This window comes from Jannaschia pohangensis, assembly GCF_900113875.1.
GTDB classification, from domain to species: Bacteria; Pseudomonadota; Alphaproteobacteria; order Rhodobacterales; family Rhodobacteraceae; genus Jannaschia; species Jannaschia pohangensis.
The window spans coordinates 1-50,639 of the sequence record NZ_FORA01000009.1; the positions used below are offsets into that span (position 1 = coordinate 1).

The 50,639-nt window shown below is 66.9% G+C and carries 50 protein-coding genes; 31 read left to right on the forward strand and 19 right to left on the reverse strand.

The genetic code is table 11. The features are described 5' to 3' along the window. The 4 genes from BM002_RS18245 to crtA form a co-directional block, all read right to left on the reverse strand. On the reverse strand, window positions 1–419 hold a 419-nt coding region (locus BM002_RS18245; RefSeq protein ID WP_139212420.1), incomplete at its 3' end, for an alpha/beta fold hydrolase. Between the two features lie 4 nt (window positions 420–423). Next, on the reverse strand, window positions 424–2,079 hold the full coding sequence (locus BM002_RS18250; RefSeq protein WP_092784879.1) for a magnesium chelatase subunit D: 1,656 nt from the start codon (window positions 2,077–2,079) through the stop codon (window positions 424–426). After that, window positions 2,076–3,089: a magnesium chelatase ATPase subunit I gene (bchI, locus tag BM002_RS18255; protein ID WP_092784882.1), complete on the reverse strand. Its 1,014-nt coding sequence runs from the start codon at window positions 3,087–3,089 to the stop codon at window positions 2,076–2,078. Before bchI ends, BM002_RS18250 begins: the two co-directional genes overlap by 4 nt. After that, window positions 3,086–3,790, reverse strand: coding sequence for a spheroidene monooxygenase (crtA, locus tag BM002_RS18260; protein ID WP_092784885.1), 705 nt, complete (start codon window positions 3,788–3,790; stop codon window positions 3,086–3,088). Before crtA ends, bchI begins: the two co-directional genes overlap by 4 nt. 109 nt (window positions 3,791–3,899) lie before the next feature. On the opposite strand from crtA, the gene BM002_RS18265 reads away from it, so the two are divergent. Genes BM002_RS18265 through tspO form a run of 3 tightly spaced genes read left to right on the forward strand, consistent with a single transcriptional unit; the run spans window position 3,900 to window position 6,985 of the window. Then, entirely contained in the window at window positions 3,900–5,468 is a 1,569-nt protein-coding gene (locus BM002_RS18265; protein ID WP_092784888.1) for a phytoene desaturase, read from the forward strand. Next, window positions 5,465–6,484, forward strand: a complete 1,020-nt coding sequence (gene crtB, locus BM002_RS18270; protein WP_092784891.1) for a 15-cis-phytoene synthase — start codon at window positions 5,465–5,467, stop codon at window positions 6,482–6,484. Before BM002_RS18265 ends, crtB begins: the two co-directional genes overlap by 4 nt. A gap of 21 nt (window positions 6,485–6,505) precedes the next feature. Beyond that, complete coding sequence (gene tspO, locus BM002_RS18275; RefSeq protein ID WP_092784894.1) at window positions 6,506–6,985, forward strand: tryptophan-rich sensory protein TspO; 480 nt, start codon at window positions 6,506–6,508, stop codon at window positions 6,983–6,985. Here tspO and crtC read toward each other — a convergent pair. Both crtC and crtD read right to left on the reverse strand, forming a co-directional pair. After that, the gene (gene crtC / locus BM002_RS18280) at window positions 6,945–7,823 is read right to left on the reverse strand and encodes a carotenoid 1,2-hydratase (protein ID WP_092785016.1); all 879 of its coding nucleotides are present in this window, start codon (window positions 7,821–7,823) and stop codon (window positions 6,945–6,947) included. The two genes, tspO and crtC, sit on opposite strands and share 41 nt — an antisense overlap. Further along, a complete protein-coding gene (gene crtD, locus BM002_RS18285) occupies window positions 7,811–9,361 on the reverse strand; it encodes a 1-hydroxycarotenoid 3,4-desaturase CrtD (protein ID WP_092784897.1) in 1,551 nt (516 codons plus the stop codon). Before crtD ends, crtC begins: the two co-directional genes overlap by 13 nt. A 126-nt stretch (window positions 9,362–9,487) precedes the next feature. Here crtD and BM002_RS18290 point away from each other — a divergent pair, with 126 nt between their 5' ends. From BM002_RS18290 to dxs, 13 genes are all read left to right on the forward strand, one after another. Beyond that, window positions 9,488–10,372, forward strand: coding sequence for a polyprenyl synthetase family protein (locus BM002_RS18290; protein ID WP_092784900.1), 885 nt, complete (start codon window positions 9,488–9,490; stop codon window positions 10,370–10,372). Further along, complete coding sequence (locus BM002_RS18295; protein WP_092784903.1) at window positions 10,373–11,485, forward strand: methyltransferase; 1,113 nt, start codon at window positions 10,373–10,375, stop codon at window positions 11,483–11,485. Between the two features lie 132 nt (window positions 11,486–11,617). Next, entirely contained in the window at window positions 11,618–12,559 is a 942-nt protein-coding gene (bchC, locus tag BM002_RS18300; RefSeq protein ID WP_092784906.1) for a chlorophyll synthesis pathway protein BchC, read from the forward strand. Next, window positions 12,556–13,560, forward strand: a complete 1,005-nt coding sequence (locus BM002_RS18305) for a chlorophyllide a reductase iron protein subunit X (protein WP_092784909.1) — start codon at window positions 12,556–12,558, stop codon at window positions 13,558–13,560. Before bchC ends, BM002_RS18305 begins: the two co-directional genes overlap by 4 nt. Continuing rightward, on the forward strand, window positions 13,553–15,136 hold the full coding sequence (gene bchY, locus BM002_RS18310; RefSeq protein WP_092784912.1) for a chlorophyllide a reductase subunit Y: 1,584 nt from the start codon (window positions 13,553–13,555) through the stop codon (window positions 15,134–15,136). Before BM002_RS18305 ends, bchY begins: the two co-directional genes overlap by 8 nt. Next, complete coding sequence (gene bchZ / locus BM002_RS18315; RefSeq protein WP_092784915.1) at window positions 15,136–16,599, forward strand: chlorophyllide a reductase subunit Z; 1,464 nt, start codon at window positions 15,136–15,138, stop codon at window positions 16,597–16,599. The genes bchY and bchZ overlap by 1 nt, the downstream gene beginning before the upstream one ends. After that, on the forward strand, window positions 16,596–16,829 hold the full coding sequence (gene pufQ, locus BM002_RS18320) for a cytochrome PufQ (RefSeq protein ID WP_092784918.1): 234 nt from the start codon (window positions 16,596–16,598) through the stop codon (window positions 16,827–16,829). Before bchZ ends, pufQ begins: the two co-directional genes overlap by 4 nt. A 109-nt stretch (window positions 16,830–16,938) precedes the next feature. Beyond that, window positions 16,939–17,094, forward strand: a complete 156-nt coding sequence (pufB, locus tag BM002_RS18325; RefSeq protein WP_055081708.1) for a light-harvesting antenna LH1, beta subunit — start codon at window positions 16,939–16,941, stop codon at window positions 17,092–17,094. 18 nt (window positions 17,095–17,112) lie between these two features. Continuing rightward, on the forward strand, window positions 17,113–17,277 hold the full coding sequence (gene pufA / locus BM002_RS18330; protein ID WP_092784921.1) for a light-harvesting antenna LH1, alpha subunit: 165 nt from the start codon (window positions 17,113–17,115) through the stop codon (window positions 17,275–17,277). A gap of 113 nt (window positions 17,278–17,390) precedes the next feature. Beyond that, window positions 17,391–18,221, forward strand: coding sequence for a photosynthetic reaction center subunit L (pufL, locus tag BM002_RS18335; RefSeq protein WP_092784924.1), 831 nt, complete (start codon window positions 17,391–17,393; stop codon window positions 18,219–18,221). Window positions 18,222–18,235: 14 nt separating this feature from the next. Then, entirely contained in the window at window positions 18,236–19,162 is a 927-nt protein-coding gene (pufM, locus tag BM002_RS18340) for a photosynthetic reaction center subunit M (RefSeq protein WP_092784927.1), read from the forward strand. Window positions 19,163–19,181: 19 nt separating this feature from the next. Beyond that, window positions 19,182–19,424: an RC-LH1 core complex protein PufX gene (gene pufX / locus BM002_RS18345; RefSeq protein WP_092784930.1), complete on the forward strand. Its 243-nt coding sequence runs from the start codon at window positions 19,182–19,184 to the stop codon at window positions 19,422–19,424. A 93-nt stretch (window positions 19,425–19,517) separates the two neighbouring features. Next, on the forward strand, window positions 19,518–21,431 hold the full coding sequence (dxs, locus tag BM002_RS18350) for a 1-deoxy-D-xylulose-5-phosphate synthase (RefSeq protein WP_092784933.1): 1,914 nt from the start codon (window positions 19,518–19,520) through the stop codon (window positions 21,429–21,431). A gap of 98 nt (window positions 21,432–21,529) precedes the next feature. On the opposite strand, the gene BM002_RS18355 is transcribed toward dxs, so the two are convergent. From BM002_RS18355 to BM002_RS18375, 5 genes are read right to left on the reverse strand one after another with little or no spacing between them, the layout of a single operon-like run. Beyond that, complete coding sequence (locus tag BM002_RS18355) at window positions 21,530–22,714, reverse strand: geranylgeranyl diphosphate reductase (protein ID WP_092784936.1); 1,185 nt, start codon at window positions 22,712–22,714, stop codon at window positions 21,530–21,532. Window positions 22,715–22,717: 3 nt separating this feature from the next. Then, window positions 22,718–24,004: a BCD family MFS transporter gene (locus BM002_RS18360; protein WP_092784939.1), complete on the reverse strand. Its 1,287-nt coding sequence runs from the start codon at window positions 24,002–24,004 to the stop codon at window positions 22,718–22,720. Beyond that, the gene (gene chlG / locus BM002_RS18365) at window positions 24,001–24,903 is read right to left on the reverse strand and encodes a chlorophyll synthase ChlG (protein ID WP_092784942.1); all 903 of its coding nucleotides are present in this window, start codon (window positions 24,901–24,903) and stop codon (window positions 24,001–24,003) included. Before chlG ends, BM002_RS18360 begins: the two co-directional genes overlap by 4 nt. A gap of 52 nt (window positions 24,904–24,955) precedes the next feature. Beyond that, window positions 24,956–26,374, reverse strand: coding sequence for a transcriptional regulator PpsR (gene ppsR, locus BM002_RS18370; protein ID WP_175484965.1), 1,419 nt, complete (start codon window positions 26,372–26,374; stop codon window positions 24,956–24,958). After that, on the reverse strand, window positions 26,371–27,207 hold the full coding sequence (locus tag BM002_RS18375; protein ID WP_139212421.1) for a cobalamin B12-binding domain-containing protein: 837 nt from the start codon (window positions 27,205–27,207) through the stop codon (window positions 26,371–26,373). The genes ppsR and BM002_RS18375 overlap by 4 nt, the downstream gene beginning before the upstream one ends. Window positions 27,208–27,376: 169 nt before the next feature. Between BM002_RS18375 and bchF the strand changes: the two genes are divergently transcribed. From bchF to hemA, 14 genes are all read left to right on the forward strand, one after another. Next, window positions 27,377–27,895: a 2-vinyl bacteriochlorophyllide hydratase gene (gene bchF / locus BM002_RS18380; protein WP_092784952.1), complete on the forward strand. Its 519-nt coding sequence runs from the start codon at window positions 27,377–27,379 to the stop codon at window positions 27,893–27,895. Continuing rightward, window positions 27,892–29,169, forward strand: coding sequence for a ferredoxin:protochlorophyllide reductase (ATP-dependent) subunit N (locus BM002_RS18385; protein WP_092784955.1), 1,278 nt, complete (start codon window positions 27,892–27,894; stop codon window positions 29,167–29,169). The genes bchF and BM002_RS18385 overlap by 4 nt, the downstream gene beginning before the upstream one ends. Next, window positions 29,166–30,698: a ferredoxin:protochlorophyllide reductase (ATP-dependent) subunit B gene (gene bchB / locus BM002_RS18390; protein ID WP_092784958.1), complete on the forward strand. Its 1,533-nt coding sequence runs from the start codon at window positions 29,166–29,168 to the stop codon at window positions 30,696–30,698. The genes BM002_RS18385 and bchB overlap by 4 nt, the downstream gene beginning before the upstream one ends. Further along, the gene (locus tag BM002_RS18395) at window positions 30,688–34,233 is read left to right on the forward strand and encodes a cobaltochelatase subunit CobN (RefSeq protein ID WP_092784961.1); all 3,546 of its coding nucleotides are present in this window, start codon (window positions 30,688–30,690) and stop codon (window positions 34,231–34,233) included. The genes bchB and BM002_RS18395 overlap by 11 nt, the downstream gene beginning before the upstream one ends. Window positions 34,234–34,264: 31 nt before the next feature. Continuing rightward, window positions 34,265–35,170 (forward strand): ferredoxin:protochlorophyllide reductase (ATP-dependent) iron-sulfur ATP-binding protein, encoded by a 906-nt coding sequence (gene bchL / locus BM002_RS18400; protein WP_092784964.1) that lies wholly within the window; start codon window positions 34,265–34,267, stop codon window positions 35,168–35,170. Then, window positions 35,170–35,829 carry a magnesium protoporphyrin IX methyltransferase gene (gene bchM, locus BM002_RS18405; RefSeq protein WP_092784967.1) on the forward strand — a complete coding sequence of 220 codons (660 nt, stop codon included), beginning with the start codon at window positions 35,170–35,172 and terminating at the stop codon, window positions 35,827–35,829. The genes bchL and bchM overlap by 1 nt, the downstream gene beginning before the upstream one ends. After that, complete coding sequence (locus BM002_RS18410) at window positions 35,826–37,256, forward strand: MFS transporter (RefSeq protein WP_092784970.1); 1,431 nt, start codon at window positions 35,826–35,828, stop codon at window positions 37,254–37,256. Before bchM ends, BM002_RS18410 begins: the two co-directional genes overlap by 4 nt. Window positions 37,257–37,276: 20 nt before the next feature. Then, complete coding sequence (gene puhA / locus BM002_RS18415) at window positions 37,277–38,050, forward strand: photosynthetic reaction center subunit H (protein WP_092784973.1); 774 nt, start codon at window positions 37,277–37,279, stop codon at window positions 38,048–38,050. 71 nt (window positions 38,051–38,121) lie between these two features. Then, window positions 38,122–38,766 carry a photosynthetic complex putative assembly protein PuhB gene (gene puhB / locus BM002_RS18420; RefSeq protein ID WP_092784976.1) on the forward strand — a complete coding sequence of 215 codons (645 nt, stop codon included), beginning with the start codon at window positions 38,122–38,124 and terminating at the stop codon, window positions 38,764–38,766. Window positions 38,767–38,771: 5 nt separating this feature from the next. Then, window positions 38,772–39,242 carry a photosynthetic complex assembly protein PuhC gene (gene puhC / locus BM002_RS18425; RefSeq protein ID WP_092784979.1) on the forward strand — a complete coding sequence of 157 codons (471 nt, stop codon included), beginning with the start codon at window positions 38,772–38,774 and terminating at the stop codon, window positions 39,240–39,242. A 28-nt stretch (window positions 39,243–39,270) separates the two neighbouring features. Then, window positions 39,271–39,567 (forward strand): hypothetical protein, encoded by a 297-nt coding sequence (locus BM002_RS18430; RefSeq protein WP_092784982.1) that lies wholly within the window; start codon window positions 39,271–39,273, stop codon window positions 39,565–39,567. Beyond that, window positions 39,564–40,703: a magnesium-protoporphyrin IX monomethyl ester (oxidative) cyclase gene (acsF, locus tag BM002_RS18435; protein WP_092784985.1), complete on the forward strand. Its 1,140-nt coding sequence runs from the start codon at window positions 39,564–39,566 to the stop codon at window positions 40,701–40,703. The genes BM002_RS18430 and acsF overlap by 4 nt, the downstream gene beginning before the upstream one ends. Further along, entirely contained in the window at window positions 40,703–41,500 is a 798-nt protein-coding gene (gene puhE, locus BM002_RS18440) for a putative photosynthetic complex assembly protein PuhE (protein WP_092784988.1), read from the forward strand. Before acsF ends, puhE begins: the two co-directional genes overlap by 1 nt. Next, the gene (gene hemA / locus BM002_RS18445; protein WP_092784991.1) at window positions 41,497–42,711 is read left to right on the forward strand and encodes a 5-aminolevulinate synthase; all 1,215 of its coding nucleotides are present in this window, start codon (window positions 41,497–41,499) and stop codon (window positions 42,709–42,711) included. Before puhE ends, hemA begins: the two co-directional genes overlap by 4 nt. A gap of 19 nt (window positions 42,712–42,730) precedes the next feature. On the opposite strand, the gene BM002_RS18450 is transcribed toward hemA, so the two are convergent. From BM002_RS18450 to BM002_RS18465, 4 genes are all read right to left on the reverse strand, one after another. Then, complete coding sequence (locus BM002_RS18450) at window positions 42,731–43,105, reverse strand: type II toxin-antitoxin system VapC family toxin (RefSeq protein ID WP_245749322.1); 375 nt, start codon at window positions 43,103–43,105, stop codon at window positions 42,731–42,733. A gap of 8 nt (window positions 43,106–43,113) precedes the next feature. After that, window positions 43,114–43,350 carry a type II toxin-antitoxin system Phd/YefM family antitoxin gene (locus BM002_RS18455; RefSeq protein ID WP_092784996.1) on the reverse strand — a complete coding sequence of 79 codons (237 nt, stop codon included), beginning with the start codon at window positions 43,348–43,350 and terminating at the stop codon, window positions 43,114–43,116. Window positions 43,351–43,422: 72 nt separating this feature from the next. Further along, complete coding sequence (locus BM002_RS18460) at window positions 43,423–44,523, reverse strand: ParB/RepB/Spo0J family partition protein (protein WP_092784999.1); 1,101 nt, start codon at window positions 44,521–44,523, stop codon at window positions 43,423–43,425. Further along, window positions 44,520–45,824 (reverse strand): AAA family ATPase, encoded by a 1,305-nt coding sequence (locus BM002_RS18465; RefSeq protein WP_092785002.1) that lies wholly within the window; start codon window positions 45,822–45,824, stop codon window positions 44,520–44,522. The genes BM002_RS18460 and BM002_RS18465 overlap by 4 nt, the downstream gene beginning before the upstream one ends. Before the next feature lie 456 nt (window positions 45,825–46,280). Between BM002_RS18465 and BM002_RS18470 the strand changes: the two genes are divergently transcribed. Beyond that, the gene (locus tag BM002_RS18470) at window positions 46,281–46,964 is read left to right on the forward strand and encodes a hypothetical protein (protein WP_092785005.1); all 684 of its coding nucleotides are present in this window, start codon (window positions 46,281–46,283) and stop codon (window positions 46,962–46,964) included. On the opposite strand, the gene BM002_RS18475 is transcribed toward BM002_RS18470, so the two are convergent. The 4 genes from BM002_RS18475 to bchO all read right to left on the reverse strand — a co-directional run. Further along, window positions 46,961–47,923: a sensor histidine kinase gene (locus tag BM002_RS18475; RefSeq protein WP_092785008.1), complete on the reverse strand. Its 963-nt coding sequence runs from the start codon at window positions 47,921–47,923 to the stop codon at window positions 46,961–46,963. The two genes, BM002_RS18470 and BM002_RS18475, sit on opposite strands and share 4 nt — an antisense overlap. Next, window positions 47,920–48,597, reverse strand: a complete 678-nt coding sequence (locus tag BM002_RS18480) for a response regulator transcription factor (protein WP_092785011.1) — start codon at window positions 48,595–48,597, stop codon at window positions 47,920–47,922. Before BM002_RS18480 ends, BM002_RS18475 begins: the two co-directional genes overlap by 4 nt. Then, window positions 48,594–50,021 carry a DUF4153 domain-containing protein gene (locus tag BM002_RS18485; protein WP_092785013.1) on the reverse strand — a complete coding sequence of 476 codons (1,428 nt, stop codon included), beginning with the start codon at window positions 50,019–50,021 and terminating at the stop codon, window positions 48,594–48,596. The genes BM002_RS18480 and BM002_RS18485 overlap by 4 nt, the downstream gene beginning before the upstream one ends. Window positions 50,022–50,111: 90 nt before the next feature. Beyond that, window positions 50,112–50,639: alpha/beta fold hydrolase BchO (gene bchO, locus BM002_RS18490; protein WP_139212422.1), on the reverse strand; the 528-nt coding region annotated here is incomplete at its 5' end.

The window sequence follows — 50,639 nt, forward strand, 5'->3', positions numbered from 1 at the left end:
ACGCCCGAAAACCCGCTGACGGCGGCGTTGAGGCCGATGACATGCGGCACGGGGCGGAGTTCGGCCAGGCGCAGCGCGATGGCCCCGCCGGCGGAATGGCCGATCAGGGCGGCGGGGTCCCAACCCTGGTCGTCCATCAGGCGGGCGATATCCTCGGCCATGGGGTCGAGACCGCAGCGGCCCGGTGCGCCCATCCGGGTAAAGCCCTGACCGGGCAGATCAAAGGCCACGACGCGGTGATCGCGGGCCAGACGGGGCATCAGGTGCCGCCAGCTCTGTGTCGCGCCACCCGCCCCGTGGAGCAGGATCAGGAGCGGGCCCGCGCCCGTCTCGGTCACGTGCCAGCGGTGCGGGGTGCAATCGACGATGCGGGAATGCTCGGCCAGCGGCCAGTCGGAGGACGTGCCGGGCCAGCGCATCGGGTCAGTCGCCCATTGCGGCGCTGATGGCCCCCGAAAGGCTGCGCGCGTCGGCGCGGGGCAGGGGCAGATAGGCACCGCCAAGCGTCTGGGCCATTTGGCGCAGGCTGTCTTCGGGGCGACGGCCGGTGTCGATCACGATGGCGTCGAGCCGGTCGGCGGCCAGAAGGCGGGTCAGGCGGGTCACATCCTCGGCCGCCTGCGCGCGATTGGCGGTGCCGTCCAGCGCGATGTTGCTGCGCCCGTCGGTGAGCAGGACGAGGGTCGGGGTCAGGCCCTTGCGGCGGGCGGCCCGTGCCATGGCCTGGGCCTCGACCAAGCCCGAGGCGAGAGGGGTCGCGCCGCCGCCGGGCAGATCGGCCAGTCGGCGCTTCGTCTGGACCAGCGAGCGGGTGGGCGGCAGCAGCAGATCTGCCTCGCGCCCCCGGAAGGCGATCAGGGCGACGTGGTCGCGGCGGGCATAGGCCTCGGCCAGCAGGAGTTCGACCGCGCCCTTTGCCTCGGCCAGACGCGCGATTGCGGCGGAGCCTGAGGCATCGACAGCAAAGATCAGCAGGCGGTCGGAGGTCTGCTCGTAGCGTTTGTGGCGCAGGTCGGAGGTCAGGATGATCGGACCCGTGCGCTCGGGAAATTGGCGCTTGCGCAGCGTCTGCCATGGGGCGGCGGCGCGCAGGCTGGCGATGAGGTCGATGCGGGCCCCGGCGCCGCCGCGCGCACCCCGGGCGGGCAGGGGGCGACCGCGCCGGTTGCCCTGACGTTTCGCGCCCGAGCCACTGCCGGAGCCGCTGCGCGTCTGGCCCGCGTTCAGGCGCGCCAGAAGGTCGGGGGGCAGAGCGGCGCGGATCGCCTCGATGAGCATGTCGTCGGGCAGGGCGTCGGCCTGTTCGGTGTCGCCCCGGTCGGGCTGGTCGTACTGGTCGTCGGATTGCGGTTCCGGCGTAGGGTCGTCTTCGGGCGGGGCGGGCAGGCGGGTGGCCCGGTGGGCAAGGACGAGTTGCACGGCCGTCGTGATGTCGTCCTCGGTCGGGCTGTCGTGGCCCATAACGGCGGTGAGGCCGCGAAGGGCGCGCAGGGCCAGAAGGGGCGCGCGCAAGCCGTCGATGCCGAAGGCTTCGGCCAGGGCGACGATGCGGGGGGCGGTGTCGTCGGGGACTCTCGGGTCTGATTGCGTCTCTGACACGGGGGTTTCGGGGGTCGGCAGGTCGGCCATGGCAAGGCCGCCCAGGTCGATGTGAAAGGCGCAGCGGTCGGTGAGGTCGGCGGGCAGCGCCTCGTCCTCCTTGCCCTCGTCACAGGCGATGAGGGGGCCGTGACCGGCGTCCAGATGCGCGGCGAGGCGCTTGGCGACGAAGGGCTGCGCCCGCTCGCCCATGGGCAGGATCAGGGGGCCACCCCAGGCCAGCAGGCCGCGCGTCATCACCGGCGCGCCGGCGGCCAGCGTGGCCTGAACGTCGAGGCCGCCGTCGAGGTCTTCGGGGCCGACGGTCACGGGCACCTTGCGCAGGGGGCCGAGCGTGGCGCGACAGAGATCGAGGGCCGCGCTTTGGGCGGGGCCAACGCGCCCGCGCAGGACCAGACCGCCCAGACCCGGATCGGCGCGCAGAAGGCGCAGGGCCAGCGTCAGGCGCGCCCAGGTGTCGAGGGCGGGCGCGTCGGTCACGCCCCGAGCACCTCGGCCACCGTGCGGGCGACACGGGTGCCGGACCCGGCCTCGTCCAGCGGATCGCGGCGCAGGCGGTGGCGCAGGGCAAGGGTGGCGACGGCGCGGATATGGGTGCGGCCCACGGCGGTGTCATCGCGGAAGGCGGCAAAGGCGCGGGCGGCGCGCAGCAGGATGAGTTCGCCGCGCAGACCGTCGGACCCGAGGCGCAGGCAGAGGCCCGCGATATCCTCCAGCGCGCTGTCGGGGGTGGTAACCTGTTTCAGGGCCTGACGGGCGGTCACGATGCGGTCGCGCAGGGCGGCATCCTCGGCTTGCCAGCGGAGCATGAAGGCGCTGTGGTCGCGCTCATAGGCGTCGCGGCGGCGGATGACCTCCACGCGTTCCGAAACCTCCTTCGGGGAGGTGACGTCGACCGAGAGGCCGAAGCGGTCGAGGAGTTGGGGGCGCAGTTCGCCCTCCTCCGGGTTGCCGGAACCAACGAGGACGAAGCGCGCGGCGTGGCGGATCGACAGACCTTCGCGCTCCACCACGTTTTCGCCCGACTGGGCCACATCGAGCAGCAGGTCGACGATGTGATCCTCGAGCAGGTTGACCTCGTCGATATAGAGATAGCCACGGTTCGCCTTGGCCAGAAGACCCGGTTGAAACGCCTTTTCCCCCAGTGTCAGAGCCTTTTCGATGTCGAGCGCGCCGGTCACCCGATCTTCGGACGCGCCAAGCGGCAGGTCGACGACGGGGGTCGGGATGTCGTGCGAGACGTCGGGCAGGTCACCGGCCCAATCGGGGCAATCGGCGCGCTGTGCGGCGTTCACCGGACAGTCGCGGATCGCGGTGATGGGCGGCAGAAGGGCGGCCAGCGCGCGCACGGCGGTGGACTTGCCCGTGCCCCGGTCGCCGAAAACCAGGACGCCGCCGATGCTGGGGTCGATGGCGGTCAGGATCATCGCGGTCTTCATGTCCTCCTGCCCGACGATGGCCGAGAAGGGGAAGGGGTGGCGGGTGGTCATGCGGTGTCCTTTCGCAGGGGCGACGCGCCGCCCCAGGTGCCGGTGTCGTCGAGAAGGGCGAAACGGGCATAGAGTTCTTCCTGAAACCAGCCTTCGTCCCGGACGGCGCGGATCGCGTCGCCATGGGGCCCGGAGCGGGCGAAGGCCGCCATGCGGGCGGCGTCGGGCCAGATCGAGAAGGTGACCTGATGCAACCAAGGAACCTCGCCGATGCCGATCTTGAACATGACGTTCGGATCGCGCCCGATAACGCGGCTGATGTCGGGGACTCGGCTCCAGAAGCGGCGCATCAGCCCCGGTTTGACCGTGGCGCGGGTGAGGGCGGCGAGGGGGCCCGAGGTGTCCTGGGTGTCGGAGACGGCAAAGGGTGCCACGCCCGACCAGGCGCCGCGCACCGATTGCGGCGACAAAAACACCGTCCAGGATTCGGCGGCGCGGACGCGGTAGCGGCGAAACACCGCAGCCTGATCCAGCCGCGCGCGGGCCGTGGCAAGGTCGGGCCAGGTCGAGATGATCGCATAGACCGCCGTATTGGGGCGGGGGGTAAAGCCTTCGCCCGTGCCCGAGCCGCAGAGTTTCCAGAAGCCGATGTCGGGAACGCGGGCCATCGCGGGACGCGCCAGACCCATCATGGCAAAGGCCCAGAGACGCGCGGCCACGGGGCCGAACCTGTAAAAGGTGATGCTGACGACTTGAGTCATTCCGGCGAGTCCCCGACTGTCAACCTAGCCTGACATAACTTGGCCAGCCATGGAAGCGTATGGGCAGAAAAGATTGTAAACCAAACTGGACAGTCCTACAGTTTGCAACATGACCAACCGCATCCCACACCCCGCCACCGCGCCCGACGACGGCCATGCAATCGTCATTGGTGCGGGGCTTGGGGGCCTCGCCTCGGCCATGCGGCTTGGGGCCAAGGGGTATCGCGTCACCGTTCTGGACCGGCTGGACCGGGCGGGCGGGCGCGGATCGTCGATCAGCCAGGACGGCCACCGATTCGATCTGGGTCCGACCATCGTCACCGCACCGCAGGTCTTCGAAGAGCTGTGGGCCGCCTGCGGGCGCGATTTCCGCCGCGATGTCGACCTGCGCCCCGTCGATCCGTTCTATGAGGTCCGCTGGCCCGATGGCACGCGGTTCCGCGCCACGGGGGACGACGCGAAGATGATGGAGGAGGTGGCCCGCATCTCTCCGGGGGATGTGCGCGGCTACATGAGATTCCTGAAGGATGCGCAGGCGCGCTATGTCGTCGGGTACGAGGGCATGGTGGCGAAACCGATGCACCGCCTGTGGGAGACGATCAAGGTCCTGCCCCGGTTCGCGATGCTGCGCGCCGACCGCTCGATCTATGGCCATGCCGCCGCGCGGGTGCGGGACGAAAAGCTGCGCATGGCGCTGTCGTTTCATCCGCTCTTCATCGGGGGCGACCCGATGCATGTGACGTCGATGTATGCGCTGGTCGCGCATCTGGAGAAGACCTTCGGCGTGCATTACGCCATGGGCGGGGTGCAGGCGATTGCCGACGCCATGGCCGACGTGGTGCGCGATCAGGGCGGAATCATCCGCCAGGGTGTCGAGGTCGATGAGATCCTGATCAAGGGGAATGCCGCGCGCGGTGTCCGCCTGACCGACGGTCAGGAGATGGCCGCGCCGCTGATCGTGTCGAACGCCGATGCCGGGCACACCTATGACCGCCTGCTGCGCAATCACAAACGCCGCCGCTGGACCCGTCGCAAGCTGGCGGCGAAACGGTGGTCCATGGGTCTCTATGTCTGGTATTTCGGCACCAGGGGCACGCGCGGCGATTGGGCGGACCTGGGGCATCACACGATCCTGAACGGGCCGCGCTATACCGGGCTGCTGCGCGACATCTTCCTGCGCGGCAAGCTGTCGGATGATTTCAGTCTTTATATCCACCGCCCCTCGGTCACCGATCCGACGGTTGCGCCCAAGGGCGACGACACCTTCTATGTGCTGTCGCCGGTGCCGCATCTGGGGTGGGACGATCCCGTCGATTGGGAGGCCGAGGCGCCGAAGTATCGCGACAAGATCGCCGCCGTTCTGGAAACCGTCATGCCGGGGTTCCGCGACAAGATCAGCACGCAAACCGAGTTCACCCCCGCCACCTTCCGCGACCGATATCTGTCGCCCCATGGCTGCGGGTTCTCGATCGAGCCGCGCATCCTGCAAAGCGCCTGGTTCCGGCCCCATAACGTCAGCGAAGAGGCGAAGGGCCTGTTCCTCGTTGGGGCGGGCACGCATCCCGGCGCGGGCCTGCCCGGTGTCGTGTCGAGTGCGACCGTCATCGACAAGATGATCCCCGATTGCCCCGTGGCCCGCAGCGCGGACACCACGCCGACCCGATTGGCCGCCGAATGACTTCGGCCGCCGACCTTGCCCATTGCCGCGAGGCGATCCGGACCGGGTCGCGGTCGTTCCATGCGGCGTCCAAGCTGCTGCCCGCGCGCGTGCGGGATCCGGCGCTGGCGCTCTATGCCTTTTGCCGACTCGCTGATGATGAGGTGGACGAGGGCTATGACAAGGCGCGCGCCGTGCTGCGGCTTCAGGCGCGGCTGGATGCGGTCTATGCGGGCACGCCTGACGATGCGCCCGAGGATCGGGCCTTTGCCGGTTTGGTCCGCGATTTCGACATGCCCCGCGCGCTGCCCGAAGCCCTGCTCGAGGGGTTGGCCTGGGACGCGACGGGCCGCCGCTATGCCAGCCTGTCCGACCTGCGGTCCTATTCCGCGCGGGTGGCCAGTGCGGTCGGCGCGATGATGTGCGTGCTGATGGGGGTGCGCGATGCCGATGCGCTGGCGCGGGCCTGCGATCTGGGCGTGGCGATGCAGTTGACGAACATCGCCCGCGACGTGGGCGAAGATGCGCGGGCCGGTCGGCTCTATCTGCCGACGGAATGGCTGGCCGAGGCGGGCATCGACGCGGAGGCGTTTCTGGCCGATCCGCAGCCCACGCCCGAAATCCGCCGCATGACCCGTCGCCTGCTGTCCGAAGGTCAGCGGCTCTATATCCGGTCCGAGGCAGGGGTGGCGAAGTTGCCCCGGGGCGCGCGTCTGGGCATCTATGCCGCGCGCTACATCTATGCCGGGATCGGGACGGCGCTGCGGGCGCGGGGCCACGACAGCGTGACGTATCGGGCCCATACCAGGGGTCTGCACAAGGCGTTTCTGGCGGGCAAGGCGGCGCTGCGCACGGGCGGGACGTTCGTCCTGCCGCAGTCGCCGGTGCTCTATGCCGCGCCGCTCGACGAGGTGCGCTTTCTGGTGGAGGCCGCCGCCGATGGTGCGCCACGCGCCCAGGGGCGGACGGCGGCCTTGTTGTCAGTGCTGGCCGACCTTCGGCAGGGCGTCGGCACGACGGGCGTTGCCGCGGAGTAGCGGACGCACTAGGTGCCGTTCATGAGCATCACACTTTTCCTTCTGTTTCTTCTGGCGTGCTGCGGCGCGGGCGCGACAGGCGCCGTGTTCCAGCCCGGGGCCTGGTACAAGTCGCTCGAGAAGCCGGACTGGACGCCGCCCGACTGGGTTTTCCCGGTGGCCTGGACGACGATCTATCTGTGCATTTCGTTCGCCGGGGCACGGGTCGCGGTTCTGGACGGGAACGAATTCGCCCTTGCCTTCTGGGCGATCCAGGGGGCTTTCGCCACACTCTGGACGCCGGTGTTCTTTGGCCTGCGCCGGCTCAAGGGGTCGCTTCTGGTGATGGTCGTGCTCTGGCCCGCCGTGGCCGGGGCGACGTGGTTCCACCTGCAACTGGATGTCTGGGCGGGGCTGGCGTTCCTGCCCTATCTGGTCTGGGTCACGGTGGCGGCGGCGCTCAATTTCCGGATGTGGCGGCTCAACCCGGATGTGACGCCGATCCGCCCGGGCGAGCTGTAGGCCAGCCTGACCGGCGCGGGACCCGCACCGCCAGCATCGGTTTCAAGAGCGGATTGGCATATCGCGTCAGATCCAGCGTTTCGTGCACGCCGGTGACGGTTTCCCCGTTCAGCGTCGTCTCGACCACTGCGCGATTGTAGAACGGCGCGTCCAGCATCGGCTTTACCTGTCGCGGTGTGGTGCCGGGGTCGGCGCGGGTCTCGCGGCGCAACAGCCAGTTGGACCGCCGGAAGGCCGTGACCGGCGGCGGGGTCACATCGCGCCCGGTGCCGTCGCGGTCGAAGGTGAAACCGGCGGCCAGTGTGCTGCCGTCGCGGCGGGTCGCGTCATAGATGCAGGTGGCCCCCCCGCGGGTCGGATAGCGGCCCCAGGTCCAATAGGTGAAATCGTCCTCGAGCGGCCGTGTCCCGAAATTGGCGTCGAAATAGCCGTGGCCCGAGAACGTCCAACCGGGTGCATCCAGGTCGACCTTGATCCGCGCGACCGGGGCGAAGGGCCGCCAGACATGCGCGCCGTCGGGGGTTAGCGGAAGCTCGACCCCGGTGACGGCGGCGGGGGTGACCGTGATTCGGCCCCGCATCCGCGAGATAAGCGGCGGCGAGGAGATTTCGTTGACGTCGATGCGCAGCTCGTGCCCCGTCCAGTGCATTTCCGACGGCCCGATCCGAAGGCGGGTGTCGGTCTGGCGCAGGGCGTCGCGGCCCCGGTCGGTCATGGCAAAGCGCCCGCCCGGGCCATAGGTCGCGACGTTGAGGCAGCAGTGGTTTGCCGGATCGCCCCGCCCGGACCAGTGATACCAGGGCGAGAAGACCGAGCCGATGAACCCTATGACCGAGATCGCGCGGGTGCCGTCATCGCTGACCCCGTCGACATACCACCAGGCATAGCCGCCCGGCGGGACGCAGAGGTCGAAGTTCGGTCCTGCAAGATCGCCGCGGCCGCATGCCGCCCGGAGAGCGTCGCCATCGGCACCCCCGCCCCCGGATGCGCCCCGCCCCCCGCCAGATACAGTCCCTTGATCCGGGTCCGCGCCGTCGGCCGCGCGAAAGCCGCCATCATCCCGTGCGGGGATTGCCCGTAGAGCGATCCGCTGCTGCCCGGGAACAGCCGGTCGAACGCCGCCGGGTCGGTCAGCGTCGCGGGCCCCGGTTCGGGCGAGAAGGTCAGGCCGAACTGCGCGAGACGCTGGAAAACCGGTGTCGGACATGGGGGGGACTCCTGGGTAGACGGGGCAGGGGGCGCGTTGCGGATGATCTCGAACCGTTCCAACGGGGGTGGGGTGGCATCGGCCCCCCGGTCCTGCGCACAGATATAGAGAGTGGCGTCGACGGGGACTTCGCCCCGGGCGAGCGGGTCGAACTCGGCCGCTTCGCTGTCGGCAAAGAAGACGTTGTGGGCAGCGAGTGGCGGGCCAGAGGGCGTGGCGGCGAAGGCGTGAACATGGGCCGACAGGCTGCGCGTCCGGACGGGGCCCGAGGGGACGGCGGCGGCTGCCTCTGCGCCCAGGTAGCCCAGGGTCAGCGCGCGGGGGTCCCCGTTGAAGAGCACGGCCTCGGCGGGATGGCGGCCGGCTTCGGTCAGCACGGCGGTGGCGCGCCCGTCCCGCACCTCGATCCCGGTGACGTGGGTGTCGTAGTGGAAGGCGACGCCCCGGTCGCGGGCCAGCCCCTCGATCGCGCGGGCCAGGCTGTGCATGCCGCCCGCGACCGACCAGACGCCCGACGATTCGGCGTGCCAGATCAGCGACAGGATGGCGGGGCTGAGCGCGGGGATACCGCCGACATAGGTGGCGTAGCGGCCAAAGAGCTGTTGCAGCTTGGGTTCGGCAAACGCGCCGCGCAGCATCTGCGACAGGCTGCGCAGGGGGGCCATGTCGCGGATCAGGCGGGGCTGGCGCAGGACGCGGCCGGTCACGTCGCGCTGCGACGGCGTGGCGGCCTGCATCATCGGGACGTCGAAGGCCTGAAACAGGCGGCGGGTGCGGGCGCTGAACCGGGTGAAGTCGTCGGCGGCCCGGGATCCGAAGGCGGCAGCGACATTGGCGCGGCTTTCGTCTTCGTCGGCCATCAGGTCGAGCGTCGTGCCATCCGACCAGAAGTGCCGCGCCAGAACGGGGTTCGCGCGAAGGGTGACGTGATTCGACAGGGATTCGCCCACATCCGCAAAGAGCTCGTCAAAGACATGGCGCAGGGTCAGGACGGTCGGCCCCGCGTCGACCGGGCCCGCATCGGTGGGCAGGGCGCGCATCTTTCCGCCGGGGGTCGCCGCGCGCTCCAGCACCGTGACGGGCCGGCCCGCATGGGCAAGGCGCAGCGCCGCCGCAAGGCCGCCGATGCCCGCGCCGATGATGACGGTTGGGTCGCTCTGATCGGTCATCGCGCCCCCTTTCGGTCGCCGGTTGCCCGCTGTCACCGAGTGTTGACAGGATCGGGTCAAGTGTCCAGTGTAGTTTACACTATCTGATGTCACGCACGTGATCCACATTTGTCAGGGGGCCCCGCGATGGACCTGTCCGCCCGTATCGACGCCGCGATCCATGCCGCAATCCGACAGGGGCAGGCCGCACCTTCCCCGGGCAAGCTGGCCTCGGCGCTGCATTATTCGGTGACGCCGGGCGGGGCGCGGATTCGTCCGACCCTTTTGCTGAGCGTGGCGAAGGCCTGCGGGGACGAGAACCCGGCGCTGGCCGATGCGGCGGCCTGCGCGCTGGAGCTGATCCATTGCGCGTCGCTGGTGCATGATGACCTTCCGTGTTTCGACGATGCCGACCTGCGTCGGGGCAAACCGTCGGTGCATCGCGCTTTTGGCGAGCCTCTGGCCATTCTGGCGGGTGACAGCCTGATCGTGATGGCATTCGAGGTTCTGGCCCGCGCCGCCCCCCATGATCCGCTGCGGGCCGCCGGCCTGATCGGCCTTCTAGCCGGACGGACCGGAATGCCCAACGGCATCTGCGCGGGGCAGGGCTGGGAGAGCGAGGCGGTCGTCGACCTGTCGGCCTATCACCGCGCCAAGACCGCCGCGCTGTTCATTGCCGCGACCCAGATGGGTGCGCTGGCCGCCGGTCAGGATGCGGAGCCTTGGGAAGAACTGGGCGCGCGCATCGGCGAGGCGTTCCAGGTGGCCGACGATCTGCGCGATGCGTTGCTGGACGAGGAGACCCTGGGCAAACCCGTGGGTCAGGATGATCTGCACGGGCGGCCCAATGCAGTCAGCGAATTCGGCATCGACGGGGCGATTGCCCGGATGCGCGATATTCTGGCGGGGGCGATCTCCTCGATCCCCAGATGCCCCGGCGAGGCGCGTCTGGCCAAGCTGGTCACCGCGCAGGCCGAGGCGCTGACCCCGCTCAAGTGGCGCGCGGATCAGGCCCGCGTTCCCGGCGAATAGGTGGAGGCCGCCGCCGCACCTGCGCCCCGCGCCGGATGGGTTCACCGTCTGATCGCGGCCCCCCGGTTCCAAGCCTGGGCCGCGGCCTTTCCACTGACCCGCCGTCTTGTGCGCCGCGAGGGCGAGGCGCTCTTCGATCTGGTGGCGGGCTTTTGCCACAGCCAGATCCTGTCCGCGCTGGTCCAGCTCGAAATTCCCGAAATGCTGATGGGGCCGCCTGCCTCGGCGCAGGCATTGGCGCTGCGGTGCAACGTGCCCGAGGCGCGCATGCAGGTGCTGCTTCAGGGGGCCGCATCCCTTGCTCTGCTCAAGCGGCGCGGTGACGGACGGTTCAAGCTGACCCGGCGGGGCGCGGCCCTTGTGGGGGTGCCCGGCTTGCAGGACATGATCCGCCATCACGATGTTCTCTACCGCGACCTCTCCGACCCGGTCGCCTTCTTTCGCGGCGAGGTCGAGACGGAGCTGGCCGACTTCTGGCCCTATGTCTTCGGCGGCGAGATGGAGGCGGGAGCGGCCGCACGCTATTCGCGCCTCATGGCCGACAGTCAGGCCATCGTGGCCGAAGACACGCTGCGGGCGATTTCGCTGCGCGGGGTCAACCGGCTTTGCGATGTGGGCGGCGGGTCGGGCGTGTTCCTGACGGCGGCGGGCAAGCGCTATCCCGATCTGTCACTGGTGTTGTTCGATCTGCCCGAGGTCGCGCCGGGCGCGGCTCCGGTTCTGGCCAAGGCCGGGCTGTCGGACCGATTCGAAAGCCACGCGGGATCGTTCCGGGATGATTCGTTGCCTGATGGCTGCGATGCGATTTCGCTGATCCGGGTGCTTTACGATCACGACGACGCCTCGGTCGCCAGCCTTCTGGCCAAGTGTCACGCCGCCTTGCCGGAGGGCGGTCGGTTGATCGTGTCGGAGCCCATGGGCGGCGGCGCGCGACCCGAGCGTGCCGGAGACGCCTATTTCGCGGTCTACACCATGGCCATGCGCACCGGACGTGCGCGATCGGCTGCGGAAATCGCCGCATTTTGCACCGAAGCGGGCTTTGCGGATGTTCGCAGTCCCAAGGTGAAACGTCCCTTCGTCACGTCCTGCCTCGAGGCACGGAAGGCCGGGTGATCCGGTCTGTCACATAAAACTGACAAGTTCGTTGACAGGTCAGAGTGTCAGTTTTAGTTTACATTCAGGGACGTGCCGGTGCCTGAGTCCATTTGGACCATCCGCAACCGCCACAGTCAGGGGAGAGCAACAATGGAGACACAGGCCGTCATCCTCGCCGGGGCGCGTTCCCTGGTCGTCGATTCGCTGAAGGTCTCCGCTCCCGCGCAGGGCGATGTCGTCGTCCGCGTCGATCATTCCGGAATCTCCACGGGCACCGAGAAGCTCTTCTGGTCGGGCGCGATGCCGCCGTTTCCGGGCATGGGTTATCCGCTAGTGCCCGGCTACGAGGCCGCAGGCGAAGTGGTGGAGGCCGGACCTCTGTCGCAGCTCAAGGTCGGGGATCGCGTCTTCGTGCCGGGCGCCAATTGCTACGAGGGGGCCCACGGCCTGTTCGGGGGCGCGGCCCGCTATCTGGTCAGCGATGCCACCCGCGCCGTCCGTCTCGATCCGGGGTTCGGCCCCGAGGGTGCGTTGCTGGCGCTGGCCGCGACGGCCCGTCATGCGATTGCCGGGCCGCGCGCCGAATTGCCCGACTTGATCGTGGGTCACGGTGTTCTGGGTCGGCTGTTTGCCCGCCTGACGATTGCCGCGGGCGGCCCCGCGCCGACCGTCTGGGAGATCGATCCGGCCCGGCGGACGGGCGCCACGGGATACGAGGTCATCGACCCCGCGACCGATACCCGCCGCGACTATGGCTGCATCTATGACGCCTCCGGCTCGGCGGCGCTGATCCCCGAGCTGATCGGGCGGCTGACCAAGGGCGGCGAGATCGTGCTGGCCGGTTTCTATTCCGACCCCATCAACTTCGCCTTCCCGCCCGCCTTCATGAAGGAAGCCCGCTTTCGCGTCGCCGCCGAATGGACACCCGGCGATCTGCTGGCGACGCGGTCGCTGGTCCAGAGCGGGGCGCTCAGCCTTGCGGGCCTCATCACACACAGGGCCGCGGCGGCCGACGCCCCCGCCGCCTACGAGCAGGCCTTCAGCGATCCCGCATGCCTGAAAATGATACTCGACTGGGAAGGCACTGCATGACCCTCGATATTCCGAACCTGACCGATTTCGACCAGCGTCTGCGCGACGAGGCGCACGAGGATCTGGCCGATGTCATCGCCAGCGAGCCGCCGAAATCCAAGACCCAGATCATCGCGATCTATGGCAAGGGCGGCATCGGCAAGTCGTTCACGCTGGCCAACCTCAGCCACATGATGGCCGAGCAGGGCAAGCGCGTCCTGCTGATCGGGTGTGACCCGAAATCCGACACCACATCCCTGCTGTTCGGGGGCAAGGCCTGCCCGACGATCATCGAGACGTCGTCGAAGAAGAAACTGGCCGGCGAGGAGGTCGCCATCGGCGACGTCTGCTTCAAGCGCGGCGGTGTCTTCGCGATGGAACTGGGCGGCCCCGAGGTCGGGCGCGGTTGCGGCGGACGTGGGATCATCCACGGGTTCGAGTTGCTGGAGAAGCTGGGCTTCCACGATTGGGACTTCGACTATGTCCTGCTCGACTTCCTGGGCGACGTGGTCTGCGGCGGCTTCGGCCTGCCGATCGCGCGCGACATGGCGCAGAAGGTGATCCTGGTCGCGTCGAACGACCTGCAATCGCTCTATGTGGCCAACAACGTTTGCTCCGCGGTCGAATACTTCCGCAGACTGGGCGGCAACGTCGGTGTCGCGGGGCTGGTCATCAACAAGGATGACGGATCGGGCGAGGCGCAGGCCTTTGCCAGGACCGTGGGCATCCCGGTGCTGGCCGCCATCCCGCAGGACGATGACCTGCGCAAGAAATCCGCCAACTACCAGATCGTCGGCACGGCCCAAAGCCAGTGGGGCAGCCTGTTTGCCGCCCTTGGCGACGAAGTGGCCGCCGCCCCGCCGGTGCGCCCGACCGCGCTGGATCAGGACGGTCTGCTGGCGCTGTTCGACAGCAAGGACACCGGCGGCGATGTCGTGTTGGTGCCAGCGACCGACGCCGACATGCGCGGCAGCAAGTCCAAACCGAAAGAGAGCCTGGAGGTCGTGTACGACGATGTCTGAGCGCACGGGATATAACGTATCGTATGACGATACAGGGCAGGTGGAGATCACCGACGCCTCTGTGCCCGTCACCGATAATGCGCCCGTGTTCGACCTCGCGGCGCCGACGGGGGCCTGCACCTCGACCTCGACGCTGAAGGAAGCGGCCCGCGCGGCGGGTCAGTCCGAGCTGCTCGACAAATTCGCTGCCGACTATCCCACCGGTCCCCACGATCAGCCGCAGAGCATGTGCCCCGCCTTCGGGTCGCTCCGCGTCGGCCTGCGGATGAAGCGGGTCGCGACGATCCTGTCGGGATCGGCCTGCTGCGTCTACGGCTTGTCGTTCGTGTCGCACTTCTACGGCGCGCGCCGGTCGGTCGGTTACGTGCCGTTCAATTCCGAGACGCTGGTGACCGGCAAGCTCTTCGAGGACATCCGCGAGGCGGTGCACGACCTGGCCGATGGCGACCGGTTGGATGCCATCGTGGTCACCAACCTCTGCGTGCCGACCGCGTCGGGCGTGCCGCTGCGCCTGCTGCCCGAGGAAATCGACGGCGTGCGCATCGTCGGCATCGACGTGCCGGGCTTTGGCGTTCCGACCCATGCCGAGGCCAAGGATGTTCTGGCCGGTGCGATGCTGGCCTATGCCCGGCGCGAGATCGAGGCCGGCCCCGTCGCCCGCCCTGCCGCAGGCAAGTCCGACCGCCCGACCGTCGCCCTTCTGGGCGAGATGTTCCCCGCCGACCCGATGATGATCGGCGCGATGCTGGAGCCGCTTGGCCTTGCCGCCGGCCCTGTCGTGCCCTGCCGGGAATGGCGGGAGCTTTATGGCGCGCTCGATTGTGGTGTCGTGGCTGCGATCCATCCGTTCTACACCGCGTCCGTTCGCGAGTTTCAGGCCGCCGGTCGGCCCGTCGTCGGCTCGGCCCCGGTCGGACACGACGGGACGGCCGCCTGGTTGGCCGACATCGGCGCGGCTTTCGGGCTGTCCGCCGACAAGGTGGCCAATGCGCAGAATGCGGTCCTCCCCGCGATCAAGGGCGCGTTGGCCGCCAACCGGATCGAGGGGACGATCACGCTGTCGGGCTATGAGGGTTCCGAATTGCTGGTCGCGCGCCTGTTGATCGAAAGCGGCGCGGACGTGCCCTATGTCGGCACCGCCTGTCCCAAGACGACCTGGAACAAGGCCGATGCCGAATGGCTGGCCGCCAAGGGCGTGCGCGTGAAATTCCGCGCCTCGCTGGAGGACGATCTGGCCGCGATGGAGGCCATTCGCCCCGACCTTGCCATCGGCACCACGCCGGTCGTCCAGAAGGGCAAGGAGATGGGCATCCCGTCGCTCTACTTCACCAACCTGATTTCCGCCCGGCCCTTGATGGGGATCGCGGGGGCCGGGTCGTTGTCGGAAGTGGTGGGCAACGCCATCGCCAACCGCGACCGCATGGCGACGATGAAGGATTTCTTCGAGGGCGTGGGCGCGGGCGATACCGCCGGCGTCTGGGAAGGCGCGCCGAACCTGCACCCGCAGTTCCGCGCCCAGAACCTCAAGAAACTGGAACGCCAGCAAAAGGCCGCGAAAGCGGCGGAGATGATCTGATGCTGCTTCAGGATCATGATCGGGCCGGCGGCTATTGGGGCGCGGTCTACGCGTTCTGCGCGGTCAAGGGATTGCAGGTGGTGATCGACGGCCCCGTGGGCTGCGAGAACCTGCCGGTGACGAGCGTCCTGCATTACACCGACGGCCTGCCGCCGCATGAATTGCCCATCGTGGTCACGGGCCTCTCGGAAGACGAGATGGGATCGGGCACCGAAGAGGCGATGAAACGCGCCTGGCAGACATTGGACCCCGCGCTGCCCGCCGTGGTCGTGACAGGCTCCATCGCCGAGATGATCGGTGGCGGCGTCACCCCGCAGGGCACGAACATCCAGCGGTTCCTGCCGCGAACGATTGACGAAGACCAATGGGAAGCCGCCGACCGGGCAATGACCTGGATCTTCACCGAGTTCGGCATGACCAAGGGTCGAATGCCCCCCGAGAAGAAGCGCGAGGAGGGGTCCGCCCCCCGCGTCAACATCCTGGGCCCGATGTATGGCACCTTCAACATGCCCTCCGACCTGGCCGAGATCCGGCGTCTGATCGAAGGCATCGGCGCCGAGGTCAACATGGTGATGCCGCTTGGCACCCATGTGGGCGAGATGCGCAACCTGGTGAATGCCGACGTCAACGTCACGATGTACCGCGAGTTCGGCCGGGGTCTGTGCGAAGTTCTGGCCAAACCTTACTTGCAGGCGCCCATCGGGATCGACAGCACGACGAAGTTCCTGCGCAAACTGGGCGAGCTTCTGGGTCTGGACCCCGAGCCGTTCATCGAGACGGAGAAGCATTCCACGCTCAAGCCCCTGTGGGATCTGTGGCGGTCGGTCACGCAGGATTTCTTCTCGACTTCCAGCTTCGGGATCGTCGCGACCGAGACCTATGCCCGCGGCATCCGCAATTTCCTCGAGACGGAAATGGGCCTGCCCTGTGCCTTTGCGGTGGCGCGGACGCGCGGCAAGAAGACCGACAGCGAACGCGTGCGCGGATTGATCCACGAAAAGCGGCCCATGGTCGTGATGGGGTCGATCAACGAAAAGATGTACATGGCCGAGATGCGTGGCGGGTTCGGCCCCGCCCCCTCGTTCATTCCCGCCAGTTTCCCCGGCGCCGCGATCCGGCGTCACACGGGGACGCCCTTCATGGGCTATTCGGGCGCGACCTACCTGATCCAGGAGATCTGCAACGGGCTGTTCGATGCCCTGTTCCATATCCTGCCGCTCGGGTCCGAGATGGATGCAGGCGAGGCGACGCTGACGCCCCTGCGACGTGATTTCCCCTGGGATGCAGATGCCCAGGCGAAGCTGGACGAGATCGTGTCCAGCCACCCGGTGCTCACCCGGATTTCTGCTGCAAAGACCCTTCGCGACGCCGCCGAGAAGGCCGCGCTCGACGAAGGGGCCGAACGGGTCGTCCTCGAGACGATCCAACGGCTTCACACCCCTTCGGGAGGAGGAAGACCATGACGGATTTCACCAACGCCGATGTGCAGGCCCGCGCGACGCGCAGCCGCCACGCCCCGCCGATGCGGGAATATTACGCCTATTTCGCACTGATCTTCGTGGCCACGCTGCCGCTGTCGGTGCTGACCTGGACGCTTCAGGCGGCCCGCAGGCTGGAGCTGCCCGAGCGCGGCCCCATTCGCGCCGCCTGGGCCCAGGCCCAAATCATCACGCCGCGGATCTTCTCGGCGTAACGGTTTCGCCGTCCTTCGGGGCGGTGGATCAGGGCAGGGGGTGAGCCTCTGTCGTAGCCCGGCCGCGGGGATTGCGCGGTGTTGGCACATTATTTTCGGGAGAAAAAACATGGCTGACAAATCCGACCTGTCCTTCACAGGTCTGACAGACGAGCAGGCGCAGGAATTGCACTCGGTCTATCTGAGCGGATTCTACCTGTTCACCGCGGTGGCAGTGGTCGCTCACATCCTGACCTACTTCAAGCTGCCCTGGTTCAGCTGGTAATCGGAAAGGACAAAGCACATGGCACAGTTCTACAAGATCTGGCTGGTCTTCGACCCCCGCCGCGTTTTCGTGGCTCAGGGCGTTTTCCTGTTCCTGCTGGCAGCGATGATTCACCTCGTCCTGCTGAGCAATCCGGAAACCAACTGGTTTAACCGCGCTTTCAGCGCCGAAGCCGTCGAGTGATCGATCCGGTTTGAAAACAGTCGTGGGCGACGGCCCGTTCGCCGCCCACGACAAACAACACCCCGTCAGTCGTAGCGCCCAAGACGTTCCGGCGCTTTCCAAGGAGACAGAAGATGGCACAGCTCACCTTCGAACGAAAATACCGCGTCCGGGGCGGCACACTGATCGGCGGCGACCTGTTCGATTTCTGGGTGGGGCCGTTTTACGTCGGCTTCTTCGGGGTCACGACGTTCTTCTTTGCCGCACTCGGCACGATCCTGGTTTTCTACGGTGCATCGCTCGGCGACACCTGGAACCCCTGGCTCATCTCGATCGAACCCCCAGATCTCAGCGTGGGTCTGGGCATGGCGCCCCTTGCCGAAGGCGGTCTGTGGCAGATCATCACGATCTGTGCGACCGGCGCCTTCGTCAGTTGGGCCCTGCGCGAGGTCGAGATCTGCCGCAAGCTCGGCATGGGCTACCACGTGCCCTTCGCCTTCGCGGTCGCGATCCTGGCCTATGTGACGCTGGTCATCATCCGCCCCGCGCTGATGGGGGCCTGGGGACATGGCTTCCCCTATGGCATCTTCAGCCACCTCGATTGGGTGAACAACGTGGGCTATGCCTATGGCAACTTCCACTACAACCCGGCCCACATGATTGCGATCACGTTCTTCTTCACGACGTGTCTCGCCCTGGCCCTGCACGGCTCTCTGGTTCTGTCGGCGGTCAACCCGCCCAAGGGCCAGCAGATCAAGTCGCCCGATCACGAAGACACCTACTTCCGCGATCTGATCGGCTATTCGATCGGGCCGCTCGGCATCCACCGTCTGGGCCTGCTCCTGGCGCTGAACGCCGGCTTCTGGAGTGCGGTCTGCATCGTGATCTCGGGGACCATCTGGTTCGACTCCTGGGCATCCTGGTGGGACTGGTACGCTAATCTGCCCTGGTGGGCCGACCTGTAAGGAGGGTCTGTGACATGATCGAATATCAGAACATCTTCACGCAGGTTCAGGTTCAGGGCCCGGCCGAGATGGGCATGGTGGAAGGCGTCGACGCCGACCGCGAACGCACCAAGGGCGCAAGCTTCAGTCAGCTTGCGGGCCTGGTGGGCAACGCCCAACTCGGACCCATCTACCTCGGGCCCTTCGGCCTTGTGTCGCTGGCGACGGGCTTTGCGTGGTTCTTCATCGTCGGGATGAGCTTCTGGGCTCAGGTCGACTACTCGCCGGGTCTGTTCTTCCGCGACCTGTTCTGGCTGGCGCTGGAACCCCCGTCGGAGGATTACGGCCTGGGCATGGCCCCCCTGAACGAGGGCGGCTGGTGGATCATCGCGTCGTTCTTCCTGCTGGTCTCCGTGCTCAGCTGGTGGATCCGCACCTATCGCCGCGCCGAGGAACTGGGCATGGGCAAGCACGTGGCCTGGGCCTTCGCCTCCGCCATCTGGCTGTTCCTGGTCCTGGGTCTTTTCCGTCCCATCCTGATGGGCTCCTGGTCCGAGGCGGTGCCCTACGGCATCTTCCCGCACCTCGATTGGACGAACCTGTTCTCGCTCACTTACGGCAACCTGTTCTACAATCCGTTCCACGCCCTCTCGATCGTCTTCCTCTATGGCTCGGCCCTGCTGTTCGCCATGCACGGAGCGACCATCCTCGCGGTCAGCCGTTACGGCGGCGAGCGCGAGATCGAGCAGATCGTCGACCGCGGAACCGCGACCGAACGTGCCGCATTGTTCTGGCGCTGGACCATGGGGTTCAATGCCACGATGGAAGGCATTCACCGGTGGGCCTGGTGGTTCGCGGTGCTGACCACGCTGACCGGCGGCATCGGCATCCTTCTGACCGGAACCGTCGTGGACAACTGGTTCGTCTGGGCACAGGATCACGGCTACGCGCCGCTGGATTGAGACAAGGGAGACTGAGACGATGGCAAATCACGACTACCTGGGCATGGCCAATGTCCCCAACCTGAGGCTCAAGGCCGAAGTTCTGATCCTGATGCTCAAGGGGGCGGGTTACGCCGCCGTCTTCAGCCTGGGCGTCGTGTTCTTCGTACTGATCTTCTATTGGCTCGGACTGCTCTTGCCGCCCGAATCCAAGGAAGCGCCCGATCCGTCCTATGGCTCCGTCATCACCGAGCCGGTGGATACGGGCATCCGCCTGACCTGACCGATTTGCCGGGGCGGCGCGCGTCGCCCCGGCACACCCCCCGCCCGGGGGTTGGCCTCGGCTTCTCCGGTGCGGTTCCCGACCTGCCGGAGAATGACCATGACCCGCCCCACCCCCCATCTCGACCGCGTCACCGTTCCGTCGGACCTCGCTGCCCTCAGCGACGCCGAGCTGAAGCACCTGGCCGACGAGTTGCGCGCCGACGTGATCGACAGCGTGTCGCAGACTGGTGGGCACCTCGGTTCCTCCCTCGGTGTGGTCGAGCTGACCGTGGCGCTTCACGCCGTCTTCGACACCCCGCGCGACAAGGTGATCTGGGACGTCGGGCATCAATGCTACCCCCACAAGATCCTGACCGGCCGCCGCGCCCGCATGAACACCCTGCGCCAGGAAGGCGGCCTGTCGGGCTTCACCAAGCGGTCGGAATCGGAATACGACCCCTTCGGCGCGGCCCATAGCTCCACCTCCATCTCGGCCGCGCTCGGCTTCACCGTCGGCCGCGACATGGGCGAGCCTGTGGGCGATGCCATCGCCGTCATCGGCGACGGGGCCATCGGGGCCGGCATGGCCTTCGAGGCGCTGAACGCCGCCGGGGCCGAGGGCCGCCGCATGTTCGTCATCCTCAACGACAACGAGATGTCCATCGCGCCGCCCGTGGGCGCGCTGTCGAAATATCTCTCAGGCCTCTATGCCTCGCCCCTGGGCAACCTTCAGACCATGGCCGAGGGGATCGAGGCCGCCTTACCCGGCCCCCTGCGCGACCAGGCCCGCCGCATGCGCCAGATGGTGACCGGCGCCACCGGCGGGCAGGGCACCCTGTTCGAGGAGTTGGGTTTCCAATACATCGGCCCGATCAACGGCCACGACATGGATCAGCTGCTGGCCGTCCTGCGCACCGTGCGCACCCGCGCCACCGGACCGGTCCTGATCCATTGCTGCACCGTCAAGGGCAAAGGTTATGCCCCCGCCGAAGGGGCCGCCGACAAGGGGCATGGGGTGTCGAAGTTCGACGTCTCGACCGGTGCGCAGGCCAAGTCGCGGCCCAATGCGCCAAGCTATACCAAGGTCTTCGGCGAGGCCCTCGCCAAACTGGGCGAAACGGATCCCCGCATCATCGGCATCACCGCCGCCATGCCCGGCGGCACCGGCATGGATATCTTCGCCAAGGCGCATCCCGCGCGCATGTTCGATGTCGGCATCGCCGAACAGCACGGCGTGACCTTCGCCGCCGGTCTGGCAGCCAGCGGGTTGAAGCCGTTCTGCGCCATCTACTCCAGCTTCCTGCAACGGGGCTATGACCAGATCGTCCATGACGTCGCCCTGCAAAATCTTCCCGTCCGCTTCGCCATCGACCGCGCGGGCCTCGTCGGGGCCGATGGCGCGACCCATGCGGGGGCCTTCGATGTCGGATACCTCTCTGCCCTGCCCAACATGACCGTGATGGCCGCCGCGGACGAGGCCGAACTGGTCCACATGGTCGCCACCGCCGCCGCCCACGACAGCGGCCCGATCGCCTTCCGCTATCCGCGCGGCGAGGGGGAGGGGGTGCCTTTGCCCGAGATCGGCACGCCACTGGCCATCGGCAAGGGTCGCATCACGCGGCAGGGGACGGACATCGCCCTTCTGTCCTTCGGCGCGCATCTGTCGACCTGCGACAAGGCGGCGGACCTTCTGGCCGAACAGGGGCTGTCGGTCACCATCGCCGACGCCCGCTTCGCCAAGCCGCTGGATCACGCGCTGATCCGCAAACTCGCGCGGGGTCACCGCGCCCTCGTCACCGTCGAACAAGGCGCTGTCGGCGGCTTTGGCGCGATGGTCCTGCACCTCATGGCGGGCGAGGGGTTGCTTGACGGCTCCCTCGCGGTGCGCACCATGACCTTGCCCGACCGCTTCATCGATCAGGCTGCGCCCGATGCGATGTATGCCGACGCGGGCCTGACAGCGACCGATATCGCCGCGACCGCGGCCCAGGCCGTCGGCGCGAAAATCGGCCAGACCGCAATCTGACCTGCAAGAAGGGCGCCGGTCCAGAATCCGGCACCCTTTTCTCTGCTTCAGAAATACTCCGGGGGGTCGCGGGGGGGCCGGCCCCCCGCGCCGTTCCGCTAGACGCGTGTCGGCGACACCAGCCCCATCAGATGGGCGATGTTCTTCACCCCGATCTTCAGATGCGCCAGCGGCCGGGCGGCGACCAGCTTCTTGTTCATGTAGGCCTCGAAGGTCAGCTTCTGCACATCGACATCATGGCAGAGCGAGACGAACCGCTCGCGCCGCATGTCGCTGCGGTAATAGGCGTTCTGCATCGCGCCCAGAACCTTGAAGACGCCCTTGTGCTCTTTCATGAAGAGCTTCCGCGCCAATTTGAGATCGGCCACCTTGCCTGACGCAAGGCAGGCCGCCGCCGCCGTGGCCGCCACGCGGCCCCCGACCATGGCGTAGTAAATGCCTTCGCCCGATGACGGGGCCACCACACCGGCCGCATCGCCGGCCAGCACCACATCGCGGCCATTGTCCCACCGGTCCAGCGGCTTCAGCGGAATCGGCGCGCCCTCCTTGCGGATCGTCTTGCAGTCGGTCAGGCCCGAGGCCCGGCGCAGCGCGGTCGTCGCCAGTTTCAGGTCGATGGACCCGTCTTGGGTGCCCATGCCGACGCTGGCATGCTTGCCGTGCGGAAAGACCCAGCCATAGAAGTCGGGCGAGATCGTCCCGTCATAAATGACGTCGCAGCGGTCCGGATCATAGGCTTCGGTCGTGGCCGGCGCCTCGATGATCTCGTGATAGGCGATCACATAGGGAATGCGGTCGCCGCCCGGCACCTCGGCCTTGGCCACGTTCGACCGCGCCCCGTCGGCCCCGATGACCAGTTTGCAGGTCAGCCGCGCCGTCTCGCCGGTGGCCTTGTCGCGGTAACAGACATGGGTTCCCCCGCCGTCCCGCTCGATCTTCTGGAAGGTGCCGGTGATCCGCCGCGCGCCCGCGGCTGCCGCGCGGCAGCGCAGGAATTCGTCGAAATGCTCCCGATCGACCATGCCGACAAATCCATTCTCGATGGGGATATCGACCTTGCGCTTGGTGGGCGAGATCATCCGCGCCGTCCGGATGCGGGCGACCAGCTGTTCGTCGGGCAGGTCGAAATCGGCGATCAGGCGCGGGGGGATGGCCCCGCCGCAGGGCTTGATCCGCCCGTCCCGGTCCAGAAGGACAACGCTGTACCCGCTGCGGGCCAGATCCTCGGCGGCAGTGGCCCCGCTCGGACCTCCGCCGACGACGACAACATCGAAGTTGGTCATGGTCTATTCCCCCGGAACGGCGGCCCCACGTGGGGCGGCCTGTGTGGTCATGATCCGCGCAGCCATGGCTGCGGCGGCAAGAAAGAGAGCGGCCTCGACCGCGAACACCGACCCGAAGGCCTGGCCATCGGACATCGACATCCGCAACAGATCGACGGCGGCGGCCCCGGCCAGACCGCCGAAGCCCGCGGCAATTGCCTGCGCGGCACCCCAGAGACCCATCCGCGTGCCGGTGCGCCCGTGCCGCCCCTCAGAGGCGAGCGCCATCATCGACCCGATGGCGGCGACGGCGAACATGCCGTTGAACGCGCCCAGAAGAACGACCAGCGGCGTCAGCGGCAGGGCCAGGCTGCCAATCCCTGTAAGTGCGATTATGTTAAGCGTGAGCGCCGAGCCAAGGCAGCCCGCCACGACCCAGGCCCGCAAGCTGCCGATGCGGAACCCCGTCGCCAGCACCCCGACGAGCAGCATGCCCATGAAGACGCCGCCGTTCTGCGCGCCGCTCAGCGCGGTGCTTTCGCCCAGGGAGAAGTCGAAGACAAGGCCCGCAAAAGGTTCGAGGATCAGCTCCTGCATGAAATAAGCGTTCATCGACAGGAAGACGAAGATGGTGAAGTTGCGCGCCCGCCGCTCGGCCCAGATCTCGCGCAGGCCCACGAGAAACGGTGTCGCGGGTTCGGCCGGCAAGGCGGTCACGCCGTCCTCGATCCGGCCCACGGCGACGACTGTCAGGGCGAAGGCAAGGCTGACGACCACCGCCACGACCACCAGAAGACGGGTCGGTGAATAGGGGTCGAGGAAGCTGCCCACGGTGATGGCGGTGGCCGCGATGCCGAATATCATCATCAGCCAGGTGATCGTCGCCGCCGCCGCCCGTCGGCGTGGCGCGGTGCCAGAGGCCAGAAGCGCCAGAAGCGATGTCCCCGACGCGCCCACGCCCAGACCGATGAGCGCATAGGCCACGACCGACATGGTCAGGCCCGCGGCATAGCTGACGGTGAACAGCGTCACGCCATAGGCGGCCAAGAACCCGCCAAGTGCGAGCACCGCCATCCCTGCGATGATCCAGCGGGTGCGACTGCCCCCGGTGTCGGACATGAACCCCCACCGGGGCCGCGACAGCTGAATGCCGTAGTGGAACGCCACAAGCGCGCCCGGCAGGATCGCGGGCAGCGAGAATTCCAGGACCATCAGGCGGTTCAGGGTCGAGGTGGTCAGCACGATGATTGCGCCCAGGGCCATCTGGACCAGCCCGAGGCGGGCGATCTGGAACCAGCTGAACCCGGTCATGCCAGCGCCCGCAGGGCGAAGGCCGCGACCATCATGCCCGAGATGTAGAACAGCACGCCGGTCCCGTTGTACCACGGCGCCTTGCCGCGCGGATCGCGCAGCAGAACCCGCATCGCCGCCAGCTGCGCCAGCAGAAGGCCGGTCACCACGGCGGCGTGGATCGGTCTGTCCCACTGGACCAGCAGACCCACCACGACCAGTTGCGGCACCGCCATGATCCAGCAGGCCAGCCGCGCCGCCCGCTCGGGTCCGAGCGTCACGGGAAGCGAGTTGACGCCCATCTGGCGGTCGCCTTCCAGCGCCTTGAAATCGTTCAATGTCATGATGCCATGCGCGCCCATTGCATAAAGGCCCGCGACGATGACGATGGGCCAGGACGGCGCCCCGGCGCTCAGCACGGCGGCCCCGGTGAACCACGGCAGCCCCTCGTAGCACAGGCCGACAAGACCCGGCCCCCACCAACCCGATCGCTTCAGGCGGACCGGCTCGGCGGAATAGGCCCAGGCGGCCAGCACACCGACGACGGTCGCGCCGAACCCCCAGGGGCCCAGTTGCCAACCGATCAGCAGCGACAGCGCCGACATGGCCAGCGCAACCCAGAGACCCCACCGACCGGGCACGCGGCCCGACGGGATCGGGCGGTCGGGTTCGTTGATCGCGTCCACATGGCGGTCGCACCAGTCGTTGGCCGCCTGGCTCATCCCGCAGACGATGGGACCGGCCAGCACGATCCCGAGCAGAACCATGCCCCAATCGGGGGCCATCGGCGCGCCCGACGACACCGCGCCGCACAGATAGGCCCACATCGGCGGAAACCACGTGATCGGCTTGATCAGTCGCAGCAGCGCCATCGGGTCCGGCAGGGTCCGGGTCGGGACGGGGGATGTGAGGGTCGACATAGTGTCAGCCTAGCTTGACACTCTGAGTCGCGGCAAGTGTAAACTCGGCCAATCAGCCTTCGTCGCGCTTCAGAATGTCGTATTTCCGAAGCTTCACATAAAGCGACTGTCGCGACAGGCCGAGCATGTCGGCGGCGGCCACGCGATTGTTGGACGTCAGCTCTACCGCAGCCTCGATGCACATCTTCTCGATGACATCGGTGGTGCGGGCGACGATATCCTTAAGCGACTGTTTTCCAATAAGATCGATGACCGATCCCATATCGACCGACCCGCTTGGCGGCTTGGCGCGCACGGCATCGACCCGGCTGGCATCTCGCATCACGAGGGCAAAGATCGTCTCGCTTCCGGCCCGCAGGCGGGTGATCGAAATCTCGACCGGACGCGCGCCGCCATGGGCGCCGATGATCTTGGTGGCAAAAAGCCGCAGCACGCCGGAGCGTTCCGCATTCTCCAGCAGGATCGAGGCATCGACCCCGCCCCGGTTGAGAAACTCGGCCAGGGGCCGACCCCGCACGTCCTGCTCCTGACCGATGTCGGCCAGATCGAGGAAACTGCCGTTGGCACTCAGGATTGCACCATCGGCGGCGGTAAAGATCATTGCATCGGGGCTGTTGGCGAAGAGGCCCGCCAGACGGTCCTCCATCGGGCCGCCCACTTCGCGGCCCGCGCGGCGACGCTCCACCCGGCAGAGCAGCATATGCGTCCCCGACGTGCGGAACGACGACGGAAAGACATCGACGTCCATCCCGCTCGCCGCCAGTTGCGCCGTCACCTTGCCTTCGCCCGCGGCGGCGACATCGATCAACCGGTCGGTCAGATCCTCGTCGCCCTCGCGGTGCAACAGGGCGTGCAGCGGGCTTCCGGCCAGAACATCCTGACGCCGCCCGAACAGGCTGGCGGCGGCGGCATTCGCCTCGGTCACTTCGCGGCGCGCGACGTTCACGAACAGACAGGCCTCGGGCTGTGCGGCCATCAGGACGCGCAGGCGGGTTTCGGTGTCGCGTTGCTTTTCGTAATCGCGTTCCAGCGAAATCTGGATCGAGACAAGCTGCTGCTGCATCTCGGCCATGGGGCGCAGGTCGCGCCCGAGCATCAGGATCTCGCCATCGGCTCCGATGCGGTGAAAGCTGTAGGAGACCGGCATCTCGTGGCCGTCACTGCCCAAACGGTGGTTCAACTCGGTCAACGGCACTGCCGCGCTGCCCTGCCGCAGTGTCGCCAGGCACCTGTCGAATTTGACCAGGCTTTCGCGGTTCAGATAGTCCCGCATCGGCTTGCCGACCCACAACGACATATCGACGCCCGGATTGAGCGTCGGCTTGGCACGAAGTTCAAGGATCCGCCCGTCGGATCGCAGCAAAAGCGCAAGGTCGGAAATCCCCGAGATCAGCCCGGACATCAGCTCCGCTTGCGCATCGGGCAGCATGCCGCCGAACCAGGCTTCGGCGGCCCCGCCTGCGGGACTCATGTCACGGACCGCAGGGTCGGCGGTCCGTTTGGCATCGTCGCGGCCCGACATGACTGCAGGACCTCCTCGATGTCATTGGTCACGAGGTCGGCGCCGGTCCGACCCAGAAGCCCGTGCGCCGTTCCGATGATCCCGCCGCCAAGCGCCACCAACGGCGCGCGGCCGAAGGTTCGGCTTTTGATGACGCAGGCCTGAAGCTTCGCCAGGCTTTCGCGACCCGTCGCGGAAATCAGGACGACGTCGAAATCGCGTGTGTCGGGCATTTCCGCAGGATCGAGCAGCGCCCTGACGCAAAGACCCCGGCGTCGCAATTGCGACGCAAGGACGAACATTCCCAGGGTGTGCTGCGCCCCTTCGGGCACCCGGATCAGAATGCGCAATCGCGCCAATGCACCACAGCGCGGCGGGATCGGCGTGCAATCTTCCAGCCAGCGGACGATCCCGGCCAGACGGCTGGACGCGATCGAAACCGTCGCCCAGTTTAGACGATCTTCCAGCCAGGCATCGCCCAGAACGCGGGCGGCGGCCGGGATATAGAGGTCGATGATATCCTCGTCGCGGACAAGGGCCGACCGCATCTGATCGACGACAGCGCGAAACGCCGTCGGATCGGCATCGCAGGTCGAGGTCACGAACCGCTGCAACAGAGGTTTGCGCACCATCCTGCGGCTCTCTTCGGCGACTTGGGACAACGCATCCTTTGCGACCCGGGCCAACTCGTCGAGAGGCATCAGTTCAGTCTGATGGTGAAGCGGTTGCAGCTGCGAATCCTCCCTGGAGGGGGTGAGCGAATTGCCCCTCTCCATCGTCACCGATGCTGCGGTAAGTGTCAAACAATACTGACATTCTTCACGGCGGTGCAGAGCAACCCTTGTTTTCTTTGTCTTTTACCGGAAAATTCCTGCAATGATCGGCTCCCCTTCGGATCGCGTATGTAAATCAACGTTGACACATTGCGGGCCGAGTGACACCTTTCCAGCAAGCAAACGTCGGGGGGATAAGATGTCAGACGTCACGTCAGACGCCACACGGCGACAAGCACCGCAAACCGGACTCTACACGCCCGAGCAACGGGCCCGGCGCGATGCAACGGTCTGGACCACGGTTCAGGGCATCTTGGCGCCGCTTCAATTTCTGGTCTTTCTCATCTCCCTGATTCTGGTCGTCCGCTTCCTTGTGACGGGCGAAGGCTACGGCTTGGCGACGGCCTCGATCCTGCTCAAAACCGCCGTTCTCTATCTCATCATGGTGACCGGCGCGATCTGGGAGAAGGTCGTCTTCGGCCAGTATCTTTTCGCCCCCGCCTTCTTTTGGGAAGACGTGGTCAGCTTCGGCGTCATCGCGCTGCATACCCTTTATCTATATGGACTTTTGACCGGAGCCATCGGGCCTGTCGCGCTGATGGTGATCACCCTGGCGGCCTATGCGGCCTATGTCGTGAACGCGGGTCAATTCCTGTGGAAACTGCGCACCGCGCGGCTCCAGTCCGACCGGGCCTTCCGCGCCGGGGTGACCGCATGACCCAGCATCTGTCCCCCCCGGCCACCGGCTGCCGCAGCACCCCGATCCTCAAGGAGCGGGGCCAGCGCGAGGTCTTCTGTGGGCTGACGGGAATCATCTGGCTGCACCGCAAGATGCAGGATGCGTTCTTCCTCGTCGTCGGGTCCCGGACCTGTGCCCATCTGCTGCAATCGGCGGCCGGGGTGATGATCTTTGCCGAGCCGCGGTTCGCCACGGCGATTCTCGAAGAATCGGATCTGGCAGGCCTGAATGACGCCCACGCCGAACTTGACCGCACCGTCACCGAACTTCTGGCCCGTCGCCCCGACATCCGGCAATTGTTCCTCGTGGGCTCCTGCCCGTCCGAGGTCATCAAGCTGGACCTGGGCCGCGCCGCCGAACGTCTGACCATGCAACACGCCCCCAAGGTTCGTGTCCTGAACTACTCCGGGTCGGGCATCGAGACGACCTTCACCGAAGGCGAAGACGCCTGCCTTGCCTCGATGGTGCCGGTCCTGCCCAAGACGGACGCGCGCGAATTGCTGGTGGTCGGCGCCCTGCCGGATGTGGTCGAGGATCAGATGCTGGCCCTTCTGGACGGTCTGGGCATCGGCCCCGTCCGACTGCTGCCCGCGCGGCATATCGACACCGAAACCGCCGTCGGCCCGAACACCGTCTTCGCGCTGGTCCAGCCGTTCCTGGGCGAAACCCACGCAGCGCTTGTGCGCCGGGGTGCCACCCATCTGGCCGCGCCCTTCCCCTTTGGCGACGAGGGCACGACCGCGTGGCTGGCCGCCATCGCCCGCGAATTCGGCGTCAGCGACGAGACATTCCGCGCCGTGACCGAAGCCCCCCGCCGCCGCGCGCGCCAGGCCATTGCGCAGGCGTCCGAGACGCTGAACGGCAAATCGGTCTTCTTCTTCCCCGACAGCCAATTGGAAATCCCTCTGGCCCGCTTCCTCGCCCGGGAATGTGGCATGACCCCGATCGAGGTCGGCTCGCCCTATATCCACGACGCGCTGCACGGCCCCGACCTCGACCTGCTGCCCTCCGGTCCGACGATTTCCGAAGGGCAGGACGTCGACAAGCAGCTTGACCGCTGCCGCGCCGCCCGGCCCGACCTGACCATCTGCGGCCTTGGCCTCGCCAATCCGCTGGAGGCAGAGGGGCTGTCGACGAAATGGGCCATCGAACTGGTCTTCACCCCCGTCCACTTCTACGAACAGGCCGGGGATCTGGCCGGACTGTTCGCGCGCCCGCTCAAGCGCCGCGCAGTGCTGGAGGCGGCGGTATGAAACTGACCGTCTGGACATACGAAGGGCCGCCGCACGTGGGCGCCATGCGCGTCGCGACCGCGATGAAGGGCCTGCACTACGTGCTGCATGCGCCCCAGGGCGACACCTACGCCGACCTTCTGTTCACCATGATCGAGCGGCGCGACCACCGCCCGCCCGTCACCTACACCACCTTCCAGGCGCGCGATCTGGGGGCCGATACTGCGGGCCTCTTCCGCACCGCCTGTCAGGATGCCTATGACCGCTTCCAGCCCGAGGCGATCATCGTCGGCGCGTCCTGCACCGCCGAACTGATCCAGGACGACCCCGGCGGTCTGGCCGAAACGATGGGCCTGCCGATTCCGGTCATCGCGCTGGATCTGCCCAGCTATCAGCGCAAGGAAAACTTCGGCGCGGACGAGACGTTCTTCCAGATCGTCCGCCATCTCGCCAAACCCTGCGACCGGACCGAACGGATCAGCTGCAACCTTCTGGGGGCCACCGCCCTTGGCTTCCGTCATCGCGACGACGTGGCCGAGATCACCAACCTGCTCTACGAGATGGGCATCGAAGTGAACGTGGCCGCCCCCCTGGGTGCCACCCCCTCCGACATCGCCCGCATGGGGGCCGCGCATTTCAACGTGCTGCTCTATCCCGAAACAGGCGAACTGGCGGCGCGGCATCTCGAAAAGACCTTTGGCCAGCCCTATACCAAGGTGGTGCCCATCGGCGTGGGTGCCACCCGCGATTTCATCGCCGAGATCCGCGCCCTGTCGGGCAGCACCGCGACGCTCGACACCAATCCCCTGCGTCAGACGTGGTGGACACGCTCGGTCGACAGCACCTACCTGACCGGCAAGCGCGTCTTCATCTTTGGCGACGGCACCCACGCCATGGCCGCCGCCCGCATCGCCCGCGACGAGATGGGGTTCGAAGTGGTGGGCCTTGGCTGCTACAACCGCGAATACGCCCGGCCGGTCCGCGCCATGGCCAAGGACATGGGCCTCGAGGCGCTGATCACCGACGATTACCTCGAGGTCGAGCGCGCGATCGAGGCAGCACAGCCCGAGATGATCCTGGGCACCCAGATGGAGCGCCATATCGGCAAGCGTCTGGGCATTCCCTGCGCCGTCATCTCGGCCCCCGTCCACGTTCAGGATTTCCCCGCCCGCTATTCCCCGCAAATGGGTTTCGAGGGCGCGAACGTCATGTTCGACACGCTGATCCATCCGCTTGTCATGGGGCTGGAGGAGCACCTCCTCCACATGTTCCGCGAGGATTTCGAGTTTCACGACGCCGCCGGGCCCAGCCATCATGGCGGTCACGCCCCGAAGCCGACTGAACAGACCCAAACCCCCGTGTCAGAGCCTGAATCCGTCACGACCGGCGATGTCGTCTGGCTCCACGACGCGGAACGCGAACTCCGGAAGATCCCCTTCTTCGTGCGCGGCAAGGCCCGTCGCAACACCGAGGCCTTCGCCAGCGGCAGGGGCCTTTCGGAAATCTCGGTCGACACCCTCTACGAGGCAAAGGCCCATTATGCGCGATGACGTGATGCATACTCCCTACCGCGTTGTCGTGGTGACGCTGGACCGGCATATCGCCGGCCCCGCCAGCCGGTCCGCGCCCGTCCTCGAGGCCGACTTCCCCGGTCTTCAGGTCAGCATCCACGCCGCCGCCGAATGGGGCAAGGACGCCGCCGCACTGGACGCCGCCCGCCGCGACATCGCGCAGGCCAATATCATCGTGACCAGCGTCCTGTTCCTCGAAGACCATGTGAACGCGATCCTGCCCGATCTGTTGGCCCGCCGCCCCGCCTGTGATGCGATGGTGAACATCGTCTGCGATCAGGCGATCGTGCAGCTGACCAAGATGGGCGACCTCGACATGTCGCGCCCCGCATCGGGCGCCATGGCCCTGCTGAAAAAGCTCAAGCCGTCCAAGACGGCGGGCAAGACCGGCAAGGACACGGTCAAGATGCTGCGCCGCCTGCCCAAGCTGCTGCGCCTGATCCCCGGAAAGGCGCAGGATCTGCGCGCCTGGTTCCTGTCGATGCAATACTGGCTCGGCGGGTCGGACGAGAATATCGACGGCATGGTCCGCTTCCTGCTGTCGCGCTATGCCAGGCGCGCCGATTGGCGCGGCGTCACCGCACCGCTGCCCATCGAATATCCGGAACTGGGCCTGTATCACCCCGACCTGCCGGGCAAGCACATCGTCAGCGACATCGCCGATCTGCCCGTGTCAGAGACCATTTCAGACAGCGGATCGACCATCGGCATCGTGATGCTGCGCAGCTATATCCTGGCCTCCGACACCGCGCATTACGATCACGTCATCCGCAGGTTCGAAGCTGCGGGCCACCGTGTCCTGCCGGTGTTTGCCGGGGGCCTGGACGCGCGCCCCGCCGTCGATGCCTATCTTGCCGGCAAGATTGACGCGCTCGTCTCCCTGACCGGGTTCAGCCTTGTGGGCGGGCCCGCCTATAACGACAGCGAAGGGGCCACGGCCATGCTGGCCGGTCTCGACGTGCCCTACGTCGCCGCCCAACCGCTCGAATTCCAGACGTTGCAGGAATGGGCCACCGGCGCCCAGGGCCTCAGCCCGATCGAGGCAACGATCCTCGTGGCCCTGCCCGAAATCGACGGCGCGACCAATCCGACGGTCTTCGCGGGTCGCCACGGCCCCGACGGCTGCTCGGCCTGCAAGATGCTCTGCACCACGCGCACGACGGTCAAGGCCATGGCCCCCTGTCCCGAGCGGATCGACGCGCTGGTCGACAAGACGACGCGCCTGGCCGCGCTCCGCCGCAAGAAGAACGCCGACAAGACGGTCGCCATCGTCCTCTTCGGTTTTCCGCCCAATGCCGGCGCCATCGGCACCGCGGCCTATCTTTCGGTCTTCGAGAGCCTTTTCAACACGCTCCACCGCATGGCCGCCGACGGCTATGACCTGACCCCGCCCGAAACGGTCGACGATCTGCGCGAGGCCGTCCTCAAGGGCAACGCCGCGCAATATGGTCAGGAGGCGAATATCGCCGCCACCGTCAGCGCCGACCAGATCGTCGCCCGCACGCCCTGGCTCGACGAGATCGAGGAGGTCTGGGGCCCGGCCCCGGGCCGCATCCAGAGCAACGGGCGCGAGGTCTATGTCCTGGGCGCGACCTACGGCAAGGTCTTCGTCGGGGTGCAGCCCACCTTCGGCTATGAGGGTGACCCGATGCGCCTTCTTTTCGAACGCGGCTTCGCTCCCACCCATGCCTTCAACGCCTTCTATCAATACCTGCGCCACGACCTGAACGCCGATGCCGTGCTGCACTTCGGCATGCATGGCGCGCTGGAATTCATGCCGGGCAAACAGGTCGGCCTCTGTGGCGCCGACTGGCCCGACCGGCTGATGGGCAACATGCCCAACATCTATCTCTATGCCGCCAACAACCCGTCCGAGGCGACGCTGGCCAAGCGCCGCACCAATGCCGTCACCGTCACCTATCTGACGCCGCCGTTGCAGAATGCGGGTCTCTATCGCGGGCTTTCCGACCTGAAGGACAGTCTCGCGCGCTGGCGCGAAACCACCGGCGACCGGAGCGAACTGGAAGAGCTGATCGCGGAACAGGCCGCCGCCGTCGACCTCTCCGGTGCGCCCGAAACGCTCTGGCTGCGCCTGCTCGAAACCGAAGAGGCGCTGATTCCCGAAGGCCTGCACATCGTCGGCAAGACGCCCTCGCCCGAAACCGTCGAGGCGACGCTGAACCAGATGACCTTCGCCGATGCCGAGGCCCGCGCCCGCGCCCGCAAGGCGATGACCGGCAGCCACGAACTCGACGGCCTCGCCCGTGCCTTGTCTGCCCGCTTCATCGCGCCGGTGCCGGGCGGCGACGTGATCCGCGCGCCGGAAATCCTGCCCACGGGCCGCAATATCCACGCCTTCGACCCGTTCCGCATGCCGACCGCCTTCGCGATGCGCGACGGCGCGAAACAGGCCGATGCCCTGCTGGCGACCCACGATGGCCTGCCCCGGTCGGTCGCGCTGGTCCTCTGGGGGTCCGACAACATCAAGTCGAACGGCGGACCGATCGCACAGGCGCTGGCCCTGATGGGCTGCACCCCGCGCTTTGATGCCCACGGTCGGCTCTGCGGCGCCGACCTCGTGTCGCTCGAAACCCTGGGCCGGGCGCGGGTGGACGTGGTGATGACCCTCTCGGGTATCTTCCGCGACCTCTTGCCGCTCCAGACCAAGCTTCTGGCCGATGCCGCGCTCAAATGCGCCATGGCCGAGGAACCCGCCGCGATGAACCCGATCCGCGAACATGCACTGGCCCACATGGCCCGTTCCGGTTGCGACATGACGACGGCGGCGCTGCGGGTCTTTTCCAACGCCGAAGGCGCTTACGGCGCCAACGTCAACCAGCTGGTCGACAGCTCCGCCTTCGATGACGACGGCGACCTGGCCGACGCCTATCAGGCCCGCAAGAGCTTTGCCTACGGCACCGACGGCGAGGCGAGCGCGCAGCCCGCCCTGTTGCAGGACACCCTCGCCACCGTCGATCTGGCCTATCAGAACCTCGAATCCATCGAACTGGGCGTGACCACGGTCGATCACTACTTCGACACCCTGGGCGGCATCGCGGCGGCTGTGAAACGCGCGCGGGGCGGTCAGGAACCCGCCATCTATATCGGCGATCAGACGCGGGGTCAGGCGACCGTGCGCACCCTGGCCGATCAGGTGGCGCTCGAAACCCGGTCGCGCAACCTGAACCCGAAGTATTACGAACCGCTCCTCCAGCACGGGCACGAAGGCGTGCGCCAGATCGAGGCGAATATCACCAACACGCTCGGCTGGTCCGCGACCACCGGCAAGGTGGAGCCCTGGGTCTATGCCCGGCTGACCGAAACCTTCGTGCTTGATGACGCGATGCGCAAACGCCTCGCCGATCTCAGCCCGCAGGCCTCCATGCGCATGGCCAACCGCCTGCTGGAAGCCTCCGACCGCAACTACTGGCAGCCTGATGCCGCCACGCTGGCCGCACTTCAGGACGCCGCCGACGCCATCGAAGATCAATTGGAGGGGGTCGCCGCAGAATGACCAATCGCATGTCCCCCGGAAAGGCCGATACATGAGCCCCCTCGACAACATCCCCCTTCTGAAAAAGGCCGCGGGCCTCGATGGCGAAGGATCCGTCCAGGTCCATCAGGACGACAGCGACAAGATCGAGGGGGCCAAGGTCTTTTCGGTCTACGGCAAGGGCGGGATCGGCAAGTCGACCACCTCGTCGAACCTGTCGGCCGCGTTCTCCAAGATGGGCAAGCGGGTCCTCCAGATCGGCTGCGACCCCAAGCACGACAGCACCTTCACCCTGACCGGCATGCTCCAGCCGACCGTGATCGACATCCTGAAATCGGTCGATTTCCACGCCGAGGAGCTGCGCCCCGAAGATTACGTGACCGTCGGCTACAACGGCGTGAAATGCGTCGAGGCGGGTGGCCCGCCGGCCGGCACCGGCTGCGGCGGCTATGTCGTGGGCCAGACGGTCAAGCTGCTGAAACAGCATCACATGCTGGAAGACACCGATGTCGTCATCTTCGACGTTCTGGGCGACGTGGTCTGCGGCGGCTTCGCGGCCCCCCTGCAACACGCCGACCGCGCCCTGATCGTGACCGCCAACGATTTCGACAGCATCTACGCCATGAACCGGATCATCGCCGCCGTTCAGGCCAAGTCGGCCAACTACAAGGTGCGTCTGGCCGGCTGCGTCGCCAACCGGTCCAAGGACACGGATGAGGTCGACCGCTACTGCAAGGTCGTGGGCTTCAACCGCATCGCGCATATGCCCGACCTCGACGCGATCCGCCGGTCGCGCCTCAAGAAGAAGACCCTGTTCGAGATGGATGCCGACGAAGACATCATCGCCGTGCAAAAGGAATACATCCGCCTGGCCGAGACGTTGTGGAACGGGACCGATCCGCTGGCCCCGGCCCCCCTGCCCGACCGCGAGATCTTCGAGCTTCTGGGGTTCGACTGATGTCCTATGACGCCACCCTGACCCGGGTCGAAACCTATTTCGACCGCACCGCCACCAAGGCGTGGGAGGCTCTGACCTCCGACGCGCCGGTGTCGGGCGTGCGCGCCACCGTGCGCGCGGGACGGGACCGGATGCGCGCCATCCTGCTCAGCCAGATGCCCCGCGACCTGTCGGGTCTGCGCATTCTCGACGCGGGCTGCGGCACCGGGGCGCTGGCCCATGAGATGGCGCTGCGCGGGGCCGAGGTGGTCGCCATCGACATCTCGCCGCAACTGGTGGACATCGCGCGCCGCCGGGCACCCGACGGAGTGCAGATCGATTTTTGCACCGGCGACATGCTGGACCGGGGCCTTGGCACCTTCGACCACGTCACCGCCATGGACAGCCTGATCTATTATTCCGAGGCCGACCTTGCCGACGCGCTCGACGCGCTTGCGACGCGGGTCACCGGCTCGATCCTCTTTACCGTCGCGCCGCGCACCCCGCTCCTGATGGCGATGTGGCGCGCGGGCAAGATGTTCCCCCGTGCCGACCGCTCGCCCACCATGGTGCCGCAGTCCCATGCCCGCCTGTCGCGTCGCATGGCCGCGACGCTGACCCCGGTCACGCGGGTCACCTCCGGCTTCTACATCTCTCACGCCCTGAAGGTTTCGGCATGATTTTCGGTCGCAATACCGTCAAGCGCCTGTCGCTCTCGATGCTGCCCTTCTCGGACGCGGTCAGTGCGCAGCTGCCCCTGAGCCAGCTTCTGCGCCTGTCGCTGTTTCAGGTGTCGGTCGGCATGGCCGCCGTCATGCTTCTGGGCACGCTCAACCGCGTCATGATCGTGGAGCTGAAGGTCGCCGCCACCATCGTCGCCCTGATGATCGCCATTCCGGTTCTGGTGGCTCCGTTCCGCGCGCTTCTGGGCTTTCGCTCCGACACCTATCGCTCGGCCATCGGCTGGAAGCGCATTCCCTACCTCTGGTTCGGCTCCATGTGGCAGTTCGGCGGCCTTGCGATCATGCCCATGGCCCTGCTGGTGCTTTCGGGCGATCAGGCGGCCGGACCGGAATGGGCGGGCACCGTCGGCGCGGCCCTGGCCTTCCTGATGACCGGCATCGGCATGCACATGACCCAGACCGCCGGTCTGGCGCTCGCCGCCGACCGCGCCACCGATGAAACCCGGCCCCAGGTCGTCGCCCTGCTCTACGTGATGTTCCTTGTCGGCATGGGCATATCCGCCCTGATCGTCGGCGCGCTTCTGACGAACTTCAGTGCCCTGCGCCTCGTGCAGGTGGTACAGGGTACGGCGGTCGCGACCCTCCTCCTCAACGTCATCGCGCTGTGGAAACAGGAAAAGGTCAACCCCATGACCCGCGAGGAACGCGCCGCCCCCCGCCCCGCCTTCCGCGCGGCCTGGGCCGATCTGACGGCCCTGCCCGATGTGGCACGCCTTCTGGTCGTGGTCTTCATCGGCACTTTGGCCTTCAACATGCAGGATGTCCTGCTGGAGCCTTATGGCGGCCAAATCCTGGGCCTTTCGGTCAGTTCGACAACGCTCCTGACGGCCGTCTGGGCGCTTGGCGCATTGGTGGGCTTCGGGCTGGCCGCGCGCTGGCTCAAGGTCGGCCATGACCCCTACCGCCTGGCGGCCCGGGGTATCCTCGTGGGCCTTGCCGCCTTCAGCGCGGTGATCTTCGCCGCCCCGCTGGCCAGCCCCGCGATCTTCTATGCGGGCGCGGCGGGCATCGGTCTGGGCGGCGGGCTTTTCGCGGTCTGCACCCTGACCGCGATCATGGCCGTCGACACCGAAGGCACGGCGGGCAAGGGCCTGGCGCTCGGGGCCTGGGGCGCGGCACAGGCCACCGCCGCCGGCTGCTCCATCTTCATCGGGGGCGCGGTGCGCGACGGGGTCAATGCCCTGGCCATGTCCGGCACCCTGGGCGAGGCGCTGGCCAATCCCGCCACCGGCTACTCGCTCGTCTACCACCTCGAAATCGCGCTGCTTTTCGCCACGCTGGTCGCCCTCGGCCCGCTGGTGAAATCGCGCGGCCTGACCAAGCAAACCGCCCGGCCCATCGGCCTGGCCGAATTTCCCACATGACTACCCTCGGAGGATAAACCATGCTCGGCACCAACTTCTTTGGCACTTTCGATCTGGCCAGCGCCGCGATCTGGATGTTCTGGATCTTTTTTGCGTTGCTCGTCTTCTATCTGCAGACCGAAAACATGCGCGAAGGTTATCCGCTGACCGATGACGACGGCAAAGAGGCCGCCAACCAGGGGCCCTTCCCGCTGCCCAAGGACAAGACCTTCCTGCTGCGCGATGGCCGCGGCGAAGTCACCGTCCCCTCGGGGGCGCGCGGCGACCGCGACAACCTCGCGCTGGAGCGGACGGGCGTGGCCAACGGCCTGCCCTTCGTGCCCACGGGTGATGCGATGGTCGACGGCGTCGGCCCCGCCTCCTGGGCGCCGCGCCGCGATGTGCCAGAACTGGACGGGCACGGCCACGTCAAGATCAAGCCGCTCTCCCAGATCGAGGATTTCCACATCTCGGCCGGCATCGACCCCCGTGGCAAGGCTGTGCAGACCGGCGACGGCGAAGTCGTGGGCCGCATCATCGACATGTGGGTGGACGTCCCCGAGCAGATGGTGCGCTACCTCACCGTCGATCTGAACCCCGAAGGATCGGGCCAGACGCGCCTGATCCCGATGAACTTCGCCCGCATCCGCAAGGACCGGGTGCAGATCAAGTCGCTCTATTCGCACAACATGGCGAACATCCCGACGACCAAGTCGGGCGATCAGGTGACCCTGCTCGAGGAAGACAAGATCATGGGCTACTTCGGCGGCGGCACGCTCTATGCCGATCCCAAGCGGCTTGAACCGCAGATCTGACCGACCCGGGGCCGCCCCGGACCGGCGGCCCCGTTCCATCCACCTGCCAGAGACTCACCAAGGGGGCGACCATGCACCACGATGATTTCAAATTCGAACCCGTGCGCGGCCTCCCCGAGGCATTGCCCAAGGGCGAGCACATCCTGTGGCAGGGGTCGCCCGCGCCGCTGCGCCTGGCCAAGGAAGCCTGGAAACTGAACTGGGTTCTGGGCTATTTCGCCGTCCTGGCGGTCTGGCGCACCGGTGCCTCGCTCGCCATGGGCCACCCCCTGACGGAATCGATGGCCCATGCCGTCCCGCTCCTCCTCCTCGGGGCGATTGCCGCGCTGATCGTGACCGGCATGGCCTGGGTGCAGGCCAAGGCCACCGTCTATACGCTGACCAACAAGCGGGTTGCCCTGCGCATCGGCGCGGCGCTGACCATGACGCTGAACCTGCCCTATACCTGTATCGCCAACGCCAACCTGGCGCGCACCAAGGGCGGGCATGGCACCATCGCCTTCGACCTCGTCAAGGACGGGGCGCGTATCTCCTACCTGATGACCTGGCCCCATGTGCGGCCCTGGCGCTTCAACCCGGCACAGCCGGCCCTGCGCGCCATTCCCGATGCGGCCAAGGTTGCCGCCATCTTCACCGAAGCCGCCGAAACGCGGATATCCGAGCCGCGTATCACGCAAGCGCCGATGTCCGCGGGCGTGGCCCTAGCCGCGGAGTGACCCCGATGCAATCGACCACATCTTCCCTCGCCAACCAGATGAAGCATCGCGACCGTGAAATGGTCCCGCGCTTCCTCGTGGTGTCCATGTTCGCGCTGATGGCGGCGGCCCTGGCCCTCGTGGCCTTTGCCCAAGCGACCAACCGCCCGCTCGAAGGGGTCCATGCCGTGACCCCCATCGTCCAGGAATTGTCCGTCACCCTCGAAGGCACCCGGTCGACCGGGGTTGCCGTGATCGACGAAGACGGCCGCCAGCTGGCCCATTCCACCGAAGACAAGCGCGGGTTCATCGACGTGATCTGGGTCTCGGTCATGCGCGAACGCACCGTGCAGCGGGTCGAAGGGAACGCCCCGATCCGCATCACCCGGCAGGAAAGTGGACATATTGTCCTGATCGACGATTCAACGGGGTGGTCCATCGCCCTGATCGGCTACGGTAAAGACAACGTCGCCGCTTTCGCAGACCTCCTTTCGTAACCCCCACCATCCAAAGGACGACCAATCCATGGGACTGATGACAAGAACCAGAGAGACCGCACCCTGCAGGGTGACCATCTCGCACCGCTTCGAAGAGCTTTCGGCTCACGTGAAATTCCTCAACGGCGCCGTCGTGAACCCGGGCGACACCGTCCAGGTCGAAGGCCCCGAGATCATGGCCGCCTATGGCGAAGTGGTCGAGGAAGACCGCATCGCCACGATCACCCGCGCTTCGGCCATCGAACGCTTCTGGACGCGCCAGACAGGCGATTTCGAATTCATGGAGCTTTGCGAATTCTCTTTCTCCGAGGAGGTGCTGTCATGAACAAGCCACAGCATTCCGCGTTCGCCGAGACCGCCGAAGACGCCATCGCCGCCCAGGACGCGACCGCCAAGGCCGAAGACCTGCGCCTCGGCATCACCTCCGAAGAGGCGACGCAGGTCGCGATGCAGAACACCCTTCTGACCCCGCGCTTCTATACCACCGACTTCGAGGAGATGGACGCGATCGACGTGACGCCCGTCCGCGAAGACTGGGACAAGCTGATCGGCCAGATGAAATCCGACCCCAACAAGGGCCATTTCAAGAAGAACGACGATTGGGTCGTCGATTGGGAAGGCATGGATCCCGCCCTGCGCGCCGAATTCATCGACTTCCTGATCTCGTCCTGCACCGCCGAGTTTTCGGGCTGCGTGCTCTACAAGGAAATGAAGCGTCGCGGCTCGAACGAGGACATCACCACCCTGTTCCAGCTCATGGCCCGGGACGAGGCGCGCCACGCGGGCTTCATCAACGACGCCCTGCGCGAGGCGGGCATCCGCGTGAACCTCGGCTTCCTGACGCAGCAGAAGAAATACACCTACTTCCGGCCCAAGTTCATCTACTACGCCACCTACCTGAGCGAGAAGATCGGCTATGCCCGCTACATCACGATCTTCCGGCACCTCGAAAAGCACCCCGAGCATCAGTTCCACCCGATTTTCGGCTGGTTCCGCGAATGGTGCAACGACGAGTTCAGCCATGGCGAGGCCTTCGCGCTCCTGCTCAAGACCGACCCCAAGCTGACCTCCGGGATCAACCGCTACTGGATCAAGTTCTTCCTGACGGCGGTCTATTCGACCATGTGGGTGCGCGACCATCAGCGCCCGCTGTTCCACGAGGCCCTGGGCGTCGATACGACCTGGTATGGTCAGGAAGTCTTTGCCAAGACCTCCGAGATCTCCAAGCAGGTCTTCCCCTTTACCCTCGACATCGACCACCCGCGCTGGCGCCCGAACCTCGACCGGATGGAGGCCGCCTCCCGGCAGGTCGCCGCCGCCAAGAAGCGGGGCGGCATCGAAGGCTTCGTGTCGCGCGTGGCGGGCATGGCCAAGGCGACCTTCGCCTTCGTCTCGCTCTACACCATCCCGGTCGTTCCCAACGAGGTCCCCGAAAGCCCCCGGATGGAGCCCGCCTACTGATGTTCGAGACAGCCTGGATCGCGGCCCTTGTGGCCCTCTTCGCCTGGTGGTTCTCCACCGGGGCGATCCTGCTGCTCGTGCGTCGCTCCGACATCAGCGCGCCCGACGCCCACGGGCGCTCGGTGGTGCTGACCGTGCCCTTCCTGGCGCTTGGCGTCGCCGCCCTCGTCGTCTCGGCCGAGGCGCATACGGTGGCCAACGTCTACCTGTCCTTTGCCGCGGTCCTGCTGATCTGGGGCTGGATCGAACTTGCCTTCCTCGCCGGTGTCGTCACCGGCCCCGAACGCCGCCCCTGTCCGCCGGGCCTGTCCAGCGGCACGCGCTTCCTGCGGGCCTGGACCACTGTGTCGCACCATGAACTGGCGCTTCTGATCGGGTTCTTCGCCGTGGTGATCGTCACTGTTCCGGCCGAAAACACCATCGCGCTCTGGTCCTACGGCCTCCTTCTGGCGGCGCGCATCTCGGCCAAACTGAACCTCTTCTTCGGGGTGCCGCACATCAACACCGAATTCGTCCCGCGCCCGCTCGCCCACCTCAAATCCTACTTCCGGACCGGCCCGATCACCGCGGCCTTTCCGATCGGCGTCGTTGCGCTCTGCCTGACGACCGCCTGGTTCGGCGCGCAGCTCGCCGCCGCCACAAGCCCGGCGGAAACGGTGGGCTTTGCCCTGCTGACCGCCCTCGCCGGCCTTGCCGCACTTGAACACTGGCTGATGGTCATCCCCCTGCCCGACGCCAAACTCTGGAGCTGGATGATGCCCGCTCCGACGACACACCACGAAGGGACCGATCCATGAATTTCGACAACCTGTTTTCCGCCCAATTGGACGCCCTGAAATCCGAAGGCAACTATCGCTACTTTGCGGAACTCGAACGCAAATGCGGCAAATTCCCTCGCGCCGCCAACCATCACGCGGGCGAAAAGCGCGACGTGACGGTGTGGTGTTCGAACGACTATCTGGGCATGGGCCAGCACCCCAAGGTGATCGACGCCATGTGCGAGGCGGTCAAACGCACCGGCACGGGCGCCGGCGGCACGCGCAATATCTCGGGCACCAACCACGACCACCTTCTGCTGGAGGCTGAACTGGCCGACCTGCACGGCAAGGACGCCGCGCTCCTGTTCACCTCGGGCTATGTGTCGAACTGGGCGGCGCTGTCGACCCTGGGCTCCCGCCTGAAGGATTGCATCATCCTGTCGGACGCGGGCAACCACGCCTCGATGATCGAAGGCATCCGCCATTCGCGCGCCCAAAAGGTCATCTGGCGTCACAACGACGTCAAGGATCTGGAGGCCAAGCTGGCCGCCCTGCCCGCCAACGCGCCCAAGATCGTCGCCTTCGAGTCGGTCTATTCCATGGACGGTGACATCGCGCCTATCCGCCAGATCGTCGAAGTGGCCGAGAAATACGGCGCCATGACCTATCTCGACGAAGTCCACGCCGTCGGCCTCTACGGCCCGCGCGGCGGCGGCGTCTCCGAGCGCGAGGGGCTGGCACACCGCATCACCCTGATCGAGGGCACGTTGGGCAAGGCCTTCGGCGTCGTCGGCGGCTATATCACCGGCTCCGCCCCGCTGTGCGACTTCATCCGCAGCTTTGCCTCGGGTTTCATCTTCACCACCGCCCTGCCCCCCGCTGTGGCTGCCGCCGCCCGCGCGTCGATCCGCCACCTCAAGGAGAGCAGCACCGAGCGCGAACAGCAGCAGGCCCAGGTCGCCCGCCTCCGCGCCGCCCTCGACCGCGAGGGGATCCCCCATATGGCCAACGACAGCCATATCGTGCCCGTCATGATCAAGGACCCGGTCAAGACCCGGATGCTGGCCGATTACCTGATGGACGAATGGGGCATCTACGTCCAACCCATCAACTACCCGACGGTCCCCAAGGGGACGGAGCGTCTCCGCTTCACCCCCTCACCGCTCCACAGCGATGCCGACATCGATCATCTGGTGACCGCGCTCAAGACCCTCTGGCGGCAGTGCGCCATCGCCCACATGACCGCCTGAACAGTCTCTGACGCGGCGGTCAGACCATCCTGACCGGCGCGCCATACTCCGCCAACCGACTGTCCGCCGTCAGGAGCGGACAGCCCTCGACCGATGCCTGCGCGATCAGCATCCGGTCGAAGGGGTCGCCATGCACCGGCGGCAAGGCCCCGACGGCCAGCGTATGCGGTGCAGTGATCGACAGTTCGCCGTATCCCCCGGTCAGCAACCCTTCGCGCAGCGCCAAGGCCGAGACAGTGAAATCGGCCCGGCCCAGTCCGGACTTGATGACCACTTCCCAAAGCGATGCGACCGAAAACACCGGCTCCGACGCGACGTCCCCCAGATAGTCTCTCACAAAAGGCGTAAGCCGGTCAGACCCGGTCGCCGCCCAAAGCAGAAGATGCGTGTCCAACAGGGCCCTCATGCGCCGCCGAAGGCCGTCTCGATCTGATCCTCGCCCATGGTGTCGAAGTCATCGGGCACCTTGGCCCCGGCCAGAAACCCGATGCGCCGACCGGTCAGGTCGGCGGGCTCCAGCGCCACGACCTTCACCAGCGGCTTGCCCGCACGCGCGATCACGAAAGGCTCGCCGCCCAGGGCGGCCTCGACCAGCCGGGACAGGTTCGTCTTGGCGTCATGCATATTCACGGTCTTCATCGCGTCCTCCGGGCTTAGCCCGCTTAACTTAGTTTATCTCGCCTCGAACTTCAAGATTTCCCCGCGGGGAAATCACCGCCCCAACTCGGTGAAGAAGGCCTCGATCGCGCGTTCCAGCTTGTCACGGTCAACCGCCGCGAAATCCATGTCGGCCCGCATCTCCATCTTGCCGTCCGTCGCGGTGCAGCGCACCCCCGGCCCCACCGGCACCGACAGACCCACCCTGCCCCGCCGCGCCGCCTTGGGCGCGCCCCGCGTCTTGGCGGGCAGCGGCGCGCTTTCCCGCTCCAGCGCACGACGCAGGATCGCCACCTCCTCCTCCGCGGTCCGGTCCGGCGCCTCGCGCAGCGCCCCGATGATCCGCTTGAGCGCCTCGGGCGCGCCCTCGATCCGGTCGGCCAGTTTCAGGCCAAGCGACCGGGGCAAGGCGGGCGCATGGCTCAAGTGCTTGTCCATCAGCCGCAGGACCAGGGCGAAGCGCCGGATATAGCTCCGCTTCTGCGGCCCCACGGAGGCATAGAGCCGGTTCACCGCCTCATCCACGTCGCTGCACCCCTCCACCCGCTCATCGGCATAGGCCAGCGCCAGAGCCGCCATCTCGGCGAACGACACGCCCTTGCGGATCAGGTTTTCATCCACCATCCGCCGATAGAGCGCGGCCGCGCCCTGCCCCGCCGCGACCATGCCGGCGGGAATCCTGTCCCACTTGGGGTTGCCGGTTTCCTGCGACAGCTCTCGATAGGCCGACAGCCGCCGCAATCCCTCGACCAGTTCATAACGACCCCCAGCAACGGACTCGACCCGGATCGGGTTCGACAGCCCGACCTCGCGCAGCGACGCCTTCAGCTCTGCCAATTCCAGGTCGCCCGACCGCGCCCGGTCACGCGTCAGCTTGTGCGTATCGATCAGGTCGATGGGCACCAGGTCGGTGATCAGCCCCTCGCCCTTCAGCCGCACGAACTCATGGGCCAGCGCGTCGTTCTCGGCCCGGATATCCGCTTCAATGGCCTTACGATAGCGCAGCGCGTCGCCCGTCTCGCCGATCGCCGTGGCCATCGGTCCGCGCCTGCGACCGGGTGTGGCAGACTTCGTTTCGATCTCAGGGGGAAGGTCCGCGACCTCGGGCGTCTCCTCGGGGACGTCGATGTCGAACATACGGCGTTTGCGGCTCATTGCTCTTCCTCCAACTGCTTCCAGGCGGTCAGGACGTGACCGATGAATTCGCCATAGGCGGCATCGAAGGTCGACCGCGCCCGCCGCCACGTCTCCCGCGTCATGTCCCGGTAATCGATCTCATAGACCGACGACAGGAACCGCCCCGATTGCTCGACCGCGCGGGTGTGTTCGATGGGGTGCACCGTCATCCGCTCCCCGAACACTTTCCCGAAGGCATCTTTCATCGCGCGGTGCAGATCGTTCCCCGGCTCGTACCGCGTCAACAAAAACCGGACATCCAGAAACGCCTTCTTCGATTTCCCCGCGGGGAAATCCGTCCCCGCGTCGAAACCGTGGAGGTCGGCGAGGGCTTCGGAGAGTTGGCCGATGAAGGACGTCGTACTGTCGTACTCCCAATAGCCGGGACCGGAGGGGATATAGAGGATGTCGGCCGCAAAGACCGCATTCATCGACTGATAGCCGATGGCGGGCGGGCAGTCGAAAATCACGATGTCATAGGCGTCTGGCGGCAGGGCGTCGAGCCAGCGTTGGACGGCGGCAAAGAACGACCAGTCGGGGTTGACGTGCCGGTACTGGGCGCTCGCGAATTCCACGAAAGCCGCGTTGGCGCAGCTTGGCACGATGTCGATCGTTGACCAGCAGGTCGGGCGGATGAAGTCGCTGGCGCGCAGATCACTCAGACCCGTATCGGCAATCGACGCGGGCACGCGCCGTTGGGGCAGGGCGCGGCCACTTTCGGCACCTTGCGCAGCGCGATTCATCCGCTCCGTCTCGCGCATCAGGTCGCGGGCCATGATGCCCCAGACGGTGTGATCCTCGGACACGTCGTTGAGCCCCATGGAATGGCTGAGCGTGGCCTGCGGGTCGAAGTCGATGGCCAGCACCCGGTAACCATCCAGCGCCGCCGCATGGGCCAGATGCAGCGCAGTCGTCGATTTGCCGGCACCACCCTTGAAGTTCGCCACGGCACAGCGGATCGCACGCCGGTTGGCGGGCCGTTCGGGCATCAGCGAGCGCCGGTTAACCCGCATCCGGCGGCGCAGTTCGTTCACCTCGTCGAGCGAGAACCAGCGTTGCCGCCCGTCCGGCTCCACTTCGCCCGACGGCAGGCTCGGATCGGCGGCAAGGCGACCGCGAAAGGTGTTCTGATTCACCCGGAAAATCAGCTCCGCCACTTCCCAGGACGAAAAGCGCCGCAAGGTCTTTTCATGCCCGGGCGAAAAGGTCTGCTTGCGGATCCAGCCCTGCATTCGGAGCGACGCGTCGCGCAGCGCCTCCAGGTCGGTATGGTCATACATCTGCCGCCTCAACGTTATTATGTTCTGAATTCCGAAATACGCCGAATTTGACTTTCACGCAATCCTCCGGACATGATAGGGTCAGATCCCATTTCCCCGCGGGGAAAGACCCTTGAAGACGCTTCAACAGGGCCTTGACCGATTCGCAGGACTGAGACTGAAACTGGCGCGGCAGCACTCGATCTTGAGGGGACATCAGGAGGCTTCCCCCACAGCTTGAGGGGACATCAAGCGCGAATGGGGTGACAACCTGAGCGTCCCCCTATACCAACCGCATACCGGATTCTTTTTTGCAGTTGGCTTCGATTATTCGAAGTCTGGCGAATCTCTTGACACATCGACCCGTCTCAACGCTAATCCGACAAGATCGACGAAGAGCGATGGATTTCGGCGCAAATGCTGAAAGAGGCGAGAGACAGTGATGACCAGACACCCCGATGGACCAGGGTCGATGTCATGATCCGGCGTGACGCACGACCGGTGACCGGCGTCCATGCTCCGGCGTTCAAATACGACCTGCTGACGGCGCTTGGCACCTATGCCTGCACTGGCGACAAGCATCGCACCCGACTCGTGATCCGGTTCATCACCCTTGTAACCGCGCGCTATGACTGGCGGGCCGATACGCTGACCACGGGCCAGCGCGAGATCGCGCGAATGTGGTCGGTGGATGAGCGGACGGTAAAACGTGAGATGGCCAGGCTGCGTGAGATGGGGTGGCTTGTGATGAAACGGCCGGCGGCGCGGGGGCGGGTGGCGTGTTACGGTCTGGGCTTGCAGACCCTGCTGGCCGATACACGGGACGTCTGGGCGCTGGTCGGGCCTGATTTCGAGGCTCGAATGGCGGGCCCGGACCTGATCGCGACCTCGGACAAGGTGATCGCCTTTCCGCGCGTGGTGTCGGAAGGGGCAAGCCCCTGGGATGACCTCTGTGCCCGCTGGCACGGTGTGGATCCCGCGACGCATCTGGCCTGGATCGCGCCGCTGAGCTTCGACGGGTTTGACGACGGCGTCCTGAGCCTGCGCGCGCCGACGGGGTTTCACGCGAGCTTCGTGCGCACACACCATCTGGGCGACTTGATGGCCCATGGGCGGAGGGTCATGCCCGGCCTCACCGAAGTGCGGATTTCACCGCGTTAGAGACTGTTTTGCCGAAAGACGATGCGGAAAGCCGTGCCCGTGGGCGAGGGGGCCAGCGTGATGGTTCCACCATTCGCCTGAAGCAGGGCCGAGGTGATGGCGAGGCCCATGCCGGTGCCCCCGGACTCGCGTCTGGTGGTGAAGAAGGGGTTGAAGATACGAGCGCGGTTGCCGTCGGAAATGCCGCTGCCGTCATCCTGTACCGTGATTTCGACGCCTCCGTCCCGGCGCGTGGCGCGGATCGCCACTTCGGAGGCGCCATGGCGTGCGGCATTGTCGATCAGATGGTCGAGGACGGCCTGCAAACCGTCTCTGGCCAAGGGGATCTGTACATCCTTGCCGTCGATTTGCAAGGAAGGTGGGCCCTTTAGTGCAAGGTCGGACAGGCGGGTTTCGCCCCGGTGATCGGCCTCGCGCGCAGCCGTCACCCGGGCGAGGGCGGCCAGCTGCGCCTCGATCCGCAGGGTGGCGGTGCCGATCTGGTCCAGAAGGGTGCGGTCATCGGGGGACAGGCCACTGTCCGACAGCAGTTCCGAGGCGGCACGAATGGCGGCGACGGGGCCCTTCACCTCGTGCGTGACGTGATCGGCAAAGCTGCGGACCGAGGATTCGCGTGCCTGAAGCACCTGCGCCATGGCCATGACGTTGGTGCCCATCTCGTGCAGTTCCGGCGTGCCGTAGTGGCCCGGGGCCGGGGGCGCGGTGCCGGGCCGGACGCGCACCTGAGCGGCATAGGCGGACAGATCGCGCACCGGGCGCAGAAGCAGGCGGAGCATGAGCCACCAGGGGATCAGCGTCAGTGCGGCAATGGCGAGGGCGAGGCTGATCGCGGCCTGGCGAAAGCCGACGACGGGGCCCAGATAGCGCAGCGCGATGAGCCCCAGAAGCGACAGCACGAGTGTGCCCAGAAGCGCGCCGCCGAGGACAAGGGCCAGGGGCGGACGCCAGCGACGGCTCATGCTGAGAGGCCCACGCCGACCCCATGGACCGAGCGCAAGGCATCGGGTGCGCCAGCCTCGGCCAGTTTGCGGCGCAAGTTGCGCAGATGGCTGTCGAGGGTGCGATCGGAGACGCCGCTGCCCAGGCCCCAGATACGGTCGACCAGTGTCGGCCGGGCGATGAGCTGCCCCGGGCTGGCCATGAGATGCGTCAGGATCTGGCGTTCGGTGCCGGTCAGGTCGACCTCGGTCCCTGCGACCGACAGGCGATGCGCGGCGGGGTCAAGCTCCAGCAGGCCATGGCGCAGAAGCGGCGCGGCGCGCCCGGTGCTGCGCTTGAGAATGGCACGGATGCGGGCGACCAGTTCGCGCGGGCTGAAGGGTTTGGTGACATAGTCGTCGGCGCCGAGTTCGAGGCCCAGAATGCGGTCGATTTCGTCATCCTGCGCGGTCAGGAACAGGATGGGCACGTCCGATCTGGCACGCAGGCGTTTGCAGGTCTCGAAGCCGTCCATCTCGGGCAGGCCCACGTCGAGGACGATCAGGTCGGGACGCTCCCGCGCTGCATGGGTCAAAGCCTGCGCCCCGTCGGCGGCGGTGATCGTGGCGAACCCGGCCCGTGTCAGGGCAAGGGAGACGAGATCGCGCAGCTGCGGGTCATCGTCGGTCACGAGGATCTTCTGGGGCGTGGTCATCGGCGGACACCTTGCGTTGCCGGTGCGGTATAGCGCGATGCGCGCCAGTCGCGGAAGGTCCAGTCGCGCCAGCCGTCGATGGTCAGGTCATGGGAGCAGCCGGTGATGGGGCCGGTGTTGGCGGGAAGGGTGCAGAGATAGCGCCAGTCGGGTTCGTCCAGGGCGACGTTGTGGCGGGCGATGATCGCGCCGAAGTTCACGAAACAGGCGGTATAGAGCGTGACGAGGCCAAGGAGCGTGCAGCGGACCATCAGCCAGGCGGTGGTGTGGTTGCGCAGCAGGCCCCAGGCGGTCAGGACAAGACCCGCCGCGACGACGCCCATCCAGACGGCGGCATGGATGCGCAGGTAGGTCAGGCCGAGTTCGCCCACGTAGATGTCGAGCCGCGCCACGGCGGAGGCGGTGGCCAGCAGGTTCTGCGCCAGCCACAGCAGGACGAGCGCGCGCAGGATCGGGTGACCGGCGACGAAGGGCCGGGCGGCGGCGGCGAAGACCCCGGCCAGCAGGGCGGTCGCGAGCAGGGGATAGGCCCCCCGGTGGGCGTATTCCGCAAGGCTGATCCCCGAGGGCAGGTCCGCGCCGGACCACAGATAGGCGATGTCGAGGCCGCTCTGCACGGCGATCATGGCGTTGAAGACGACCAGCGCGCGGGCCACGGCGGGCCCGTTCAGAAAGGCGGGCGTGCGCCAGTCGAGGGGTCGGTCGACGACGGCGGGTGTGGGTTGCAGGAACGGCCAGACGATCAGCGCGAGACCGCTCCAGAACATCAGGCGCGCGGGGGAGGGGCCGTCGGGCAGGCTGAGCAGGCCATCGAAGACCGGGTTCGATTCGAGCAGAAGCGCCGCCAGCACGAGCGCGCCGCCAAGGGGAAGCGCCCAACCGGTCGCGAGGTGGGTCAGTCGGCTGCGATCGACGGTGGGTTTGCGCAGGTCCCGCGCGGCGTCCAAGCCGTCGATGGGCAGGCGGTAAAGGATCGACAGGAGCCGTCTGGCGACGCTGCGCGCCAGGGTCATGGGGCCAGAGGGGCCGTCCAGCAAGGTGATCGACAGGGCCAGGCCCGCCAGCAGGATCGCGACGGACAGGGTCTGAACTGTCTCTATCACGGGCAGAATGGCGAAGAGGAGGGTGAGGAGGGGCAGGGCAAGGCCCGCCGTGGCTCCGATCGTCACGATGGCTGCGGCGAAGACCGCGACGGCGAAGAGGGCGAGGGACAGGCCGGGGGCCGCGTCCCAGAACAGAAGGTCTCCAAGGGCGATCAGGGCCAGCAGAAGGGCCGCGCCCTCGACCCCGCGCCGACCTGTGGTGCCGGGGGTGACAGGGCCGGTCGGGGGCGGAGGAGGGGCGGCTTCGCCCGCCTGGGTCATCCACCACCCGTCTTGCGCCAACCTGCGGGGAAGGCCCCGGATCAAGAGATGCTCGGCCATGCTGCGTCCTTTCTGCGACGACGTTTCCCGCAGGATGTCGCCCGGCCCGGGTGCAGGCGCAGTGCATCGGTCGTGCAGGGGTCGTGCAGATCAGGGTGCGAGCGCCGCGCGGATCGCCGTTTCGACGCGGGGCGCGTCTTCCTCGTGGGCGAGGTGGCCAAGACCCGGCAGGCTGACGTGGGTCGCATGGGGCATCCGTGCGGCCAGATCGGCAGAGACGCGGGGCGGCACGGTGTGGTCGCGGTCGCCAGTGATCAGGGTGACCGGCGTTTGCATCTCCGGCAGGCGCGCCAGGAGGGGGTCGAGCGACCATTGCGCCATCATTGCCAGGGTTCCGGCCACGTGATCCCGGTCGCTGACCAGACGGCGATAGAAGCGCAGGTCGTCAGATGGCAGATCGGAGCCGGTACCCGCGATCAACCGCTCGACCGACCCGGGGCGCGTTGCCGAGGCGGTGAACATCGTGGCGACGAAGGGCAGGGCCGACAGAGCCTTGGCCATGAGCGGGAAGAGCACGCCCGCGACGCCCGAAAACCCGCTGACGGCGGCGTTGAGGCCGATGACATGCGGCACGGGGCGGAGTTCGGCCAGGCGCAGCGCGATGGCCCCGCCGGCGGA

Excerpts from the sequence above, each read along its gene's own strand:
- bchI (WP_092784882.1), bottom strand. The coding sequence starts at position 3,089 with ATGACCACCCGCCACCCCTTCCCCTTCTCGGCCATCGTCGGGCAGGAG.
- crtA (WP_092784885.1), bottom strand. The coding sequence starts at position 3,790 with ATGACTCAAGTCGTCAGCATCACCTTTTACAGGTTCGGCCCCGTGGCC.
- BM002_RS18265 (WP_092784888.1), top strand. The coding sequence starts at position 3,900 with ATGACCAACCGCATCCCACACCCCGCCACCGCGCCCGACGACGGCCAT.
- crtB (WP_092784891.1), top strand. The coding sequence starts at position 5,465 with ATGACTTCGGCCGCCGACCTTGCCCATTGCCGCGAGGCGATCCGGACC.
- tspO (WP_092784894.1), top strand. The coding sequence starts at position 6,506 with ATGAGCATCACACTTTTCCTTCTGTTTCTTCTGGCGTGCTGCGGCGCG.
- crtD (WP_092784897.1), bottom strand. The coding sequence starts at position 9,361 with ATGACCGATCAGAGCGACCCAACCGTCATCATCGGCGCGGGCATCGGC.
- BM002_RS18290 (WP_092784900.1), top strand. The coding sequence starts at position 9,488 with ATGGACCTGTCCGCCCGTATCGACGCCGCGATCCATGCCGCAATCCGA.
- bchC (WP_092784906.1), top strand. The coding sequence starts at position 11,618 with ATGGAGACACAGGCCGTCATCCTCGCCGGGGCGCGTTCCCTGGTCGTC.
- BM002_RS18305 (WP_092784909.1), top strand. The coding sequence starts at position 12,556 with ATGACCCTCGATATTCCGAACCTGACCGATTTCGACCAGCGTCTGCGC.
- bchY (WP_092784912.1), top strand. The coding sequence starts at position 13,553 with ATGTCTGAGCGCACGGGATATAACGTATCGTATGACGATACAGGGCAG.
- bchZ (WP_092784915.1), top strand. The coding sequence starts at position 15,136 with ATGCTGCTTCAGGATCATGATCGGGCCGGCGGCTATTGGGGCGCGGTC.
- pufQ (WP_092784918.1), top strand. The coding sequence starts at position 16,596 with ATGACGGATTTCACCAACGCCGATGTGCAGGCCCGCGCGACGCGCAGC.
- pufB (WP_055081708.1), top strand. The coding sequence starts at position 16,939 with ATGGCTGACAAATCCGACCTGTCCTTCACAGGTCTGACAGACGAGCAG.
- pufA (WP_092784921.1), top strand. The coding sequence starts at position 17,113 with ATGGCACAGTTCTACAAGATCTGGCTGGTCTTCGACCCCCGCCGCGTT.
- pufL (WP_092784924.1), top strand. The coding sequence starts at position 17,391 with ATGGCACAGCTCACCTTCGAACGAAAATACCGCGTCCGGGGCGGCACA.
- pufM (WP_092784927.1), top strand. The coding sequence starts at position 18,236 with ATGATCGAATATCAGAACATCTTCACGCAGGTTCAGGTTCAGGGCCCG.
- pufX (WP_092784930.1), top strand. The coding sequence starts at position 19,182 with ATGGCAAATCACGACTACCTGGGCATGGCCAATGTCCCCAACCTGAGG.
- dxs (WP_092784933.1), top strand. The coding sequence starts at position 19,518 with ATGACCATGACCCGCCCCACCCCCCATCTCGACCGCGTCACCGTTCCG.
- BM002_RS18355 (WP_092784936.1), bottom strand. The coding sequence starts at position 22,714 with ATGACCAACTTCGATGTTGTCGTCGTCGGCGGAGGTCCGAGCGGGGCC.
- BM002_RS18360 (WP_092784939.1), bottom strand. The coding sequence starts at position 24,004 with ATGACCGGGTTCAGCTGGTTCCAGATCGCCCGCCTCGGGCTGGTCCAG.
- chlG (WP_092784942.1), bottom strand. The coding sequence starts at position 24,903 with ATGTCGACCCTCACATCCCCCGTCCCGACCCGGACCCTGCCGGACCCG.
- ppsR (WP_175484965.1), bottom strand. The coding sequence starts at position 26,374 with ATGAGTCCCGCAGGCGGGGCCGCCGAAGCCTGGTTCGGCGGCATGCTG.
- bchF (WP_092784952.1), top strand. The coding sequence starts at position 27,377 with ATGTCAGACGTCACGTCAGACGCCACACGGCGACAAGCACCGCAAACC.
- BM002_RS18385 (WP_092784955.1), top strand. The coding sequence starts at position 27,892 with ATGACCCAGCATCTGTCCCCCCCGGCCACCGGCTGCCGCAGCACCCCG.
- bchB (WP_092784958.1), top strand. The coding sequence starts at position 29,166 with ATGAAACTGACCGTCTGGACATACGAAGGGCCGCCGCACGTGGGCGCC.
- BM002_RS18395 (WP_092784961.1), top strand. The coding sequence starts at position 30,688 with ATGCGCGATGACGTGATGCATACTCCCTACCGCGTTGTCGTGGTGACG.
- bchL (WP_092784964.1), top strand. The coding sequence starts at position 34,265 with ATGAGCCCCCTCGACAACATCCCCCTTCTGAAAAAGGCCGCGGGCCTC.
- bchM (WP_092784967.1), top strand. The coding sequence starts at position 35,170 with ATGTCCTATGACGCCACCCTGACCCGGGTCGAAACCTATTTCGACCGC.
- BM002_RS18410 (WP_092784970.1), top strand. The coding sequence starts at position 35,826 with ATGATTTTCGGTCGCAATACCGTCAAGCGCCTGTCGCTCTCGATGCTG.
- puhA (WP_092784973.1), top strand. The coding sequence starts at position 37,277 with ATGCTCGGCACCAACTTCTTTGGCACTTTCGATCTGGCCAGCGCCGCG.
- puhB (WP_092784976.1), top strand. The coding sequence starts at position 38,122 with ATGCACCACGATGATTTCAAATTCGAACCCGTGCGCGGCCTCCCCGAG.
- puhC (WP_092784979.1), top strand. The coding sequence starts at position 38,772 with ATGCAATCGACCACATCTTCCCTCGCCAACCAGATGAAGCATCGCGAC.
- BM002_RS18430 (WP_092784982.1), top strand. The coding sequence starts at position 39,271 with ATGGGACTGATGACAAGAACCAGAGAGACCGCACCCTGCAGGGTGACC.
- acsF (WP_092784985.1), top strand. The coding sequence starts at position 39,564 with ATGAACAAGCCACAGCATTCCGCGTTCGCCGAGACCGCCGAAGACGCC.
- puhE (WP_092784988.1), top strand. The coding sequence starts at position 40,703 with ATGTTCGAGACAGCCTGGATCGCGGCCCTTGTGGCCCTCTTCGCCTGG.
- hemA (WP_092784991.1), top strand. The coding sequence starts at position 41,497 with ATGAATTTCGACAACCTGTTTTCCGCCCAATTGGACGCCCTGAAATCC.
- BM002_RS18455 (WP_092784996.1), bottom strand. The coding sequence starts at position 43,350 with ATGAAGACCGTGAATATGCATGACGCCAAGACGAACCTGTCCCGGCTG.
- BM002_RS18460 (WP_092784999.1), bottom strand. The coding sequence starts at position 44,523 with ATGAGCCGCAAACGCCGTATGTTCGACATCGACGTCCCCGAGGAGACG.
- BM002_RS18465 (WP_092785002.1), bottom strand. The coding sequence starts at position 45,824 with ATGTATGACCATACCGACCTGGAGGCGCTGCGCGACGCGTCGCTCCGA.
- BM002_RS18470 (WP_092785005.1), top strand. The coding sequence starts at position 46,281 with ATGATCCGGCGTGACGCACGACCGGTGACCGGCGTCCATGCTCCGGCG.
- BM002_RS18475 (WP_092785008.1), bottom strand. The coding sequence starts at position 47,923 with ATGAGCCGTCGCTGGCGTCCGCCCCTGGCCCTTGTCCTCGGCGGCGCG.
- BM002_RS18480 (WP_092785011.1), bottom strand. The coding sequence starts at position 48,597 with ATGACCACGCCCCAGAAGATCCTCGTGACCGACGATGACCCGCAGCTG.
- BM002_RS18485 (WP_092785013.1), bottom strand. The coding sequence starts at position 50,021 with ATGGCCGAGCATCTCTTGATCCGGGGCCTTCCCCGCAGGTTGGCGCAA.